General features: G+C 60.6%; 51 protein-coding genes, 5 tRNA genes and 2 pseudogenes (1 of these 58 cut by a window edge). 20 read left to right on the top strand and 38 right to left on the bottom strand.

Annotated features, from left to right (window positions below):
• Positions 1-736: the 3' portion of a type III PLP-dependent enzyme gene (locus GJU48_RS03895; RefSeq protein ID WP_083360185.1), read on the top strand. 428 nt of this gene lie to the left of the window's left edge; the window shows 736 of its 1164 coding nt (coding positions 429-1164); the start codon falls outside the window, past its left edge; its stop codon occupies positions 734-736.
• 42 nt (positions 737-778) lie between these two features.
• On the opposite strand, the gene GJU48_RS03890 is transcribed toward GJU48_RS03895, so the two are convergent.
• Together GJU48_RS03890 and GJU48_RS03885 are read right to left on the bottom strand one after the other, a co-directional pair.
• Positions 779-1519 carry a tetratricopeptide repeat protein gene (locus GJU48_RS03890; RefSeq protein ID WP_155295925.1) on the bottom strand — a complete coding sequence of 247 codons (741 nt, stop codon included), beginning with the start codon at positions 1517-1519 and terminating at the stop codon, positions 779-781.
• Position 1520: 1 nt separating this feature from the next.
• On the bottom strand, positions 1521-2201 hold the full coding sequence (locus GJU48_RS03885) for a Fe2+-dependent dioxygenase (RefSeq protein ID WP_094948970.1): 681 nt from the start codon (positions 2199-2201) through the stop codon (positions 1521-1523).
• Between the two features lie 207 nt (positions 2202-2408).
• Here GJU48_RS03885 and GJU48_RS03880 point away from each other — a divergent pair, with 207 nt between their 5' ends.
• Both GJU48_RS03880 and GJU48_RS03875 read left to right on the top strand, forming a co-directional pair.
• Positions 2409-4691 carry a TonB-dependent receptor gene (locus GJU48_RS03880; RefSeq protein ID WP_094948969.1) on the top strand — a complete coding sequence of 761 codons (2283 nt, stop codon included), beginning with the start codon at positions 2409-2411 and terminating at the stop codon, positions 4689-4691.
• 136 nt (positions 4692-4827) lie between these two features.
• On the top strand, positions 4828-7353 hold the full coding sequence (locus GJU48_RS03875) for a PepSY domain-containing protein (protein WP_094948968.1): 2526 nt from the start codon (positions 4828-4830) through the stop codon (positions 7351-7353).
• A 117-nt stretch (positions 7354-7470) separates the two neighbouring features.
• Here the strand turns inward: GJU48_RS03875 and GJU48_RS03870 are convergent, their stop codons facing one another.
• The 4 genes from GJU48_RS03870 to ptsP all read right to left on the bottom strand — a co-directional run bounded on the left by GJU48_RS03870 (position 7471) and on the right by ptsP (position 14723).
• Positions 7471-9012 (bottom strand): alkaline phosphatase D family protein, encoded by a 1542-nt coding sequence (locus GJU48_RS03870; protein ID WP_094948967.1) that lies wholly within the window; start codon positions 9010-9012, stop codon positions 7471-7473.
• Between the two features lie 189 nt (positions 9013-9201).
• Positions 9202-10911: a PTS fructose-like transporter subunit IIB gene (locus GJU48_RS03865; RefSeq protein WP_094948959.1), complete on the bottom strand. Its 1710-nt coding sequence runs from the start codon at positions 10909-10911 to the stop codon at positions 9202-9204.
• A gap of 11 nt (positions 10912-10922) precedes the next feature.
• Positions 10923-11864: a 1-phosphofructokinase gene (pfkB, locus tag GJU48_RS03860; RefSeq protein ID WP_094948958.1), complete on the bottom strand. Its 942-nt coding sequence runs from the start codon at positions 11862-11864 to the stop codon at positions 10923-10925.
• A complete protein-coding gene (gene ptsP, locus GJU48_RS03855; RefSeq protein ID WP_094948957.1) occupies positions 11865-14723 on the bottom strand; it encodes a phosphoenolpyruvate--protein phosphotransferase in 2859 nt (952 codons plus the stop codon).
• A gap of 294 nt (positions 14724-15017) precedes the next feature.
• On the opposite strand from ptsP, the gene cra reads away from it, so the two are divergent.
• Positions 15018-16013 (top strand): catabolite repressor/activator, encoded by a 996-nt coding sequence (gene cra, locus GJU48_RS03850; protein WP_094948956.1) that lies wholly within the window; start codon positions 15018-15020, stop codon positions 16011-16013.
• Between the two features lie 2 nt (positions 16014-16015).
• On the top strand, positions 16016-16792 hold the full coding sequence (locus GJU48_RS03845; protein WP_094948955.1) for a TatD family hydrolase: 777 nt from the start codon (positions 16016-16018) through the stop codon (positions 16790-16792).
• Here the strand turns inward: GJU48_RS03845 and GJU48_RS03840 are convergent.
• From GJU48_RS03840 to GJU48_RS03820, 5 genes and pseudogenes are all read right to left on the bottom strand, one after another.
• Positions 16739-17167 carry a hypothetical protein gene (locus tag GJU48_RS03840; protein ID WP_094948954.1) on the bottom strand — a complete coding sequence of 143 codons (429 nt, stop codon included), beginning with the start codon at positions 17165-17167 and terminating at the stop codon, positions 16739-16741. The genes GJU48_RS03845 and GJU48_RS03840 overlap by 54 nt on opposite strands.
• A gap of 127 nt (positions 17168-17294) precedes the next feature.
• Positions 17295-17510, bottom strand: a pseudogene (locus GJU48_RS03835) (methyl-accepting chemotaxis protein); the annotation flags it as partial.
• A 144-nt stretch (positions 17511-17654) separates the two neighbouring features.
• On the bottom strand, positions 17655-18491 hold the full coding sequence (gene ampE / locus GJU48_RS03830; protein ID WP_094948952.1) for a regulatory signaling modulator protein AmpE: 837 nt from the start codon (positions 18489-18491) through the stop codon (positions 17655-17657).
• On the bottom strand, positions 18488-19051 hold the full coding sequence (gene ampD / locus GJU48_RS03825) for a 1,6-anhydro-N-acetylmuramyl-L-alanine amidase AmpD (protein ID WP_094948951.1): 564 nt from the start codon (positions 19049-19051) through the stop codon (positions 18488-18490). The genes ampE and ampD overlap by 4 nt, the downstream gene beginning before the upstream one ends.
• A 61-nt stretch (positions 19052-19112) precedes the next feature.
• Complete coding sequence (locus GJU48_RS03820) at positions 19113-21269, bottom strand: DUF1631 domain-containing protein (RefSeq protein ID WP_094948950.1); 2157 nt, start codon at positions 21267-21269, stop codon at positions 19113-19115.
• Positions 21270-21512: 243 nt separating this feature from the next.
• On the opposite strand from GJU48_RS03820, the gene nadC reads away from it, so the two are divergent.
• Positions 21513-22361, top strand: a complete 849-nt coding sequence (gene nadC, locus GJU48_RS03815) for a carboxylating nicotinate-nucleotide diphosphorylase (RefSeq protein WP_094948949.1) — start codon at positions 21513-21515, stop codon at positions 22359-22361.
• Between the two features lie 54 nt (positions 22362-22415).
• Here nadC and GJU48_RS03810 read toward each other — a convergent pair whose 3' ends face one another.
• The 3 genes from GJU48_RS03810 to GJU48_RS03800 all read right to left on the bottom strand — a co-directional run bounded on the left by GJU48_RS03810 (position 22416) and on the right by GJU48_RS03800 (position 23422).
• Complete coding sequence (locus GJU48_RS03810) at positions 22416-22721, bottom strand: DUF6388 family protein (RefSeq protein ID WP_094948948.1); 306 nt, start codon at positions 22719-22721, stop codon at positions 22416-22418.
• A gap of 150 nt (positions 22722-22871) precedes the next feature.
• Positions 22872-22944: transfer RNA gene (locus GJU48_RS03805), tRNA-Thr, on the bottom strand.
• Between the two features lie 64 nt (positions 22945-23008).
• Positions 23009-23422 (bottom strand): pilin, encoded by a 414-nt coding sequence (locus GJU48_RS03800; protein ID WP_094948947.1) that lies wholly within the window; start codon positions 23420-23422, stop codon positions 23009-23011.
• 203 nt (positions 23423-23625) lie between these two features.
• On the opposite strand from GJU48_RS03800, the gene GJU48_RS03795 reads away from it, so the two are divergent.
• The 4 genes from GJU48_RS03795 to yacG are packed head-to-tail and all read left to right on the top strand — an operon-like array spanning position 23626 to position 26514.
• The gene (locus GJU48_RS03795; RefSeq protein ID WP_094948946.1) at positions 23626-24834 is read left to right on the top strand and encodes a type II secretion system F family protein; all 1209 of its coding nucleotides are present in this window, start codon (positions 23626-23628) and stop codon (positions 24832-24834) included.
• On the top strand, positions 24831-25697 hold the full coding sequence (locus tag GJU48_RS03790; RefSeq protein ID WP_094948945.1) for a prepilin peptidase: 867 nt from the start codon (positions 24831-24833) through the stop codon (positions 25695-25697). Before GJU48_RS03795 ends, GJU48_RS03790 begins: the two co-directional genes overlap by 4 nt.
• The gene (gene coaE / locus GJU48_RS03785; RefSeq protein ID WP_094948944.1) at positions 25694-26317 is read left to right on the top strand and encodes a dephospho-CoA kinase; all 624 of its coding nucleotides are present in this window, start codon (positions 25694-25696) and stop codon (positions 26315-26317) included. The genes GJU48_RS03790 and coaE overlap by 4 nt, the downstream gene beginning before the upstream one ends.
• Complete coding sequence (gene yacG / locus GJU48_RS03780; protein WP_094948943.1) at positions 26314-26514, top strand: DNA gyrase inhibitor YacG; 201 nt, start codon at positions 26314-26316, stop codon at positions 26512-26514. The genes coaE and yacG overlap by 4 nt, the downstream gene beginning before the upstream one ends.
• Here the strand turns inward: yacG and GJU48_RS03775 are convergent.
• Together GJU48_RS03775 and GJU48_RS03770 are read right to left on the bottom strand one after the other, a co-directional pair.
• Positions 26511-26726, bottom strand: a complete 216-nt coding sequence (locus GJU48_RS03775) for a hypothetical protein (protein WP_003171680.1) — start codon at positions 26724-26726, stop codon at positions 26511-26513. The two genes, yacG and GJU48_RS03775, sit on opposite strands and share 4 nt — an antisense overlap.
• 66 nt (positions 26727-26792) lie before the next feature.
• Positions 26793-27482 (bottom strand): annotated as a pseudogene (locus GJU48_RS03770) (energy-coupling factor ABC transporter permease).
• Between the two features lie 178 nt (positions 27483-27660).
• On the opposite strand from GJU48_RS03770, the gene GJU48_RS03765 reads away from it, so the two are divergent.
• The 3 genes from GJU48_RS03765 to GJU48_RS03755 all read left to right on the top strand — a co-directional run bounded on the left by GJU48_RS03765 (position 27661) and on the right by GJU48_RS03755 (position 29912).
• Entirely contained in the window at positions 27661-28290 is a 630-nt protein-coding gene (locus GJU48_RS03765) for a DUF1780 domain-containing protein (RefSeq protein WP_083360208.1), read from the top strand.
• An 89-nt stretch (positions 28291-28379) separates the two neighbouring features.
• The gene (locus GJU48_RS03760) at positions 28380-28553 is read left to right on the top strand and encodes a DUF3094 family protein (RefSeq protein ID WP_048724181.1); all 174 of its coding nucleotides are present in this window, start codon (positions 28380-28382) and stop codon (positions 28551-28553) included.
• Positions 28554-28613: 60 nt separating this feature from the next.
• The gene (locus GJU48_RS03755) at positions 28614-29912 is read left to right on the top strand and encodes an NAD(P)/FAD-dependent oxidoreductase (RefSeq protein ID WP_065900570.1); all 1299 of its coding nucleotides are present in this window, start codon (positions 28614-28616) and stop codon (positions 29910-29912) included.
• Positions 29913-30077: 165 nt separating this feature from the next.
• On the opposite strand, the gene GJU48_RS03750 is transcribed toward GJU48_RS03755, so the two are convergent.
• The 7 genes from GJU48_RS03750 to rluD all read right to left on the bottom strand — a co-directional run bounded on the left by GJU48_RS03750 (position 30078) and on the right by rluD (position 35192).
• Positions 30078-30154, bottom strand: a tRNA-Pro gene (locus GJU48_RS03750).
• Between the two features lie 94 nt (positions 30155-30248).
• Positions 30249-30324, bottom strand: a tRNA-Lys gene (locus GJU48_RS03745).
• Positions 30325-30329: 5 nt separating this feature from the next.
• Positions 30330-30406, bottom strand: a tRNA-Pro gene (locus GJU48_RS03740).
• A gap of 10 nt (positions 30407-30416) precedes the next feature.
• Positions 30417-30492, bottom strand: a tRNA-Asn gene (locus tag GJU48_RS03735).
• A 303-nt stretch (positions 30493-30795) separates the two neighbouring features.
• Positions 30796-33360: an ATP-dependent chaperone ClpB gene (gene clpB, locus GJU48_RS03730; protein WP_083360211.1), complete on the bottom strand. Its 2565-nt coding sequence runs from the start codon at positions 33358-33360 to the stop codon at positions 30796-30798.
• 147 nt (positions 33361-33507) lie between these two features.
• Positions 33508-34233 carry a peptidoglycan editing factor PgeF gene (gene pgeF, locus GJU48_RS03725; protein ID WP_094948939.1) on the bottom strand — a complete coding sequence of 242 codons (726 nt, stop codon included), beginning with the start codon at positions 34231-34233 and terminating at the stop codon, positions 33508-33510.
• On the bottom strand, positions 34230-35192 hold the full coding sequence (gene rluD / locus GJU48_RS03720) for a 23S rRNA pseudouridine(1911/1915/1917) synthase RluD (protein ID WP_005784662.1): 963 nt from the start codon (positions 35190-35192) through the stop codon (positions 34230-34232). Before rluD ends, pgeF begins: the two co-directional genes overlap by 4 nt.
• Positions 35193-35341: 149 nt before the next feature.
• On the opposite strand from rluD, the gene GJU48_RS03715 reads away from it, so the two are divergent.
• Complete coding sequence (locus GJU48_RS03715; RefSeq protein WP_094948938.1) at positions 35342-36367, top strand: outer membrane protein assembly factor BamD; 1026 nt, start codon at positions 35342-35344, stop codon at positions 36365-36367.
• A gap of 125 nt (positions 36368-36492) precedes the next feature.
• Positions 36493-36726, top strand: a complete 234-nt coding sequence (locus GJU48_RS03710; RefSeq protein WP_094948937.1) for a PP0621 family protein — start codon at positions 36493-36495, stop codon at positions 36724-36726.
• Here the strand turns inward: GJU48_RS03710 and thiO are convergent.
• The 5 genes from thiO to pilV form a co-directional block, all read right to left on the bottom strand.
• Entirely contained in the window at positions 36713-37822 is a 1110-nt protein-coding gene (thiO, locus tag GJU48_RS03705) for a glycine oxidase ThiO (RefSeq protein WP_094948936.1), read from the bottom strand. The genes GJU48_RS03710 and thiO overlap by 14 nt on opposite strands.
• Before the next feature lie 62 nt (positions 37823-37884).
• Positions 37885-38286, bottom strand: coding sequence for a type IV pilin protein (locus GJU48_RS03700; protein WP_094948935.1), 402 nt, complete (start codon positions 38284-38286; stop codon positions 37885-37887).
• An 11-nt stretch (positions 38287-38297) separates the two neighbouring features.
• Complete coding sequence (locus GJU48_RS03695; RefSeq protein ID WP_094948934.1) at positions 38298-38789, bottom strand: pilus assembly PilX family protein; 492 nt, start codon at positions 38787-38789, stop codon at positions 38298-38300.
• 46 nt (positions 38790-38835) lie between these two features.
• Positions 38836-39543, bottom strand: coding sequence for a prepilin-type N-terminal cleavage/methylation domain-containing protein (locus tag GJU48_RS03690; RefSeq protein ID WP_094948933.1), 708 nt, complete (start codon positions 39541-39543; stop codon positions 38836-38838).
• A complete protein-coding gene (gene pilV, locus GJU48_RS03685; protein WP_094948932.1) occupies positions 39540-40025 on the bottom strand; it encodes a type IV pilus modification protein PilV in 486 nt (161 codons plus the stop codon). Before pilV ends, GJU48_RS03690 begins: the two co-directional genes overlap by 4 nt.
• 205 nt (positions 40026-40230) lie before the next feature.
• Between pilV and GJU48_RS03680 the strand changes: the two genes are divergently transcribed.
• Positions 40231-40812, top strand: a complete 582-nt coding sequence (locus GJU48_RS03680; protein ID WP_094948931.1) for a GspH/FimT family pseudopilin — start codon at positions 40231-40233, stop codon at positions 40810-40812.
• Here the strand turns inward: GJU48_RS03680 and ispH are convergent.
• The 6 genes from ispH to murJ form a co-directional block, all read right to left on the bottom strand.
• Complete coding sequence (gene ispH, locus GJU48_RS03675; RefSeq protein ID WP_083360219.1) at positions 40766-41713, bottom strand: 4-hydroxy-3-methylbut-2-enyl diphosphate reductase; 948 nt, start codon at positions 41711-41713, stop codon at positions 40766-40768. The genes GJU48_RS03680 and ispH overlap by 47 nt on opposite strands.
• Before the next feature lie 155 nt (positions 41714-41868).
• Complete coding sequence (fkpB, locus tag GJU48_RS03670; RefSeq protein WP_176462883.1) at positions 41869-42306, bottom strand: FKBP-type peptidyl-prolyl cis-trans isomerase; 438 nt, start codon at positions 42304-42306, stop codon at positions 41869-41871.
• 7 nt (positions 42307-42313) lie between these two features.
• On the bottom strand, positions 42314-42823 hold the full coding sequence (lspA, locus tag GJU48_RS03665; RefSeq protein ID WP_094948929.1) for a signal peptidase II: 510 nt from the start codon (positions 42821-42823) through the stop codon (positions 42314-42316).
• Positions 42816-45647 carry an isoleucine--tRNA ligase gene (ileS, locus tag GJU48_RS03660; RefSeq protein WP_094948928.1) on the bottom strand — a complete coding sequence of 944 codons (2832 nt, stop codon included), beginning with the start codon at positions 45645-45647 and terminating at the stop codon, positions 42816-42818. The genes lspA and ileS overlap by 8 nt, the downstream gene beginning before the upstream one ends.
• Positions 45648-45661: 14 nt before the next feature.
• The gene (gene ribF / locus GJU48_RS03655; RefSeq protein WP_094948927.1) at positions 45662-46600 is read right to left on the bottom strand and encodes a bifunctional riboflavin kinase/FAD synthetase; all 939 of its coding nucleotides are present in this window, start codon (positions 46598-46600) and stop codon (positions 45662-45664) included.
• A gap of 119 nt (positions 46601-46719) precedes the next feature.
• Positions 46720-48258: a murein biosynthesis integral membrane protein MurJ gene (gene murJ, locus GJU48_RS03650; protein WP_094948926.1), complete on the bottom strand. Its 1539-nt coding sequence runs from the start codon at positions 48256-48258 to the stop codon at positions 46720-46722.
• A 253-nt stretch (positions 48259-48511) separates the two neighbouring features.
• Here murJ and rpsT point away from each other — a divergent pair, with 253 nt between their 5' ends.
• Complete coding sequence (rpsT, locus tag GJU48_RS03645) at positions 48512-48790, top strand: 30S ribosomal protein S20 (protein WP_003171647.1); 279 nt, start codon at positions 48512-48514, stop codon at positions 48788-48790.
• A gap of 297 nt (positions 48791-49087) precedes the next feature.
• On the opposite strand, the gene GJU48_RS03640 is transcribed toward rpsT, so the two are convergent.
• Positions 49088-49573, bottom strand: a complete 486-nt coding sequence (locus GJU48_RS03640; protein ID WP_094948925.1) for an FKBP-type peptidyl-prolyl cis-trans isomerase — start codon at positions 49571-49573, stop codon at positions 49088-49090.
• Here GJU48_RS03640 and GJU48_RS03635 point away from each other — a divergent pair.
• The 3 genes from GJU48_RS03635 (at position 49572) to GJU48_RS03625 (ending at position 52941) form a co-directional block, all read left to right on the top strand.
• The gene (locus GJU48_RS03635) at positions 49572-49862 is read left to right on the top strand and encodes a DUF3565 domain-containing protein (protein WP_141240506.1); all 291 of its coding nucleotides are present in this window, start codon (positions 49572-49574) and stop codon (positions 49860-49862) included. The genes GJU48_RS03640 and GJU48_RS03635 overlap by 2 nt on opposite strands.
• Before the next feature lie 79 nt (positions 49863-49941).
• Positions 49942-52041 carry a phosphate acetyltransferase gene (gene pta / locus GJU48_RS03630; RefSeq protein ID WP_094948924.1) on the top strand — a complete coding sequence of 700 codons (2100 nt, stop codon included), beginning with the start codon at positions 49942-49944 and terminating at the stop codon, positions 52039-52041.
• Positions 52042-52941, top strand: a complete 900-nt coding sequence (locus tag GJU48_RS03625) for an acyltransferase (RefSeq protein ID WP_094948923.1) — start codon at positions 52042-52044, stop codon at positions 52939-52941.
• A gap of 183 nt (positions 52942-53124) precedes the next feature.
• On the opposite strand, the gene cysN is transcribed toward GJU48_RS03625, so the two are convergent.
• The 3 genes from cysN to GJU48_RS03610 all read right to left on the bottom strand — a co-directional run bounded on the left by cysN (position 53125) and on the right by GJU48_RS03610 (position 56903).
• On the bottom strand, positions 53125-55023 hold the full coding sequence (gene cysN / locus GJU48_RS03620) for a sulfate adenylyltransferase subunit CysN (protein ID WP_094948922.1): 1899 nt from the start codon (positions 55021-55023) through the stop codon (positions 53125-53127).
• Complete coding sequence (gene cysD / locus GJU48_RS03615; protein WP_155295924.1) at positions 55020-55946, bottom strand: sulfate adenylyltransferase subunit CysD; 927 nt, start codon at positions 55944-55946, stop codon at positions 55020-55022. The genes cysN and cysD overlap by 4 nt, the downstream gene beginning before the upstream one ends.
• Before the next feature lie 198 nt (positions 55947-56144).
• Positions 56145-56903 carry a Nif3-like dinuclear metal center hexameric protein gene (locus GJU48_RS03610; RefSeq protein ID WP_094948919.1) on the bottom strand — a complete coding sequence of 253 codons (759 nt, stop codon included), beginning with the start codon at positions 56901-56903 and terminating at the stop codon, positions 56145-56147.
• Position 56904 lies beyond the last annotated feature (1 nt).

The raw sequence follows: 56904 nt of genomic DNA, 5'->3' as shown, positions 1-56904 counted from the left end.
CCTCACCGAAGGCTCGACCACGGCTGACTGGCCTCTGTCGCGCAAATTCGGCTGCCAGACCGATATGGCCATGGACCTGCTGATCCTGGCCCGCGACCTGGGCCTGGTGCCTTACGGCATTTCGTTCCACGTCGGCTCGCAACAGCGCGACATCAGCGTGTGGGACGCAGCCATCGCCAAGGTCAAAGTGATCTTCGAACGCCTGAAAGAAGAAGACGGCATTCATCTGAAGCTGATCAACATGGGCGGCGGCTTCCCGGCCAACTACATCACCCGTACCAACAGCCTGGAAACCTACGCCGAAGAAATCATCCGCTTCCTCAAGGAAGATTTCGGCGACGACCTGCCGGAAATCATCCTGGAACCAGGCCGTTCGTTGATCGCCAACGCCGGTATCCTGGTCAGTGAAGTGGTATTGGTGGCGCGTAAATCGCGCACTGCCGTCGAGCGTTGGGTGTACACCGATGTGGGCAAATTCTCCGGCCTGATCGAAACCATGGACGAGGCCATCAAGTTCCCGATCTGGACCGAGAAGAAAGGCGAGATGGAAGAAGTGGTCATCGCCGGCCCGACCTGCGACAGCGCCGATATCATGTACGAAAACTACAAGTACGGCCTGCCGCTGAACCTGGCAATTGGTGACCGGATGTACTGGTTGTCGACCGGTGCGTACACCACCAGCTACAGCGCGGTTGAGTTCAACGGGTTCCCGCCGTTGAAGTCTTACTACGTGTAAGCACTTCGCACACAAAAAACCCATGACATGTCATGGGTTTTTTTATGGATGCCTACTATTAACGGTCTTAGCGGACCCCATGATTTCAGGCTGCACTGCATTCAATAGCGCGATATGCGCCTTCCGCAAAAACTTCAAATTGCCGCCCACCAACGCCTTGCGCAACCATGCCAACGCCTCTTCGACCTGGCCTCTATCGGCCAACACTGCCGCATAACTGAACTGCCCGCGAAAATCCCCGCCTTCGGCTGAGCGGCGATACCACTCGACAGCCGCCTCCAGATCCCTTGGGCAATACTCGCCATCTTCCAGATAACGCCCCAGCAGGTTCATCGACTTGGCGTGGCCCTGCTCTGCGGCCAGCCGATAAAACCCCAGCGCTTGCGGTGGGTCTTGCGCGACACCACGACCGGTGGCCAGCAGGTTGGCGTAGTTGTACTGGCCCCAATCTAACCCGGCCTCTGCCGCCAGGCGGTACTCCCGCGCCGCCGCTGCTTCATCGACGGCGCAACCCCAACCATGCTCCAGGCAACGCCCGGCCATGTTGCGTGCCATCAAGTGCCCGCCATTGGCCGCGATCTGGAACCAGCGCAGCGCCAGCGCTTCATCGCGTGCGATGCCGCGCCCTTCCAGCAGGATTTGCCCCAGCAATGCCTGAGCGTCGACCACGCCCTCTCTCGCCGCCATCAGAATCGCCTGGGCCGCACGCACCGGGGAGTCGTCGAGCATGCTTTGCAGTTGCTCAACATTGAGCACTTCTTCACGGCGCACTAAAAAGCCCATCTCAGACCTCGACCCAGCGGCGCAACAAGTTGTGGTAGGTGCCGGTGAGCTGGATCAGCGCCGGGTGGTCAGGGACATCGCGGGTCAGTTGCTGAATCGCGCCGTCCATCTCGAACAGCAAAGTGCGCTGGCTGTCTTCACGTACCAGGCTTTGGGTCCAGAAGAACGAGGCGTAACGCGCGCCACGGGTCACGGCGTTGACTCTGTGCAGGCTGGAGCCGGGGTACAGCACCATGTCGCCGGCCGGCAGTTTGACCCGCTGCAGGCCGAAGGTGTCCTGGATCTCGAGTTCGCCACCGTCGTATTCATCCGGGTCGCTGAAGAACAGCGTCGACGACAGGTCTGTTCGCACGCGCTCGTGACTGCCCCGCTCCTGGCGTACAGCGTTGTCGATATGGAAATCGAAACTGCCGCCCGCTGTGTAGCAATTGAGCAAAGGTGGGAAGACCTTGTGCGGTAACGCCGCTGACATAAACAGCGGGGTTTTCCACAAGCGCTCCAGCATCGCCGCGCCGATTTCCTTGGCCAACGGGTGCCCTTCAGGCAATTGCAGATTGTGTTTGGCTTTGGCGGATTGGTGCCCGGCGGTGATTTTACCGTCGGCCCACTCGGTGTTTTCCAGGGCTTGGCGAATGCGCAGCACCTCCTCGCGAGAGAACAGGTCGGGAATGTGCAGCAGCATGGGGCAGTACCTGAATGCAGAGAGGCGCCAATGGTATTGATTCTTATCCGGCCTGTAAAACGCGCGAGACGAACGAGTTGGTAAAAACCGTAAGCAAAAAGTGTAAAGAATGTAAATTCAGTGCGAATAGTAATGTATCGCAATTGATAGAAACTCTTATTGATCCTATATTCCGCGGCCTCACAACCTTGGGGAAGGGACACGTCGATGTCGCGCACAATGCTAAAAACACCTGCCAGTTCACCACGTATGTTGGCTTCGGCCATCGGCGTCGCGCTCAGCGCCAGCTCTGCCGCCCACTTGGCGCAAGCAGCGCAAAACACTGAACAAAAAGGCGAGCGCAACAGCATCTCCCTCGGTGCCACCAGCATTACCGGCCAGGAACAGGACAACACCTCCTACCAGGTGGAAAAAGCCTCATCGCAGAAGTACACCGCGCCACTGGTGGACACCCCGCGCTCGGTAACCGTGGTGCCGCAACAAGTGCTCAAGGACACCGCCGCCACCTCGTTGCAGGATGCCTTGCGCACCGTACCGGGGATTACTTTCGGCGCCGGTGAAGGCGGTAACCCACAGGGCGACCGTCCATTTATCCGTGGCTTTGACGCGCAGGGCGACACCTACCTGGACGGCGTACGCGACACCGGCGGCCAAAGCCGCGAGATCTTCGACATCGAATCGATTGAAGTCAGCAAAGGCCCGAACTCCTCGTTCGGCGGCCGCGGTTCGGCCGGCGGCAGCCTCAACCTGGTGAGCAAAACCCCACAAGCGCGCGACTTCACCAACGGCGGCTTCACCTACGGCTCCGACCAGACCCGTCGCTACGTGCTCGACGTGAACCGCCAGTTCCTCGACAACGCCGCGTTCCGTCTGAACCTGATGAGCCACGAGCAGAATGTGGCGGGGCGCGACACGATCAACTATGACCGCTGGGGCGTGGCGCCCTCGCTGACCTTCGGCCTGGGCACACCGACCCGCGTCAACCTCAGCTACTACCACATGGAAAGCGACGACCTGCCAGATTCGGGGATCCCCTACGGCTACGGCTCGCCGACCGCCACCGCCCACGTGCATGACAAACCCAATGACGGCGGCGACAGCAACAACTTCTACGGGCTCAAGAGCCGCGACTTCCGCAAGACCCGCGCCGATATCAGCACCGTCTCCATCGAGCACGACCTGAACGACAACATGACGCTGAAAAACACCCTGCGCCATGGCAGCACCGGCCAGGACTATGTCCTCACCCAACCGGACGACAGCAAGCTCAACGTCAACAAGTTCGGCACTGTATGGCGCCGCGCCAACAGCCGCGTGTCCACCACCACGACCACCACCAACCAGACCGACCTGTTCGGCAGTTTCCAGGCGCTGGGCTTCAAGAACACCTACTCCACCGGCCTGGAATTCACCGGCGAAGAAACCCGCGTGAGCAGCTACACCGTGAGCCCGAACGCCAACCCGACCTGCACGGTGGCCAAAGGGAGCCTGGGCGGCCAGTGCACATCGTTGAGCAACCCGACACCAGACGACGCCTGGACCGGCAGTGTGGCGCGCAACTACATGGGCACCAACACCAAAGCCGTCAGCCGCGCCGCCTATGTATTCGACACCATTGAGCTCGACCCGAAATGGCTGCTCAACGTCGGCCTGCGCTACGACACCTTCGACACCGAAGCCAACACCAATGCCGCCGCCGGGCGCAGCAAAATCAAGGAAGACAGCCAGTTCTTCAATTGGCAGGCCGGCCTGGTCTGGAAGCCGATGGAAAACGGCAGCATCTACGCCTCGTACGCCACCTCGGCTACACCGCCCGGCGGCCTAGTGGGCGAAGGCTCCGACGGCAACCCACTGACTGCTGGTGCCGCCAGCAGCGATTTGCAGCCGGAAGAAACCGTCAACTATGAACTGGGCACCAAGTGGGACCTGCTCCACGATCGCCTGTCGCTGACCGCCGCTGTGTTTCGCACCGAGAAGAAAAACACGCGCATCCTGGTCGACGCCTTCACCTACCAGAACGCCGGTGAGTCGCAGGTCGATGGCCTGGAATTGTCCGCCAGCGGCAAAATCACCGATCAATGGCAAGTGTTCGCCGGCTACAGCTACCTCGACAGCGAACTGGTCAGCGCCGGTCTCAATGGGCGTAACGGCGTAGTCAGCAAAGGTTCGAACAAAGGTAACCAGATGCCGAATACGCCGAAGAATACCTTCAGCCTGTGGACCACTTACGACATCACGTCGAAGCTGACCATCGGTGGCGGTGCGTTCTATGTCGACAACGTGTATGGCGATGTAGGCAACACCGTGTACGTGCCGTCCTACACCCGCTACGACGCCATGGCCAGCTACAAACTGACCAAGAACGTCGACCTGCAATTGAACGTGCAGAACCTCACCGACAAGACCTATTACGACAAGGCCTTCTCGACACACTTCGCCAACCAGGCCGCCGGTCGTACGGCGCTGTTGACCACCAGTTTCCACTTCTAAACGGGGCACTCCTTCAGCCCAAAGCCCCACGCATCGGATGCGCGGGGCTTTTGCGTGTAAAACAGAATTTTTCTCGTTAACCCACGGCATAATGCGCGCCGTGACCTAACTATCCAGCTCAGCGAGGCCGTCAGACGTGTTGAAGAAAACCCTGTTCCAGTTGCACTGGTTCTTCGGCATTACCGCCGGGCTGGTGTTGGCGTTGATGGGGATCACCGGGGCTGCGGTCTCGTTTCAGGATGAGATTCTGCGCGCGCTCAACCCCACGGTATTGAGCGTGCAAAAACGCGAAGCCGGTGTGCTGCCGCCCGCCGAACTGGTGCGCAAGCTCGAAGCCACCGAAGGTAAAACCGTATCGATGCTGTGGGTGGAAAACGAAAGCGGCAACGCCGCGCGCGTGTTCTTCACCCCGCCGCCGGGCGAGCGCCGTGGTCAGATGCGCTACTTCGACCCGTACACCGGCGACTACATGGGCGACGCCGTCGGCCAAGATGTGTTCGATTTCATCTTGCAGCTGCACCGCTTCCTGGCCGCTGGCGACACCGGCCGGCAAATCACCGGCGCCTGCACGCTGATCCTGGTGTTCTTCTGCCTCTCGGGCCTGTACCTGCGCTGGCCGCGCCAAGTGGCCAACTGGCGTGCCTGGCTGACGCTGGACTGGCGCAAAAAGGGCCGCAGTTTCAACTGGGACCTGCACTCGGTGTTCGGCACCTGGTGCCTGCTGTTTTATCTGTTTGCCGCACTGACCGGCTTGTATTGGTCCTATGACTGGTACAATCAGGGCGTGACCAAACTGCTCTCCGACGCCCCGCATAATGAGCGCATGCGCAAACGCGGCCCGCCGCCCGCAGGCCCGGCGCCGGTGGCCGACTACGCTGCGATCTGGAGCAGCATCTACGCTAACGCCGGCCCTGGTTTGAGCGCTTACAACATCCGTATGCCGGCCGTCGCCGGGCCGCCGGCCATCGTCTATTACCTGCTCAAAACATCGCCCCATGACCGCGCGCAGAACCAGATCAACCTCGACCCGGCCACCGGCGAGGTCAAGTCTCACGACCGCTACGCCAGCAAAAGCTTCAAGTCGCAATTGCTCACCAGCGTTTACGCGCTGCACACCGGCAGCTACTTCGGCTTGCTAGGCCGCATCATCCTCACCGTCAGTGCGCTGTGCATGCCGCTGTTCTTTATTACCGGCTGGCTGCTGTACCTCGACCGGCGCCGCAAAAAACGCCATGTGCGCGATGCGCGCAAAGGCCTCGGCGCCAACCACAGCGATGCCCCGGCGTGGCTGATCGGCTTTGCCAGCCAGAGCGGCTTCGCCGAACAGCTGGCGTGGCAGACGGCTGGGCAATTGCAGGCCGCCGGCCTGCCGGTGAAGGTGCAGCCCTTGAGCAACGTCAGCCAGGACGACCTGCGCCAGTCAGAAAATGCACTGTTCGTGGTCAGCACCTTTGGCGACGGCGAAGCCCCCGACAGCGCCCGTGGTTTTGAGCGCAGCGTGCTCGGCCAGGAGCTGTCGCTCAAAGGCCTGAACTATTCGGTACTGGCCCTGGGTGATCGCCAGTACCAACACTTCTGCGGTTTTGCCCGGCGCCTGCACTTCTGGCTGACCAACCAGGGCGGCAACCCGCTGTTCGCCCCAGTGGAAGTCGACAGCGGTGACACCGAGGCCTTGCAGACCTGGCAACAGCAACTCGGCCAGATCACCGGTCACGCGCCGGCAGCAGCCTGGCAGCCCGCCCAGTACGAAAACTGGACCCTGAGCCAGCGCACCCTGCTCAACCGCGACAGCGTCGGCTCGGCCATCTACCTGCTGGGCCTCACACCGCCCTCGCCACACAGCTGGTTGGCCGGTGACTTGGTGGAAATCCTGCCACGCAATTGCACATGGGCCATCGAGCACTTTCTCGCAGGCCTGGGCCTGGCCGGCAGCGACGGCGTGCTGATCGATGGCCTGGCGCAAACCCTCAACCAGGCACTGGCCACCCGCCAACTGCCGGACAACCGCGCGCACTTGGTCGGCCTGCATGCCCAGGCACTGGTGAACGCATTGGTGCCGCTGGGCATGCGCGAATACTCCATCGCCTCGATTGCCGCTGACGGTGTGCTGGAGCTGATCGTACGCCAGGAACGTCACCCCGACGGCAGCCTAGGCCTGTGTTCCGGCTGGCTGACCGAACACGCCGCCCTCGGTTCCAGCATCAGCCTGCGCCTGCGTCGCAACAGTGGCTTCCACCTGCCGGACGCGCCGGTACCGCTGATCTTGCTGGGCAACGGCACCGGCCTAGCCGGCCTGCGCAGCTTGCTCAAGGCGCGCATTGCCGATGGCCAGCAGCGCAACTGGTTGCTGTTCGGCGAACGCAATATCGCCCACGACTACCTGTGCCAGGACGAGCTGCAAGGCTGGCTGGCCAGCGGTGATCTGGCGCTGCTGGACCTGGCGTTTTCCCGCGACCAGGAAGAGAAGATCTACGTACAGGATCGCCTGCGCGAGTCGGCGGATGTGCTACGTCGATGGCTGGCGGATGGCGCCGCCATTTATGTCTGCGGCAGTTTGCAGGGCATGGCGACAGGCGTGGATCAGGTGCTGCACGAGGTGCTCGGCAGCGAGGCGGTGGAGCGCTTGATTGAGCAAGGGCGCTATCGTCGGGATGTGTATTGACTGATCGTTCCCACGCTCTGCGTGGGAACGCATCCTGTGACGCTCCGCGTCACGACCTTAAGAGCGGACGCAGAGCGTCCAAGCCGGCATTCCCACGCAGAGCGTGGGAATGATCGTCTATACGGGCTGCAGTTTTTGCTCGAACACGGAGACTCCATCCAGGTCGCGCAAAATCACCGTCAACTCAGCCGTCTGCCCATCAATCTGCACCTCACCAAAAAACTGAAACCCGGCAAACGGCGAGGTGTTTTGCGCAGGCGGCGCCTTCTCGAACACCACCTCGGGGCCAAAAGTTTTATCCAATGGGTTAGGCCCAAAACTCCCCGCATTTAACGGCCCCGCGACAAACTCCCAGAACGGCTCGAAATCCTGAAACGCCGCCCGGTCCGGGTGATAGTGATGCGCCGCACAGTAGTGCACATCCGCCGTCAGCCACACGTGGTTACGCACCTGTTGCGCGCGCAAAAAACCCAACAATTCGGCAATCTCCAGTTCACGGCCTTGGGCCGGGCCAGGGTCGCCGTTGGCAATCGCTTCCCAACGCGGTACGCCGGGGCTGACCTCGCCGTCGGGCACGCCTAGGCCGATAGGCATGTCAGCGGCGATGACTTTCCATTGCGCCTGGGAGGCCTTGAGTTCGCGCTTGAGCCAGTCCAGTTGCTCACGGCCAAGGAAGGGTTTTTCAGCGCCCAGGTTGTCATCGTTGGGGCCGCGATAACTGCGCATGTCCAGCACGAACACATCCAGCAACGGGCCGTAGCTGAGCTTGCGATAAATCCGCCCGCCGCCGTCGGCGCTTTGCCGGCGCATCGGTGAATATTCCAGCCAGGCCTGGCGTGCACGGCCAACAAGGGTGTTGATATCCCGGGTTTGATAACGCTCATCGAGCTGCTTGCTCGGCGACCAGTTATTGACCACCTCGTGATCGTCCCACTGCCAGATCTGCGGCACCTCGGCGTTGAAGCGACGCACGTTTTCGTCGAGCAGGTTGTAGCGGTAGTTGCCGCGATATTCATCCAGGGTTTCGGCCACTTTGCTCTTGGCTTCGGTGGTGATGTTGCGCCAGATGCGCCCACCTTCGGTGGTCAGCTGCGCCGGCACTGGGCCGTCGGCGTAGATGGTGTCGCCGCTGTGGATAAAGAAGTCCGGCAGGCGCAGGCGCATGGCTTCGTAGATGCGCATGCCGCCGATGTCGGGGTTGATGCCGAAGCCTTGGCCGACGGTGTCGCCACTCCACACAAAACGGATGTCGCGACGTTGCTGCGGCACACTGCGCAAGTGGCCGAACCACGGCTCGCTGGCGACGCCGGTCTGGGCGTCTTCAAAATGCACGCGGTAAAAGATCGCCTGGTCGACCGGTAACCCAGTGAGCTCGACGCGCGCGGTGAAGTCGGTGCGGCTGTCGGCCAGCGGCGAAATGAATTTGCGCGGGTTACTGAACACGCTGCGGGTGTCCCACTCCACCACCATTTTTGCCGGGCGGTCGCTGCGGCTCCAGATCATCGCGCGGTCGCCCAGCAGGTCGCCGGACTGCACCCCATCGGTGAGTTGCGGCCGGTCCTTGACCGACGCGATCACAGCCGGAGCGAGGCCCGGCAGCAACAGGCCAGCGCCGACGGCTTGCATCACGCGGCGACGGCCGAGGTCGAAGTGGCTCATGCAGGTGCCCTCTGAATATTCAAAAGGGCAACTTAACCATGCCCGGATGAAGCGGTTATGACAGCCCCAGTGTGGGATGCAGCCGTCAACGCATTACTCGGCGACGAAGACTGCCGATCCTCACCGATGGGCAACTGCGATCACCCAGGCTCAGCTACCACGCCGTAATCCCATTGCCGGTTCGCGCCGTCAGGTCGGTACGGCCGCCAGCTCGACGGCTTCCGGGCGCTTGATCAGCGCGTACACCAACCCCGTCAACAGGCTGCCGGCAACGATTGCCAGCAAGTACAGCAACGCATGGTTCATGGCATTCGGGATCACCAACACAAACAAACCGCCGTGGGGCGCTGCCAGCTTGCAGCCAAAGTACATCGACAGCGCGCCGGTCAAGGCGCCACCGGCGATGCTGGCCGGGATCACGCGCAGCGGGTCTTTGGCCGCAAACGGAATCGCGCCTTCGGAGATAAAGCACAGGCCCAGAATCATCGCGGCCTTGCCGGCTTCGCGCTCGGTCTGGGCGAACTTGCGCCGTGCCAGGAACGTGGCGATGCCCATGCCAATCGGCGGCACCATGCCAGCGGCCATGGTCGCGGCCATCGGCGCACCGCTGGAAGCCGCCAGCAAGCCGACGGAAAACGCATACGCCGCCTTGTTGATCGGCCCGCCCAAATCGACGCACATCATGCCGCCCAACAGGATGCCCAGTAGCACCGCATTGGTGGTGCCCATGGTGCTGAGAAAGTCCGTCAGGCTAGTGAGCAGCCGCGCGACCGGCGGCCCAACCAGATAGATCATCGCAAGACCGGTGAACAAACTCGCCAGTAACGGAATGATCAGAATCGGCTTGAGCGCCTCCAGGCTCTGCGGCAACTTCACCGCACGGGTGATCAGCTTCACGCAATAACCGGCGAGGAAACCGGCGAGGATGCCGCCGATAAAACCCGCGCCCAGAGTACCCGCCAACAACCCGCCAATCATGCCTGGCGCCAGGCCAGGACGGTCGGCAATCGAGTAGGCGATGTAGCCCGCCAGCAGCGGCACCATCAGCATGAAGGCCTGGTCGCCGACGGTCTTAAGGGCGGCGGCCAAGGTGCCTTTTTCTTCAAAGGCATGAATACCGAACACAAACGACAAGGCGATCAACAAACCGCCCGCCACCACCATCGGCAACATGAACGACACGCCGGTGAGCAGGTGTTTGTACACACCGTTTTTTTCTGACTTCTTGGCGACCGCGCCGCTGGCGGCACTTTCCACCGTACCTTCGGCCAAGGCCTTGTTGAGCGTGACCTCGGATTGCTTGAGGGCAATGCCGGTGCCGCAGCGATAAATCTTCTTGCCGGCGAAGCGCTCGGTGGCGACTTCGATGTCGGCGGCCAGCAACACCACGTCGGCATTGGCGATGGCCTCCGGGCTTAAAGGCGTGCGCGCGCCCACCGAGCCTTGTGTCTCGACCTGTAAGTCGTAGCCCAGGCGCTTGGCGGTTTGCTGCAAGGCTTCGGCAGCCATAAAGGTGTGGGCCACGCCCGTCGGGCAGGCAGTGATTGCAACGATACGCGGCGCGTTTTTAGCGGTTTGCGCAGTCGCCACATAGACCGCGGCCTCTTCGGCGCCGCGACGCAATACCGCGTCCACATCCGCCAGCGCCTGGGCCGGCGTGCTCTGGAACACGCGCTTGCCGACAAACCGCTGCATATCCACCGGCGTGCTGCTGACCAGCAACACCCACTCGGCCTCATCGATCGTGGCCTGGGACAACTGGCGTTCCGGGCGCTGCACGTCCACCACTTCGACGCTGGTGCGCAAGCCTTGGCGCTGCGCGGCAGCGTCCAACAAGCGGGCGCACAGCACACTGGTGACCATGCCGTTCGGGCAGGCGGTAACAATGGCTAACTTCATCACAAACCCTCTTATTGTTCTGTCAGCGCGCGCACGTGGACGCCGCTTTCGAGACGCGCCAACTGCGCGTGATCGCTGATGCCAAACCCGATCTGCGTGACCGCCATCGCCGCAATCGCCGTGGCGCGCCGCAGGGTGGTTTCCGGCAGATCAACACTGAGCAAACCGTGCAGCATCCCGGCCAGCAGCGAGTCGCCCGCGCCCACCGTGCTGGCGACGCTGACCTTAGGCGGTGTGGCGTGCAGCGCAGTGCCCGGGCTGAACCAGTTCACACCGTCGGCGCCGTGGGAGATCACCACATGCTCCACGCCTTGGGCGTGCAGGCGTTCGGCGGCCAGGGCCTGTTGCGCGAGGGAATCGATGGAGCAGTCGAGCGCTTCAGCTAATTCTTCAGTATTGGGTTTGATCAACCACGGGCCAGCCTTGAGGCCTGCACGCAAGGCTTCGCCGCTGGTGTCGAGGGCGACTTTCAAACCGAGGCTTTTCAGGTGCTCCAGCAAGCCTTGAAACCACTGCGCGCTGATGCCACGCGGCAAGCTACCGGCGACCACCACCGCATCGTGACCCGGCGCGATCAGCGTCAGTTGATTGAGCAACGCCTGCTGGGCCTGCTCAGTGACCTGCGGCCCTGGCGCATTGATGTCGGTGACCCGACCGTCCTGCTCGGCGATCTTGATATTGCTGCGGGTTTCACCCGGCACGCGGATGAACGCATCGGCAAAACCACGCCGGGCGATCAGCGCCTCAAAGGCTTGTGGATTGTCTTCGCCGAGAAAGCCGCCGACGGTGACTTGATGGCCGAGGTCCGCCAGCACTTGGGCGACATTCACACCCTTGCCAGCGGCATGGGTCAGCAGGGTTTCGCTGCGGTTGACTTCACCCGGTGCCAGGTGCGCCAGGCGCACCGTGAGGTCCAACGCCGGGTTCAGCGTCAGGGTCAGAATCTTCGCCATTTACACGGCCTCCACTAGGGCTCGCACTTGCGCAGGCGAACCTACCGCAAGGGCTTTTTGCGCCAGGCCCTGGGCCTCGCTCAGACTGAATTCACGTACCCGCGCTTTCACCTCGGGAATGCTACGGGCAGACACACTCAACTCATCCACACCCAGGCCGATCAGCACCGGCACCGCCAGTGGGTCCGCCGCCAGTTCGCCACACACGCCGACCCATTTGCCATGGGCATGGGCGGCGCGCACGGTGATGTCGATCAGTTGCAGCACCGCCGGGTGCAGGCCGTCGGCTTGGGCCGACAAGGTCGGGTGGCCACGGTCGATGGCCAGAGTGTACTGGGTCAGGTCGTTGGTGCCGACGCTGAAAAAGTCGACTTCCTTGGCGAGTACCGGCGCCAGCAACGCGGCGGACGGCACTTCGATCATGATGCCCAGCTGCAAGTCGGCCACCGGGATTTCCAGGCGCAGGCGCTCGGTCATGTCACGGGCGGCGCGCCATTCATCCACGCTGCCGACCATGGGGAACATGATGCGCAACGGCCGGTTATCCGCCGAGCGCAGCAGTGCACGCAATTGCGCTTCCATGATCTGCGGGCGTTGCAACGTCAGACGAATACCGCGCACGCCGAGGAAAGGATTCTCTTCCCTGGCAATCGGCCAATACGGCAAGGGTTTGTCGCCGCCCACATCAAGGGTACGCACCACCAACGGGCGACCGCCGAGGCCGTCGAGTACGCGACGGTATTCGGCTTCCTGGGTGGCCTCATCCGGCGCTTGCGGGTGGGCCATGAAAATCAGCTCGGTACGCAGCAGGCCAATGCCTTCGGCGCCCTGCTCCACCGCAGCGGCGACGCCGGCGCTTTCGCCGATATTGGCGAACACTTCCACGGCGTGGCCGTCGCGGGTCAGGGCCGGCTCATGGCGCTGGGCCGAGGCGGCTTGCAGGCGTTGTTCGCGGGTGTCGCGTTCGACCGTGGCGCGTTGCAAGGTGGCGGCGTCGGGGGCGACGTGCAGGCGACCGCGTTGGCCATCAAGCAACAACGGCGTGCCGGACGCCAGCAGCAACACCGCCGCGCCCGCGCCAACCAAGGCGGGAATGCCCAAGGCGCGCGCGACGATGGCGCTGTGCGCCGTGGCGCCGCCACGGGCGGTGAGAATGCCGGCAACGCGGGCCGGGTCCAAACGGGCGACGTCGGAGGGGCCGACTTCGTCCATCACCAGGATGTAGGGTTCATTCGGCTCCTGGGCGGTGTCGAGGCCACACAGTTGCGACAGCACCCGGCGGCCAATGTCACGCAAATCGGCAGCGCGCTCGGCGAGCAAGGCATCCTGCAACGACTCCTGCTGCTTGGCGGCGGCTTCGATCACGCTCATCCACGCGGCTTCAGCGCTTTCGCCTTGCTTGAGCCGGGTGTCGACTTCGTCGGTCAGTTCCGGGTCGTCGAGCATTTCCTGGTGGGTGATGAAAATTTCGCGAATGGCTTTAGATTGACTGCGCTCGATCAAGCCTTGGATATCAGCGCGCACATCGCTGAGCGCGGCGTGCAAGCGCTGGCGTTCAACCGCTGAGGATTCGCCGCGCAGTGGGTAGTCGAAGACTTGCTGAACCTGGATATGCGCAGGGCCAATGGCGATGCCCGGTGCGGCGGCGATGGCCTGGACCTGGCTGCCGGCCTGCGGCGCGCTGATCACCGGTTCAATATCGAATGTTGCCGGTTGGGCACTGAAGGTCGGCAGCGCTTCGACCTCTTCACCAAGGCCTTCTTCGACCGCCGCCAGCAACGCCGGCAGTGCATCGCCGGCAATCGTCGGCTCAGCGACAAACTCCAGCACCTGGCCGCGACGCGCGCCAAGGCTCAGCAGCTTGCTCAGGCTTTTCACCGACACGGCGCCCACCGGGCCATCTATGACGCGCACGCGGATATCGCCGTCAAAATTTTTCGCCAATTGCGCAAGGATCTTCGCCGGCCGGGCATGCAGGCCGTGGGCGTTGGCCAGGGTGATGCGCGCACTCGGCCAGTCCGGCGGCAGTTCGCCGCCGAGCACTTCGAGCACCGCACGGCTGCTGGTGGCGCGGCCGAGTTCCTGACCGCGCCCTTCAATCAGCAACGCGCATAGGCGTTCCAGCAAGGTCTGGTGCGCTTCGCCGAGGCTGGCCAGGCAGAACAAGCCATTGAGTGGCTGGCCGAGGTAGCGCATCGGTTTGTCCGGCGTCACGAACGCAAGGCCCGGGCGCTTCACGGTCTGCTCGCTGTGCAACCACCACAGGCCATCGCCCAGCGGCAGCGCGTCAACTTGTTGCAACACGGCGGCAAAGCCGTTGCTCACACAGTCAGCCTGGCGCAGCAGGCGTGCACCTCGCCAGACCAGCTCTTCAAAATCATCGGCGGACACGCCGAGGCTGATCATCTGTGCATCCAGCGCCAGTTCCTGCGGCGCACCTTGCAGCAGTTTCAGCAAGGCTTCGGCGGAACTGGCACGTCGCAGCGCCTGGCCCAGGTCGGTCTCGCCGAGGGCGCGGGTCAGCAATTGCAGCAGGCGCAGGTGTTCATCGGATTTGGCCGCGATGCCAATGGCCAGGTAGACGATCTGGCCGTCGCCCCAGTCCACCCCTTCGGGGAACTGCAGCAGGCGCACGCCGGTAGAAAACACTTGGTCGCGGGTTTGCGGGGTGCCATGGGGGATGGCAATACCTTGGCCGAGAAAGGTCGAGCCTTGGGCTTCACGGGCTTGCAAGCCACTGAGGTAACCCTCGGCGACCAGGCCATCGGCCACCAATTTGTCAGCAAGCAGGTGCAAGGCAGCAGATTTATCCACAGCCACCTGGCCCATGGATATCTGCTCTACAGTGAGCTCAAGCATGCCGTTCTCCTAGTTAGTGCGGTGTGCGCACTAGGTATTGTTTTGAATAAATCAGCGTACGGGCGTTCATAAATAACTGACTAAGTGGTCAATTGGCAGTAGCCACTCAGCGGCGAACATCGTAAAAATACGCCTGCTGAAACGTTTAATCTAGAATTTATGGCAGATTACGCGTTAATTGCGCAAGCTTGAAGGACCACTCGGCACTTGAGCTCAGACAATAGTCGTGTGCAGTAATCGGTTACGATCGGACAAAATGTCGGGGCAGGCTCTAAAAAACAAGGAAATCCCGGTTTGAAACTCAGTGATATCGCACGTCTGGCCGGTGTGTCCGTTACCACCGCAAGCTACGTCATCAATTGCAAGGCCGCACAGCAACGCATCAGCCCCACAACCGTGGAGCGGGTGCGGGCGGTGGTCGACGCTCATGGTTTTACTCCAAACCCCCAGGCGGCCGGGCTGCGCAGCCGGCATACACGCACCTTGGGCTTTATCCTGCCCGACCTGGAAAACCCCAGTTACGCACGGATCGCCAAGCTGTTGGAACAAGGCGCGCGAGCACGCGGCTATCAATTGCTGATTGCCAGCTCCGATGATGAAGCCGACAGCGAGCGTCAGTTGCTGCAACTGTTCCGCGCGCGGCGCTGCGATGCGTTGTTCGTCGCCAGCTGCCTGCCGGCCAGCGATGACAGCTACCGCGAGCTGCAAGCCAAAGGCCTGCCGGTGATTGCCATCGACCGGGTGATGGAGCCGGGGCAATTCTGCTCGGTGGTCAGCGACGACCGCCAGGCCTGCCAGCAATTGACCAGCAGCCTGCTGCAACCGGTGCCCAAGGAGATCGCATTAATAGGTGCACGGCCCGAGCTAAGCATCAGCCAGGAGCGTGCCGCCGGTTTCCGCGAAGCCCTGCAGGGGTTCACCGGTGACGTCATCATCGAAGAGGGTGAAGCCTTCAGCCGTGATTGCGGCCGACAGCTGATGGAGCAACTTCTCCAGCAACTGGGGCATTTGCCTGACGCACTGGTGACCACCTCCTACGTGCTGCTGCAAGGCGTGTTTGACGCGTTGCACGACTTCCCGCTCAAATCCCGACCGCTGCGCCTGGGCACCTTTGGTGACACCCAATTGCTGGACTTTCTGCCGTTGCCGGTCAACGCCATGGCCCAGCAACATCAGCTGATTGCCGACACCGCGCTGCGTCTGGCCCTGGCCGCCATCGAAGAAGAACAGTACCAACCGGGCGTGCACGCCATCGGCCGGACCTTCAAGCAGCGTATTCACGAGGCTTGAGCGTGGAACTGATCGACACCCACACCCACCTGGACTTCCCGGACTTCGACATTGATCGCCGGGAAGTGCTGGCGCACAGCCGCCAACTCGGCGTGCAGCGCATGGTGGTGTTGGGGGTGTATCAGCAAAATTGGCAACGGCTGTGGGACCTGGTGCAAGCAGATGAAGGCTTGTTCGCCGCCTTCGGCCTGCATCCGGTGTACCTCGATGAGCATCGCCCCGCCGACCTGACCGCGCTGGGCGAATGGCTTACCCGCCTGCACGGCCACCGCCAACTGTGCGCCGTCGGCGAGATCGGCCTGGATTACTTTCTCGAACAGCTGGACCGCGAGCGCCAGCAAAGCCTGTTTGAAGCCCAGTTGAAACTGGCGGTGGACTTCCAGCTTCCGGCCTTGCTGCACGTACGCCGCAGCCACGCAGCAGTGATCGCGACCCTCAAGCGCATCCGCCTGCCACGCGGCGGCATCATTCATGCGTTCGCCGGCAGTGTTGAGGAGGCTCGCGAGTACATCAAGCTCGGCTTCAAGCTGGGCCTGGGCGGCGCGGCCACCTGGCCCCAGGCGCTGCGCATGCACAAAGTACTGGCCCAACTGCCCCTGGAAGCCGTGGTGCTGGAAACCGATTCGCCGGACATGGCGCCCGCCATGTACCCGGGCCAGCGCAATAGCCCGCAACACTTGCCGGACATCTGCACCGCCCTGGCTGAACACATGGGCATCAGCCCTTTATTGTTGGCCGAGTCGAGTACGCGCAACGCGTGCGAGCTGTTCAATTGGTAGCGTGTTGACCGCCTGCAAGTCCAACGTCAGCCGTTGCCGGTGACGGGCATAACGCAGCACCAGAAAGTGCACCAGCACCACTACCAATGAAATATTCAGCTGCCCGATCACACTGATCAGCCCTACCCACTCGGCCACCAGCGCCACGACCATCACCACGCAAGTCAGCACGATCATGCTCGGGCGCACCATCGCCCAGTGGTCCAACGACTTGAACTGGCGCTGTTGTTTGGGGCAGTTCAACTGCAAGATGCGCTGACAGTACGGGCATCCAAAGGGCTCATGGATAGCAATGGCGTTCAGTTGCCAAGGCTTGAGTGAAAACGTGATGTCGCAATGGGCGCAGTGCCCTTTGACGCCGATAACAGCGGTCATCGCCGTGCCTCCCTTGGTCTGTGACTGGTTGAAACAAACTCTCACCCCTTCACGCACTCAGAAAAGATCCACAGGCAAATCAGGACGGGCACCACACCACACAAGGATAAATTCCTACGCCCCGGACCTACACGCGAAACGCCCCAATCAGTTGCTTCAACTCGATGACCTGTATTGATAGCAGTCGGCTGGCGGCCTCGGTCTGATGCGCACCTTCGGCCGCATGCTCGCCGGCACGATTGATTTCGACGATGTTCTGATCGATATCGTGGGCGACGGCGGTTTGCTGCTCCACGGCCGCGGCAATCTGCTGGTTCTGATCGACGATCATGCCGACGGCACCGGGCTTTTGGCGCTGTGTCTGTATAGCTCAATTTGAAAGGGAGTTTTGTAACGTAAGGTTAACGACTTTAAACAACGGTGGGAGCGACGGTGCGAGTCGAATCCTCGCACCGCCGCTCCCACATTTTTGACCGCGTTCGCTTAATTACGGCAACACAGTCCAGATAGCAAACCCGGCATACCACAGCACCGCCGCACGCAGCAGCAACTCCCACAGCCGATCCAGGCTATTGATACCGTCAGCCCCCACCACTGGCGCCGGAATTTCAGCGGCCACCAGGCCAACCTTCTCCACCAGTTGTGCGGCGCTGATGTCCCAGCTCAGCAGCTCATGCAGCATCACCCGACCGACCGCAACAAAATTACCCACCAGCGCAAAACTTGCCGCCAGCAGGCGCACCGGCAGCCAGTCAAACGCGTGGCGCAACTGCCCGGCACGTTCGGCGACCAAGGGGTTCTGACTATGCTCGCTGGCCAACGCCAGCAGTCGATAGGCCAGTGCGGCGATCGGGCCCAACAGGAAATACCAAAAAATCACCGCGAAAAAGCTTTGATAGGCCTGCCACAGCAGATGGCCCTGCACCCGCTCCAGCAGCTGCTCGCCACTGTCGGCCGCCACCTTCAGGTCGCGCTCGGCCACGTGTTCGGCGGCCTGCAGATCGCCGCGCCGCCAGGCATCGCGAAACGGTCCAAGCCCGGCCAATAGATCGCCACGCCCCAGGCTATAAATCACCACCAGCAAGTGCACCGGCAGCGCCAACAGGCCATAAGCCACCGGCTCCAGCACCATCAGCAACAGGGCTAGCAAGGCCACCGGCAACAACACCAGCAGTACTAAAATCAACCAGGGCCGCTTGCCCATGCGCGCGCTAGATTCCAGCTTGGCCAGCTCACGCAGCCATCCACCGTCACGCTGCAACCGCCGACGCAGGGCCGAAAACTTCTCGATCCAGACCGCCAGCACTAACACCAGGAAACTCATCGTGCGTGTCCTCCATCCTGCAGGGCGCTGCGAAAGCGCGTCCAATCAAAAGCCTGGCCCGGGTCAGTCTTGCGTCCCGGGGCGATATCACTGTGGCCACAAATACGCTGCTGGGTAATGTCCGGATACGCCACCAGCAGCTGGCGGGCCAGGTCGATCAGGGATGCATATTGGGCCTCGGTAAACGGTAGCTCATCGGTCCCTTCCAGCTCGATGCCTAAAGAGAAGTCGTTGCAGACTTCACGCCCCCCAAAGCTGGATATCCCGGCATGCCAGGCGCGGTCCAGGCACGATACAAATTGCGTCACGGTACCGTCGCGTTCAATCAGAAAATGCGCAGATACCCGTAGGTCGGCAATGCCTTCAAAGTAGGGATGTTCCGTGACATCCAGGCGATTCTGGAAAAACTCATGCACCTTGCCGGTGGCAAACTGCGCCGGTGGCAAACTGATGTTATGCACCACCAACAGTGAGATTTCGCCTGCGGGGCGCTCGTTGTGGTTGGGCGAAGGGCAATGACGAATGCCCTGGCACCAACCGCTGGTGGGGTCCAACTGCATACAGGTTCCTTGAATGAGACGAGGTATCACCAGTATGCCGCGTTCAGCCCTGCGGTTGCGATCACTTGCCGCGATTGAGTTGACGCAGGTTACCCACTACGCACGCCAACGCGCGGTCGAACAGCAACCCATCGTCCAAGGTGCGCAGCGCGCCGCGCTTGAACGCCATGGCCAATTGGCCGGCGGTTTTGTCCAGGACTTTGAGCCCGGTACGGCTGACAAAAATATAGCGGTTGGCCGGTGCCATGATCGCCGTCAGCTTGCATCGCAGGGTGGCGACTGCCTCTTGCTGGAACTCAACCCAGCCGCCAATGCGCAGTTGATGAGCCTTGAGCAGGTCCGGGTCATCGCTGGGCAGGCCTTCCATGGCGTCAGGCAACACGGCACCGAATGAAAACGGCTCACGCACCTTGATCAGCACATCAAGGGGCTCGCCTTCGCACGATTGAACATGCATGGCCTGCAAGCGCACAAAAAACTCACGGGTGCTGAAGGAATCGAACGCCGCGCGGGTCAAGCCGTTGCGCAACGCCGTGAGCAACCCAGGCAGTTGCTCCAGCAGGTGCCGCCCGGCCTCGGTGTCTTTCTGCAGGCCCACACTCCAGATCAGCTCGTCCATGGTCCGTACTGCCGACTGCCACTGCACCGACTGTTCGCCTTGCTTGAGGCTGGCCAACAACAGCACCTGGCTCCAGGCCTGCTGCAGAAACTCCACCACGGATTGCGGCAACACCTTGCCGAGCAAGCGCCGGTTAAGCAGGTCAGCCACACGCTCACGGGCGGCTTGCGTGCGCACACGCCCTTCTTCGGCTTCGCGGGTGTGCTGTTCAAGCAGCTCGCTACGGCGGCGTTCATCCAAGGTAAACGCACTGAACTGCGCCAGCAGTTGGGAAAAAATCGCCAGGTCTTCGACGAAGTCATTCAGCAAGCACTGCACCACTTGCTCGATCTGCAGGTACAGGCCGTCACGCTGATAGTCCGCGTGCGGGCTCCAACCCATGGCGGCAGCCGCGATCTCGTTGAGCAACCGCCGCGCTGGGTGATTGCTACGGCTGAGGAAACTTTTGTCCAGCACCGCGACTTTCAGCATCGGGATCTGCAAGCGGGCAATCAAGCCCTTGAAGGCATCCGGCACGGTACGGTCGTTAAGGATGAAATCGAACAGCAGCGCGATCAGGTTGATCACATCCTCATCGGCGTCTTCCACAACACGGGATTTGCCACTCTTGACGCTGACCCGGGTCAACAACTGCCCAAGCTGGTTGCGCAGGTCAAAGTCGTCTTCGGCCTCGGGTTCCGGCACGTATTGTTGCAAATGGGAGAGCAGGCGCAGCAGGTCGCGGGTGGCAATGGGTTGCGGCTCGGCGCAGGCCTCAAGGGTGGGCGCTACACTGCCACGTACCGCCGCCAGCAACTTTTGCAACGCGGCGAAGGCTTCCTGGCCGTTTTCATCCAGCGGCGGGTCGATGCTGGGCAGGCTGCCTTCTTGCTGTTGTTCGCGCGCCGCACGCCCGCCGGGCCGACGTGACGGCACCGCCTTGAGTTCAGGCAGCACCCCGGTGGCAACCAGCAACTGGTTGGCTTCGCCGAACAGTTGATCGGCGTCGCTGAGCACGTACTTTTCAAACAGCTTGAGCATGATCAGCTTGACGCGGATCTCCACCCCCAAGCTGCGCCCCGCGCGCAAAAAGAACTCACAAAGCAGCGCCGGGCCCAATGGGTTATCTCGCTCGTCCAGGGGCTTGCCGAGCACCGTGCCCAAGCGTGCAGTCAGTTGCCCCAGCGCCAGGCCATCGCGGTGCCGCACCCGGCCCAGCATGGCCTCCAGTGCAACGGCTTTTTCCAGGGCATCGCTGGACGTGCCGGGCGCCGCCTCGTAGGACACTACCGGCACCAGGTGCGGCTCGCCCGGCCCGCTGGGGCCCAGATTGGCGAAGGCGGCGAACAGTTGCTCCATGAATACGCGTTCGAAGTTCTTACGCTTGAGGCGCAAGTCGCGCATGGCTTCAAAGAAAATGTGATGGTCAACATTACTGCGGGCCTTGTCGGCCATTTCGAACAGGGTGTCGTCGGCGTTATCGAACAGCTCCTGCAAGCCTTGCTGCAACTGTTGGGCAGCCTTGTCGCGAACCTGCATCAACACCACCGGCAGGCGCGCGAGCGGGGATGGCGTGGCCTGTGCCTTGTTGATAGGCACCACCTTTCCGTCAATGTGCATCCTGGCCTCCTGAAACGGCGATGTTGGGGTGGGGAAAAATCGGCGACAGGTCCAATTGGGCTGCAAAAGCCGGTTACCACCAAGACGTCAAAGCTATGACGCCAATTGCAAGGCGCGAGATTATCTTGCAAACGAGGGTAGTTGCGCCAGCAAACTCTGCCATTGCGGTGTAAATGAGTGGGGAGCCTGGGTTCAAAGGCGCACAGCCCCTATAATCGAGGCACCTTGTTTGTGGAGCCTGTTATGCCGAATCTCCGTCTTGCCGACCTTACCGCCGAAATCGAAGCCAACGTGCGCCGTGCACTGCTGGAAGACATCGGCAGCGGCGATATCACTGCGCAATTGATCCCCGCCGAACGACTGGCCAAGGCCACGATCATTACTCGTGATGCCGCCGTTATCGCCGGTACTGCCTGGGTGGACGCCGTCTTCCGCCAGCTCGACCCTCGGGTCGCGGTGCATTGGCAGGTGGCCGACGGTGAGCGCGTCAGCCCCAACCAGGCGCTGTTCCATCTGGAAGGCCCGGCCCGTTCGCTGCTGAGTGGCGAACGCTGCGCACTGAATTTTCTGCAGATGCTGTCAGGCGTCGCCACCCGCGCCCACTACTTGGCGGATTTTGTCGCCACGACCCAGGTCAAGTTGCTGGACACCCGCAAAACCCTGCCAGGCCTGCGCCTAGCGCAGAAGTACGCAGTCACCTGCGGCGGCTGCCACAACCATCGCATCGGTTTGTATGACGCGTTCCTGATCAAGGAAAACCATATCGCCGCCTGTGGCGGTATTGCCCAGGCGATTTCGGCCGCCCACAAAATCGCCCCGGGCAAGCCGGTGGAAATCGAAGTGGAAAGCCTGGATGAACTGCGCGAAGCACTGGCGGCGGGTGCCGATATCATCATGCTCGACGAGTTGAGCCTGGATGACATGCGTGAGGCCGTGCGCCTGAACGCCGGCAAGGCCAAGCTGGAAGCAAGCGGCGGGATCAATGAAACCACCCTGCTGCCCATCGCTGAAACCGGGGTGGATTACATCTCCATCGGTGCGATGACCAAGGATGTGAAGGCGGTGGATTTGTCGATGCGCCTCAGTATCTGAGGCGCATGACCGAAATTTGCGGCCTCCACAACAAGCTCGTTGCAGGCTTAGTGCTTAGATCGCGAGATTATTCATCCCGCAATACTCGTTCCAGTCGACACCCAGCACCTCGGCAGCCTCCTTGTGCAAGGCCAGTCGCGCCGCCTCGAACTCTTCAGGGGTGGAGGTGTACTTGAGGCTCAGCTCCCATGGCTGCAGGCCCTGGGCCTCAGCCTCATCCTCAAATGCCCATTTGATCTGGTCCTTTTGATCATCGGCGCTCAGGTCCTTGATCTCATGCAGCAGTTCCGGCGACTCCGCGACGTACTTTTTGAGGGCTGCTTCGTGCCGCGCTTCCTGGGTCATCTCTGATGTGGTCATGTTGTTCTCTTAGATCGAGGAATGGGGATGCATCTGGGTCATCAAGGTTGCGCAGATACGAAAGAGCGGGCACGAATGCCGGCTCGTCTGGCCTTCAGAACCATTCTGGGATCATCTGAAAACGTTGCCTTTGAAACAGTGTTGCCTTTGTGCCCGAGACAGGAATCGAACCTGCGACCTTCGCGTTACGAGTGCGCTGCTCTACCGGCTGAGCTACACGGGCAGTGGGCTAAAGCTAGCACCGCATTGGGCGGGCAGCAACTAACTCGCATGCCGCCCAGCAGCCGCTAGGCCCCGTCGGCGCCGCAGCCCTTGGCGATGTATTGCGCATCAGCCGTAGTGGCACACTTCCAGCCCGTGGTGGCGCTGCGCGTCAAGGTGATGGTCTTGCCTTGCACGGGCGCCGGTGCATCGAGGATTTCACAGCTGATGGAACCGACGCCAGTCGCCACATCGCCTGCCACGTCAATCTTGCAATTGGCGGTGGGGCTGGTGCCACCGATCAAGGCCAGGGTCGGCACAGTGCCTTGGTTGAAGGTATCTTCGAAACCGGCCTTCAACGCGGAGATTTCAGCCAACCCCGCCGTGAACTTGGCCTTGGCCTGGTTATTGGTGTACATGGGCAAACCGATGGTTGCCAAAATGCCGATGATTGCCACGACGATCAACAACTCGATCAAGGTAAAGCCTTTCTGACGCATCACATTCACTCTCCAGATATAGAACCCATACCAAGGCGCGTCCTGCGCCTCGCGTTGTGCAACGGCGCCAGTGTACTCATCCGTGGGCAACCAATCGCGTGCAAGACGCACAATCTGACATTTTATCCTTCGCCACCGGCCTGTCCGAATCCATGACCTGACTAAGCTATAAATCTTCAACCACCCGCGTGCGGAAACGTGACATGAATGACGCTGCAACGATCTACGCCTGGGAAGGCATCAACCGCAAAGGGCGCAGGGTGTCCGGGCAAACCGTCGGCCATGACCTGGCGCTGATCAAGGCGCAGTTGCGCCAACAAGGAATCTTCCCCGGCCGCGTGCGCAAGAAAACCACGCGCCTGCCGAGCTTCGCCCCGCCGATAAAACCCGCCGATATTGCGCTGTTCACTCGCCAACTGGCGACTTTGCTGAAGGCTGGCATACCGCTGCTGCAAGCCTTCGACATTATCCGCGAAGGCTTCGACAACCGCCTGATGCGCGAACTGGTAAAGGGTTTGAAACAGGAAATCGCTGCCGGCAACAACCTGGCGGCGGCACTGCGCAAGCAACCGCGTTACTTCGATGACCTGTATTGCAACCTGGTGGCTGCCGGGGAACAAGCCGGCGCCCTGGAAACCCTGCTGGAGCGGGTGGCGGTGCACCTGGAAAAAAGCCAACAGCTCAAGGCGCGAATCAAAAAGGCCATGACCTACCCCATCGCGGTGATCGTGGTCGCGTGCGTGGTCAGCAGCATCCTGCTGATTCATGTAGTGCCGCAGTTCCAGATCCTGTTTGCCGGGGTCGACGGCAAACTCCCCGGGTTTACCTTGGCCGTCATCGTCCTGTCCGAATTCCTGCAGCAGGCCTGGTGGATGCTCGTGCTGGGCCTGGGCGCTACATTTGCAAGCTTGCGCCAGGCCTACCGAGCCTCTCCTGGTTTTCGCCACTGGTTGGACGCAGGTTTGTTGAACACGCCCCTGGCAGGCACACTGCTGAAAAAAACCGCCGTCGCCCGTTATGCCCGCACACTCTCGACCACCTTCGCAGCAGGTGTGCCTTTGGTGCAGGCGCTGGACTCGGTAGCAGGCGCGGTGGGCAATGGGTTGTTCAAACAGGCGATCGAGCATATGCGTCACGATGTATCCACAGGCATGCAGTTGCATCAATCCATGGCCGGCAGCGGGCTGTTTCCCAGTATGGCGATCCAGATGACCGCGATCGGTGAAGAGTCGGGCACGCTGGACCGCATGCTGGAAAAAGTCGCCAATCACTTTGAGTCCGACGTGGAAAATCTGGTCGACAACCTCACCAGCCTGATGGAGCCACTGATCATGGTGGTACTGGGCGGCATTGTCGGCGCGTTAGTCATCGCCATGTACCTGCCGGTGTTCCAATTGGGGTCGGCATTTTGAGCCTGCTGCTGAGCGAGCAACCTTGGGTCTTCGTTGGGATGGCGCTGGTACTGGGCTTGATCGTCGGCAGTTTCCTCAACGTGCTGGTGTGGCGCCTGCCGAAGATGCTCGAGCGCGAATGGCGCGCCCAGGCCCAAGAGGTGCTCGGCTTACCTGCCGACCCGGCGGGCCCGACTTACAACTTGATGCACCCCAATTCCTGCTGCCCGCAATGCAAACAGCCGATTCGCCCGTGGGAAAATATCCCGCTGCTCAGCTATCTGCTGCTCAGAGGGCGCTGCGCCCAGTGTCGTGAGCCGATCGGTGCGCGCTACCCCTTCACGGAGCTTGCCTGCGCGCTGATCTCGGCGACGGTCGCCTGGCATTTCGGCTTCGGCTGGCAAGCAGGTGCGGTGATGTTGCTGAGCTGGGGGTTGCTGGCGATGAGCCTGATCGATGTGGATCATCAACTGCTGCCCGACGTTCTGGTGCTGCCGCTGTTATGGCTGGGGTTGATCCTCAACAGTGCCGACATGCTGGCGACGCTGCCCGATGCGCTATGGGGCGCGGTGATCGGCTATATGAGCCTGTGGACGGTGTTCTGGCTGTTCAAGATGATCACCGGCAAGGACGGCATGGGCTATGGCGACTTCAAGTTATTGGCCCTGCTCGGCGCCTGGGGTGGTTGGCAGATCCTGCCGATGACGCTGCTGATGTCATCGCTGCTCGGGGTGCTCGCCGGGTTGACCCTGATGCGCTTGCGCAAGCCCCAGGCGTCGTTACCGATGCCGTTTGGTCCGTGCCTGGCGATTGCCGGCTGGATTGCATTGCTCTGGGGTGGTCAAATAACCGACTTCTATTTGCAGTCTGTCGGTTTCAGATGACCACTTCTGTTGCAACACCTTGGATTCTTGGCCTCACCGGCGGCATCGGCAGCGGTAAAAGCGCGGCCGCCCAGCACTTTGTCGACCTGGGCATTGACCTGGTCGACGCCGACCATGCCGCCCGCTGGGTGGTCGAACCCGGCCGGCCGGCCCTGGCGCGCATCGCTGAGCACTTCGGTGCAGGCGTGCTGCTGCCCGACGGCCAATTGGACCGCGCGGCGTTGCGCAACCTGATCTTTGAGGTGCCCGAAGAGCGCCGCTGGCTGGAAGCCCTGCTGCACCCGCTGATCGGTGAGGAAATTCGCAGCCACCTGGCCCGCGCTCGGTCGCCTTACGCGATCCTGGTATCACCGCTGCTGATCGAATCCGGCCAGAACAGCATGACCCAGCGCATCCTGGTGATCGACGTGCCGCAATCACTGCAGATTCAGCGTACCCTGCAGCGCGACGGCATCAGCGAACAGCAGGTGCAGGCGATTCTGAAGGCTCAGTCCAGCCGTGAAGACCGCCTGAACCATGCCGATGACGTGCTGGTCAATGACCAGGACCTTGCCTGGCTGCACAGCGAGGTCGAGCGACTGCACCACTTTTACCTTACTTTGCGTGGAGGCCGATCATGAGCCAACCTAAGACCGTCGACTGCCCAACCTGCGGTGCACCCGTGGAATGGAAAACAGACAACGCCAACCGGCCGTTCTGCTCGGACCGTTGCAAACTTATCGACCTGGGCGCCTGGGCGTCGGAAGAGCACAAGATTCCGGTCAGCCCGGATGCCGAGGACGACCTGTTCTCCGAAGACCTGCCGCCGCGCCACTAAGGCCGCATAAAGGCGTATTCCTGCTGGTCGTCGAGGTTCTCTGCAAGGTATTGCAGCTCGTCGGCCAAGTCTTCAAAACTGCGTACGCCCTTGCTCTGCTGCACCACCGCACTGAGCATGGCGCGCAGGGTCAAGCCTGGGTCAAAACCGATTTCCTGTGCAGCGTCCTGACTTCTGCGCAACTCCTGCCGTGCCCATTCGTACACACTCATGCCTAAAGCCCCTTCAAGATTTTCGCAAAGCATGGGCCTGCGCAGGTGCCCGGGATTTGATCTGGATCAACGCCGCGAATCGTCATCCTTCCACGGCGCCGACAAGTAGCGCGTGCGGTTAAAGGTCTCCAACCATTCAGGGCAGAACACCACCAGGGCGCTGACGACCATGCCGTTGATAAAGGCTTCGGGGAAGATGATCAGCCACAGGTAACCGACAAAATCCTCCAGCCATTCCGGCATTGCGAAACGGCCGTCGAACCACAGCAGGCCCAATGCGGCCAACAGGCAGAGCAGCGCCGACAGCGCGGCGGCAAAAAAACCCGAGCAGAAGATATACACAAAGGGATTGCGTGGTTGCGCCCGCTCAACCAGCACTGCGCAGGCCTCCGTGACCAGCACCGGCAACACAATCAGCAGCAGGCCATTGACGCCAACGGCGGCCAAGTCCTAGCGCCCCAGCAGCACCAGACCGAACTGCGCAGCCAACCCGCCGACGATTGCCAGAGGCCAATCGAGCAGCAGGGTCACAGCGGTCATGCCAATAAAATGGTAAGAAACGCCCGTATCAAAATCCCGCCGCACCAGCCACAACATGAACAGCGCAAACACCGTACCGAACAGCAGATGCTGGCGCCGTCGGTCGGCAAACAGCTCAACCCAGGGTGAGCGCAGGATTGCCCACATCACCACCGGCGCATACAACAGCCAGCCGACGCTGAGGGTTTCCGGCGCCAGCACGGCGGCGCTGATCACGGCTTCACCTGCTCCAGGGCCTGGCGCAGTTCAGCGGCTGCAGTAAAGGCTTAGAAACAGCACTGCGAAAAACTTCACTGCTTACTCCTTGGTTTGGATGATGGTCGAGTAGCCAGTCTACACCGGCCTTTTAAAGCAAGACTTCCTGCGGTCATCATTTGAACGCTAAGCTGCAAATATGGATGACTCAGATTATTTGCGCCTGCTCACCGTAGCGGCCGAACAAGCCAATGCGTTCCTGTCCAATGCCCGCAAATGGGAGCGTGAGCGTTGGGTCTGCCAGCGCCTGCTGCAAGGCTTGAATGTGCCCTACCGCGCCGAAGAGTTTCATGCCGCCGGTCAAGAGCCGCCGGATGTGCTGTTTCGCGACGCCAGTTTTGAGGTGTTTTTCGTGCTGGATGAAGGCCGACGCCTGAACGACGAATGGCGCGATGAACTGCTGCGCCGACGCAGTGCGTTTTCCCTGAGCCAACTGGTACGCCGCGAGGCCAAGCCGCGGCGCATTCCGGCCCATGAGTTCCTACTGCGCCTGGCACCGACGCTGCGCAAAAAAGCGCATAACTACAAAGAGCGCGGTATGGACCTGGGCGAGTTGGACCTCATCGCCTTCACCAGCCTCAAACGCGAAGTGCTGGACCTCAACAGCCACTTCCCGCCCCCCACCGAATACCTGCGCCAGGGCTGGCGCTCGTTGTCCCTGGTAGGGCCGACCTTTGCCCGGGTACTGTTCGCCCACCCCGACGCACCGGATTTCTTGCGCAACAACCTGGGGCGCAGCATAGTATTCGACGTGGGCATCAGCTTGTGACTCGGGTACAGGCTACGCTTGTGGCAATACCGCCAACCCCCTGACTGTAACGTGGCGCCCTTTTGCAACGTCTATCTGACGAGGCCTTTATGACCAGCCGCCTGAACCCCGATGACCAACAGCATGTCGAAGAGTACCTGCAACTCTCCCAGAACCAAGTCGAGCGCAAGCCTTTCCGGCCGTGGCTGCTCCTTGGTGTGGTGCTGGTAGTGGTGATCGGGCTCGGTCTGCTGAGCCGCCTTTTGAGTTACCTGACGCTATGAGCTGCCTGGCGCTCGCGGGGGTAACTGCTCCGATTTCTTTTAGCCTTGCGAGATATCCCCATGACCCATCGTATTATTATCGTCGGCGGCGGCGCCGGCGGCCTGGAGTTGGCTACCCGCCTGGGTAAGACTCTGGGCAAGCGCGGCACCGCCAGCATCACGCTGGTGGACGCCAACCTGACCCATATCTGGAAGCCGCTGCTGCATGAAGTGGCGGCCGGTTCGCTGAATTCTTCGGAAGACGAACTCAATTATGTCGCCCAAGCCAAATGGAACCACTTCGAGTTCCAGCTGGGGCGCATGAGCGGGCTTGACCGTGAACAGAAGAAAATCCAGCTGGCCGCCACCCTTGATGAAGAAGGCCGCGAACTGGTGCCTGCGCGCGTGCTGGGCTACGACAGCCTGGTGATCGCGGTCGGTAGCACCACCAATGACTTCGGCACCGAAGGCGCGGCGCAACACTGCCTGTTCCTCGACACGCGCAAACAAGCCGAGCGCTTTCACCAGCAGTTGCTCAACCACTATCTGCGCGCCCATGCCGGGCAGACCGATACCATTGAGCAGATCAGCGTCGCCATCGTCGGTGCCGGTGCCACCGGTGTTGAACTTGCCGCCGAGCTGCATAACGCCGCCCATGAGCTGGCGGCGTATGGCCTGGACCGGATCAAACCGGAAAACATGCACATCACCCTGATCGAGGCTGGCCCACGGGTATTGCCTGCGCTGCCGGAGCGAATTGGCGGGCCGGTGCATAAAACCCTGGAGAAACTCGGCGTCACCGTGCTGACCAACTCAGCGGTCAGCGAAGTGACCGCCGACGCGCTGATCACCAGCAGCGGCCAGGTCATCCCTGCCAGCCTGAAGGTGTGGGCCGCAGGGATTCGCGCGCCAGGTTTCCTCAAGGATATCGATGGCCTGGAAACCAACCGCATCAACCAGCTTCAAGTGCTCCCAACGCTGCAGACCACTCGCGACGAGAACATCTTCGCCTTTGGCGACTGCGCCGCCTGCCCGCAACCGGGCACCGACCGCAATGTGCCACCACGCGCCCAGGCCGCTCACCAGCAGGCTTCGTTGCTGGCCAAGTCGCTGAAGCTGCGCATTGAAGGCAAGGACCTGCCGTCCTACAAGTACACCGACTACGGTTCGCTGATCTCGCTGTCGCGGTTCTCCGCGGTGGGTAACTTGATGGGCAATTTGACTGGCAGCGTGATGCTCGAAGGCTGGCTGGCGCGGATGTTCTATGTGTCGCTGTACCGCATGCACCAGATGGCGCTGTACGGTTTTTTCCGCACGGCGATGCTGATGCTGGGCAGCAAGATTGGGCGCGGGACTGAGCCTCGGCTCAAGCTGCACTGATCGACTGAATGGCCACAAAAAAATCCCCCTATCGAGCGATAGGGGGATTTTTTTGACTTTGCACCAACGCACTAATCAGCACAATATTTGTTTGGAATTCGCACAAGCAGGCCAACCAACGGGCAAAAAAAATCCCCGTATCTTTCGATACGAGGATTTTTAATATGGTCGGGGTAAGGGGATTCGAACTCCTGACATCCTGCTCCCAAAGCAGGCGCGCTACCGGACTGCGCTATACCCCGGTAAAAAAAAGGCGACCTTTCAGTCGCCTTCTTCGATCAGTGCTTTTGGCCTCTGATCTTAAGATTCGATTCCAGCGTTAACTGGTCTCAAAAATGGTGGGTCGTGTGGGATTCGAACCTACGACCAATTGGTTAAAAGCCAACTGCTCTACCAACTGAGCTAACGACCCAAAAATGGTCGGGGTAAGGGGATTCGAACTCCTGACATCCTGCTCCCAAAGCAGGCGCGCTACCGGACTGCGCTATACCCCGGTTTTGAAATTGGCTCCGTGACCAGGACTCGAACCTGGGACCCAATGATTAACAGTCATTTGCTCTACCGACTGAGCTATCACGGAACTACATATTTCAAATGTACAACTTTTACCGCTTTGTAACCTTCTCTTCGACCCGTCCGTATCGCTACGTTCATGTCTCTGAGGCGCGCTATTCTACAATCTTAAAAACCCCTGTCAACCCTTTAAATTGCTTTTAAGACAATGATTTGCGCTTCTTTCTGATTTCTTCTTGGGGAGAAGAAACCCGTGGGCTGACGTTGCTGCGGGGCGCACTTTACAAGCCTTTGCCTTACAGTTCAACGCCCTATCGAAAAAAAAGGCCCCGCAATGCGGGGCCTCCTCTTATCGCCATACAGGCTGGGCTCAGTGGAAGACGATTTCGTCGTTTTCCACCGTGGCCGCGACGCTGGTCCCCGGCATGAAGCTGCCCGACAAGATCAACTGCGCCAGCGGGTTCTCTATCCAGCGCTGAATCGCACGTTTGAGAGGCCGTGCGCCATACACCGGGTCGTAACCCACCGCGATCAGCTTGTCCAACGCCTCGCTGCTCAGCTCCAGGTCGAGTTCGCGCTCGGCCAGGCGGCTGCGCAGGCGGCCCAACTGGATCTCGGTGATGCCCGCGATCTGATCCCGCGCCAAAGGCTCGAAGATCACCACTTCATCGACCCGGTTGATAAATTCCGGGCGGAAGTGCGAGGTCAGCGCATCCATGACCGCAGCACGCTGCGCCTCACGATCGCCGACCAGTTCCTGGATTTGCGAGGAGCCCAGGTTGGAGGTCATCACGATCACCGTGTTGCGAAAATCCACGGTACGCCCGTGGCTGTCCGTCAAGCGGCCATCTTCCAGCACCTGCAGCAAGATGTTGAACACATCCGGGTGGGCCTTCTCGACCTCGTCCAGCAAGATCACCGAGTAAGGCTTGCGCCGCACGGCTTCGGTCAGGTAACCGCCCTCCTCGTAGCCCACATAGCCTGGTGGGGCACCAATCAAGCGCGCCACCGAGTGTTTCTCCATGAATTCGGACATATCGATCCGCACCATGGCCTCTTCGGTATCAAAGAGGAACTCGGCCAAGGCCTTGCACAGCTCGGTCTTACCCACGCCGGTCGGGCCGAGGAACATGAACGAGCCGCTCGGACGGTTCGGGTCGGACAAGCCGGCCCGGGAACGGCGTACCGCGTTGGACACCGCCACCACCGCCTCTTCCTGGCCAATAACGCGCTGGTGCAACAGGCTTTCCATTTTCAGCAGTTTGTCGCGCTCACCTTCGAGCATTTTCGACACGGGGATGCCGGTCCACTTCGAGACGACTTCGGCGATTTCTTCCTCCGTCACCTTGCTGCGCAGCAACTGGTTCTCGCTTTTACCGTGCTGATCGACCATTTGCAGGCTGCGCTCCAGGTCCGGGATAACCCCGTACTGCAACTCAGCCATGCGGTTCAGGTCGCCTTTACGGCGTGCCGCTTCCAGTTCCTGACGGGACTGCTCGATTTTTTGCTGGATCTGCGCAGAACCCTGCACTTCGGCTTTTTCCGAGGTCCAGATCTCCTCGAGGTCTGAATACTCACGCTCCAAGCGCAGGATTTCTTCCTGGAGTTTTTCCAGGCGTTTCTTCGCCGCCTCGTCCTCTTCCTTCTTCAGTGCCTGGGATTCGACTTTCAGTTGAATCAGGCGCCGATCCAGGCGGTCGAGCACTTCCGGCTTGGAGTCGATCTCCATGCGAATGCGGCTGGCCGCTTCGTCGATCAGGTCAATGGCCTTGTCCGGCAACTGACGGTCAGTGATATAGCGATGGCTCAATTTGGCCGCCGCAATGATCGCGCCGTCAGTGATCGCCACCTTATGGTGGACCTCATAGCGTTCTTTCAGGCCACGCAGGATCGCGATGGTGTCTTCTTCACTCGGTTCTTCCACCAGTACTTTCTGGAAACGACGCTCAAGGGCTGCGTCCTTTTCAATGTACTGGCGGTATTCGTTGAGCGTGGTCGCACCAACGCAATGCAACTCACCCCGAGCCAGGGCTGGCTTGAGCATGTTGCCCGCGTCCATCGAGCCTTCGCCCTTACCGGCGCCGACCATGGTGTGCAGTTCGTCGATAAACAGAATGATCTGCCCGTCCTGCTTCGACAGCTCATTGAGCAGGGATTTCAGGCGCTCTTCGAACTCGCCACGGAACTTGGCACCGGCGATCAGCGAGCCCATGTCCAAAGACAGCAGGCGCTTGCCTTTAAGGCCGTCCGGCACTTCACCATTAATGATGCGTTGGGCCAAGCCTTCGGCAATCGCGGTTTTACCCACGCCAGGTTCACCGATCAGCACCGGGTTGTTCTTGGTGCGGCGTTGCAGCACTTGGATAGTGCGACGAATTTCGTCGTCACGGCCAATCACCGGGTCAAGCTTGCCTTCTTCGGCGCGCTTGGTCAGGTCGACGGTGTATTTATCCAGGGCCTGGCGCGACTCCTCATGGTTGGGGTCATTCACCGCTTCGCCGCCACGCAGGTTGTTGATGGCGTTTTCCAAGGCTTTCTTACTCACGCCCTGGCCCAGCAACAATTTGCCAAGCTTGCTGTTGTCGTCCATCGCGGCGAGCAGCACCAGTTCGCTGGAGATGAACTGGTCACCTTTCTGCTGGGCCAGACGATCCGCCTGGTTAAGCAGGCGCGCCAAGTCCTGCGACATGTTCACGTCGCCGGTAGGGTTTTGGATTTTCGGCAGTTGGTCGAGCTCTTTGCTCAACTCCTTGCGCAGGCTGTTGACGTCAAAGCCCACCTGCATCAGCAAGGGCTTGATAGAACCACCTTGCTGCTCCAGAAGCGCCTGCATCAAGTGCGCAGGCTCGATGGCCGGGTGGTCAAGGCCCACCGCCAAGGATTGAGAGTCAGATAAAGCCAACTGCAATTTGCTGGTTAAACGATCAATACGCATTAGTCACCTTCCTTTTGAGCAGGCCGGAGCTATAAACACATCCTGAATGAAGAAACCTGCCAGATACCCCTATAGATGGGGTGGATTCTGGAAGATTCAAGCGATCAATGGTCGATATGGACCAGGGTTGACCCAGATCAAGAGAGTCTAGCGGTCAAGCCAGATTAGGGAGGCAAACCGACCGGTGCGAGGGCTGCGGCGGTAAGAAAAGAAGCGCGGATCGGTCACGGTGCAGAAACCGCCACCATATATAGCGGTGATACCGCGCGCGGCCAGGCGCAGGCGTGCCAACTGGTAGATGTCGGCCAAGTACTTACCGGGGTTGTGGCTTGGAACGAAGGCTTCGGCGGTAATCGGCAGTTGCTCCATGAAGGCTTCACGCACTTCCGGGCCAACTTCAAAGGCTTGCGGCCCGATTGCCGGGCCCAGCCAGACCAACACTTCGCCGGGTTCGGTGTTCAAGCTTTCAAAGGCTGCTTCCAATACGCCTGCTGCCAGCCCGCGCCAACCGGCATGGGCGGCCGCCACGCGAGTGCCGGCACGGTTGCAGAACAACGCGGGCAGGCAATCGGCGGTCATTGCTGTGCAGGCAATCCCAGGCGTGCTGGTCCAGCTGCCATCGGCTTCGGCGATGCGCGACGGGTCAGCCTCGACCACGGTTGTCCCGTGGACTTGGCGCAGCCACGCAGGCTGAATATCAAAGGCATCGGTCAGACGACGGCGATTCTCAAGGACGGCCTCAAGGCTGTCTTCGACATGATCGCCCAGGTTAAGGCTGTCGAACGGCGCCAGACTGACGCCGCCCGCTCGGGTGGTAACGCAGGCTTTCACCCCGGCCGGCGCGGGCCAGTCAGGAATCAGCCAGTCACTCATCCGATAAACGCCTCACGATCCTGCTTGAGCAGCGACAACAACCAGACCAGATCGTCCGGAAGAGGCGATTCCCAGCTCATCCGCTTACCGCTCGTCGGATGGTCCAGTTCCAAGAACCGGGCATGCAGTGCCTGGCGCGGGAAGGACTTCAGCGATTCAACCATGGTCTGACTCGCCGCCGGCGGAATACGGAAGCGACCGCCGTAGGCCGGATCTCCGACCAACGGGAAGTTAATGTGCGCCATGTGCACGCGAATCTGGTGCGTACGACCGGTTTCCAGCTTGACCCGCACGTGAGTGTGGGACCGGAAACGCTCGAGTACACGGTAGTGGCTGACGGCCTGCTTGCCGCCCTCCATGACCGCCATACGCTGGCGCTGCTGGCCGTGTCGGCCGATAGGGGCGTTGATCTTGCCACCCGCTACCACCACGCCGATCACGATGCATTCGTAGATGCGGCTGACGCTACGGCTCTGCAATTGTGTGACCAACTGCGTCTGGGCCTGGATAGTCTTGGCCACCACCATCAAGCCGGTGGTGTCCTTGTCCAGGCGGTGCACGATGCCGCAGCGCGGGACATTGATGATGTCCGGCACGTGGTGCAACAGGGCATTGAGCAAGGTGCCATCAGCGTGCCCGGCCGCCGGGTGAACCACCAGGCCTGCGGGTTTATTGATGACCAGGATGTCGTCGTCTTCATAGACGATATCCAGCTCGATGTCCTGGGCGACCCATTCTCCCTGGGCTTCCTGCTCGGCAGTCAGCTCAAGAATCGCACCACCATGAACTATGTCTCGCGGGCGGATAACCGCTCCATCCACAGTCAGGCGGCCGTCTTTGATCCAGGCGGAAAGGCGCGAGCGCGAGTGCTCAGCGAATAATTGTGCGGCGACTTGATCGAGGCGTTGGCCGCCCAATTCGGACGGCACCTCTGCGCGAAGTTCAATTTTATCGGACATGCTCAGACTAGGCGTGGCACAGCCTTTGGTTTCGGCTGCGCGCTTGTGGTTAAATACGGCGTCTTTTGCCCCGAGGCTTTCAACGGGGCGCTCATCATAACAGGACGGCCCCGCCCAAGACAGCGGCCGTCATAGGGACGCAAGCCGCCATGCAAGTGAAACACCTGCTGCTGATCGCCATCCTCGCCATGACTGCTGCTTGCTCGTCAACAAAGGAAGTCGTCGACGAAAACCTGAGCGAAGTCGAGCTGTACCAACAAGCTCAAAAAGACTTGGACAATAATAGCTACACCAGCGCCACAGCGAAGCTGAAGGCCCTGGAGTCGCGCTATCCGTTCGGGCGCTACGCCGACCAGGCACAGCTCGAGCTGATCTACGCCAACTACAAGAACGCCGAGCCTGAGGCTGCCAAGTCTGCCGCCGAGCGTTTTATCCGGTTGCACCCGCAGCACCCGAACGTGGACTACGCCTACTACTTGAAGGGCCTGACCTCGTTCGACCAGGACGTTGGCTTGCTGGCGCGCTTCCTGCCGCTGGACATGACCAAGCGTGACCCGGGCGCTGCCCGCGACTCCTACAACGAGTTCGCCCAGCTGACCAGCCGCTACCCTAACAGCCGCTACGCGCCGGACGCCAAGCAGCGCATGATCTACCTGCGCAACCTGCTGGCGTCCTACGAGATTCACGTGGCCCACTACTACCTGACCCGTCAGGCGTACGTCGCTGCCGCCAACCGTGGCCGCTATGTAGTGGAAAACTTCCAGGAAACCCCATCCGTGGGTGACGGCCTGGCAGTGATGACCGAGGCTTACCAGCGCCTGCACCTGGACGCCCTGGCGACCACCAGCCTGGAAACCCTGAAACTCAACTACCCGGATCACCCAAGCCTGAAGGACGGCCAGTTCGTGCCTCAGGTTGCTGAAGCGGACAACCGTTCGTGGCTGAGCAAGTACACCTTGGGCCTGATCGAATCCCGTCCACCGCTGCCGCCGGGCGAAACCCGCGCCAACCAGGACGTGATGAAGCAGTTCCAGGATGCCAAGGAATCGATTCCTTCGGAGCTCAAGCCGCATGACGAAAACGGTGACGTGATCGAAGAGCAAGAGCCACAGGCCCTTGGCAACAACGAAGATCGCTCGTGGTTCAGCTACATGACGTTCGGCGTGTTTGACTGATTGCACCCGGCGTCATCAAGAAGGAGCCTTTCGAGGCTCCTTTTTTATTGCCGAGCATTATTGCGCTGTGCGCCTGCCACCACCTTGGCTAAACTGGCACATTCCCTGTCGAGAAACTGCCCATCATGCTCCGTCTACTGTTCTGGATTGCCGTCATTGCTGCCGCAGTATGGTTCTGGCGCAAATTCAAAAGCCCAGCCGCCAAACAGCAACGCGCCAGCGAGCCCGACGCCGCCTTGATGGTGCGCTGCGCCCACTGCGGCGTACACCTGCCGCAGAATCGCGCACTGAGCTCACGCCAAGAGTGGTATTGCACCCAGGCGCACCTGGAGCAAGGGCCGAAGTCTATCCAGCGTTGATCCGACCGGCGGGCGCATAGGGCGCCGGGTCGATGATCGGTGTACGCCCCAGCAACAAGTCGACAAACAACTGGCAGGATGCCGGGGCGAGCACCAGACCATTGCGGTAATGCCCGCAATTGAGCCACAGCCCTTTCACGCCAGGGACCTCGCCGATATAAGGAATACCTTCCGGCGAACCGGGCCGCAAACCGGCCCAGTGGCCCACAACCTCGGCGTCCGCCAACGCGGGAATCAACTCCACAGCTGACGCTTTGAGGCTTTCCAGCGCCGATTCGGTCGGGGTCTTGTCGAACCCTTCATGCTCCAGCGTGCTGCCGATCAGAATGTGCCCATCCCGCCGCGGGATCGCATAGCGACCTTTGGCCAACACCATGCTCGATAAGAAATCCGACGCGCATTTGTACAAAATCATTTGGCCTTTGACCGGTTCTACGGGCAGTGACAAACCCAACGTGCCCAGCAACTCCCCGCTCCAGGCACCGGCAGCCAGTACGACCTGATCGCCAAGAACCTGCCCCGCAGCCGTGTTCACACCCACTACGTCTTCACCCTCAAGAACAAACCCAGCCACTTCGCACTGCTCATGGATGGTCACGCCGGGCAGCGCCAACAACGCCGACTTGAGGGATTTAACCAGGCGCGGGTTGCGCACATTGGCCACCTCCGCCATGTAGATCGCCTGGGAATACCCCCCGCCCAGCACCGGCACCGCATCATGGGCGGCCGACACATCAACTTTGCTCAGTGGTCGGCCTTCGCGTGCAGCCCAAGCCAGTGCCTCGGCCTCATCATCCAGGTCCAGCCAGTACAAGCCTGTGGTATGAACCTCTGGATCAATACCGGTGGCGGCGAACAATCGCTGCGCCAGTTGCGGGTAAAAATCCTGCGACCAGTGGGCCAGAGCAGTGACCGCCGGGCTGTAGCGCCACGGATACAGTGGCGAAACAATTCCGCCACCCGCCCAAGAAGACTCCTGACCGAGGCCCGAACGCTCCAGCAGCACGACGGCCTGCCCTTGGGTGGCCAGGTTGTATGCCGTCAACAACCCGATTACTCCACCACCGACAATCACCACTTGCTGTTGCTTAGCCATCATTTGATCCAGCCGATAAAAAGGGAAAAGCGCACACGGCGCCCAATCATCCAGCACTCTCATCATTGCCCCCAGCACGCCTTGCGCGACATTTCAGGTGCCGCGCCCGGGTTGCTGCGCACACCCGAGCTGGTCAGGCTAAAGGCACCGCAAGGGTCGCCCACCATGACCGAGTCGACAACAGGCGTTGCCACCAGGCGAAATTCCTGGGGGTTTAATGCAGCGCTGATTCTATAGCGATCATTGCCCGCACTGACGCCGCGTGCATCAATAAAAGTGCCGTTGCGCGTGTAAAAACGCTCCAGGTAGTGCACTTGCTCGGACAACAACGCGACGATTTCTGCGCGATAGGCTTTTTTTACATGGCCGGTGTACACGGGGTAAGCAATCCCGGCCAAAACCGCGATGATCGCTACAGCGATCAGTAACTCGATCAGGGTAAAACCTTGGCAATCCTTGCCCATTGATACGTACCTCATTGAAGTTGTCGCCATAAAACCCGACGAAATCGCGGGCCTGCCTCTTCGTTCACCTGGGCATACACCGTTTCCAAGACCGTGCGCGATTGGCCACTGAGCCCAACCGCCGTCACGCGGTACAACGCTGCAGCCGTTTGCGGCGGTAAACCCGCCAGCCCTATGCTCTGCCCCAGCGATTGAATGCCATACAAGCCGCCAGTCAAGGCAAACCAGCTGACCGCTGAAACAGGATTCGCCCCAACGCCCATTACCGAAAACGACTCCCCCGGCGGTGCGCAGGTACTGATCGACTTGCACAACGGCAGCACCACCCCTACGCGCCGGACAATCGACTCCCCAAGCCGCAAGCCGCTTTCGGCACTTTGAAATGATTGGTTGCGATGCCAGACGCCGCTGGCGATCTTTTGCTGGGACACGGCCCCTTGCATCGAGGCCAGGCCGATCAGTGACAACACCAACAAAAACACCAGACTAATTAGCAGGACCATGCCCGTCTGTCGCCGATAGAAGCAGTGATAACTGTGCATGGTCGCCCTACCCCAACCGATTACGCAGCGCCGCCACGACGCTGTAAGCCTGATCCTGAGCACGCCCGGTCGGGTCTTGCAGCGTCATCTGTATGCGTACGCTACGTATCAGCGACTCGTCAGCCGGGCTAGGGTCATAGCGCACGACCTGAGTCGAACCGGGTTTGGCCGCCACACCAAAACTGATGTCGAGCGCCTGTACGTTATCGACCAGCACCGTCCTGGCGGGCGTTGCGGGCGTGCTGATCTTCAATTGCCCTGCTTCAAAGGTGTAGGTGAGCTGGCGTATCGCAAACCGAATTTGGCCGGGTGCTGGCGGCGGCGAGCTGCCCGCATAGGCTTGGGCGGCGCTGGTGCAGTCGGAGAGTACCGTCCAGTCAGGCTTGCCACCCTCACTTGCTGCATCGGCGGTGACCACCGTCAATGACTTGGAGCTGCCTGTGGCACTCCACCCAACCGGTCGATCAAAGACCGCTGGCGCGTTATCGATGTAGGCCGTCGCCAAGCAGCCAAACATGCCCGCCTGGCGAATATCCTGAATCATCTTGCCTAGCACAAAGCGCGCATCATCCTGCAGCAGCATGGCGGCCTGCTGACTGGCGTGGGTAATCCGGGCACTGATGGCTACTTGGCTGAAACCGAGTATCAGCACCAACCCGACTGCCAGCGCCAGCAACAGCTCCACCAGGCTGAAGCCCCGCGAAAGGCGACTCATTGCGTCACCCCCAACTCGCCGGCAATGCGACTGGTGAGGGTGAAGGTTTCTCGCGCTCCACCGGTGTTCGCGCTTCTGGCGTCATCCCAGGTAATGCTGACGGTTACCTCGCTGCCGCTGACCACCACGGAACCTTTGGCGCTGGCCCCAGCGAACCCGACGATATTGGCTTCGAAATCATGCAGGTCCACGTCACGCACGCTGGCGCTGGAGGTAATGGGCGGTGCACCTTCAGTTCGGCCCCATGAGTAATTGACACCCGAGTTGGCGCGAACCCGGTCCAGCATGTCGTAGGCAATGAAACTGGCCTGGCTGATCATCCTTGCACCGTCGGTGTACTTGAGCGCATTGAGCTGAATCACCGCCGCACCCAGCAGGCCAACCGCGAGAATCAGTACCGCCACCAGCACCTCGATCAACGTCATGCCGGATTGGAGCCTGGGTAAAACACAGGCAGCGTGTGTGTTCGGGTAAGCAAGCATTACCGTCGTCATCCCTGTCGAAGGCCGAAAAAAGCAGGAAAACCCTGCTGTGCGACCCAAGACTAGCGCCGGTTTTTGACTCGTGCTGCTTCCGGAATAAAGGGAAATACTTTGGACATAAAGGCCATCATCCACCACCAGGACCGAGAGGCTATACCTATGCCTGTCACCGGCAACACTGACCACGTCCACGGAGGGACGGCACATGAGACAACACGGATTCACCCTGATCGAACTGCTGCTCAGCCTGGTTCTGAGTGGCATCCTGGCGAACCTGGCAATACCCGGTTTTAAAGGTTTACTTGAATCGCAGCAGCGACAAACTGCTGCGCAGGCCTTGGCCGGCGGGCTGCGCTACGCACGCACCGAGGCCATTGCACGCAATCGTGCGGTGGTCATTTATGCGCGGGATGAGGACTGGAGCCAGGGATGGCGGGTGATACTGGACGAAAGCGGGCGCGGCAACCTGGACGACGACAACCCAGTACTGCTGGAGCGACAGGACAGCGGGCGAATACCGATCGTGGGCAATGGGCCGGTGAAAAGCCAAGTGCGCTTCAGCGGGTTGGGCGAGCCGATATTTTCAGCAGGAGGTTTCCGCGCGGGCACCGTGCATGTGTGCGACGCGGACAAGGCGCAAAGCCTGTTTCAGGTGGTGCTCGCGCCCAGTGGACGCATCAGCCTGCGCAGTGAGGCCACCGAGCAGGCGTTGTGCCGGAATGATTCCGGCACCTTTGCACTCACAGCAGCGAGCGAACCCGCAGTTCCTTGGGCATGGAGAACGTGATGTTCTCTTCACGACCGGCCAATTCATCGGCACCGGTGGCGCCCCAAGCCTGCAGTTGCTGGATCACACCACGCACCAAGACTTCCGGAGCCGAAGCGCCGGCCGTAATGCCGATACGCTCAACACCGTCGAACCAACTGCGCTGCATGTCTTCGGCGCCGTCGATCAGGTACGCCGGTGTGGCCATGCGCTCAGCCAACTCGCGCAAACGATTGGAGTTGGAGCTGTTAGGGCTGCCGACCACCAGCACTACATCGCATTCATCGGCCAGTTGCTTGACCGCGTCTTGACGGTTTTGCGTGGCGTAGCAGATGTCATCTTTGCGCGGGCCGCCGATGGCTGGGAAGCGCGTGCGCAGGGCATCGATCACACGGCTGGTGTCGTCCATCGACAACGTGGTCTGCGTGACAAAGGCCAACCGCTCGGGGTTTTGCACCTGCAAGTTGGCGACGTCTTTTTCGTCTTCCACCAGGTAGATGGCGCCGCCATTGCTGGCGTCGTATTGGCCCATGGTGCCTTCGACTTCCGGGTGGCCGGCGTGGCCGATCAGGATGCATTCACGGCCGTCGCGACTGTAACGTGCGACTTCGATGTGCACCTTGGTCACCAGTGGGCAGGTGGCGTCGAATACTTTCAGGCCACGGCCGGCAGCTTCGGTACGCACGGCCTGGGAAACGCCGTGGGCGCTGAAGATGACGATAACGTCGTCCGGCACCTGGTCGAGTTCTTCGACAAAAATGGCACCGCGTGCGCGCAGGTCTTCAACCACGAATTTGTTGTGGACAACTTCATGGCGCACGTAAATCGGCGGCCCGAAGACTTCCAAGGCGCGATTGACGATTTCGATCGCCCGGTCCACACCGGCGCAAAAGCCACGGGGGTTGGCGAGTTTGATTTGCATGCTGTGCCTCGTGTCTTGCAGGGCAAGAAATTGGATCATTGCAACCGCAGGCGCGGCTGGTCTCTATTTAACAACACGAATCAAATGTGGGAGCGGGTGCCGTGTCCTCAGCATTCGCGAGCAAGCCCGCTCCCACACTTGCTATGTTTCGTCAGTTAGAGCGCTTTAACGTCGAAGATTTCAACGTCAAACGTCAAGGTTTTACCGGCCAGCGGGTGATTGAAGTCGATGGTCACTTGCGCGTCATCAAAGGTTTTCACCACACCGGGCAGCTCGGTATTCGCCGCATCGTTGAAGATCACCAGCAAGCCTTCCGACAGGTCCATGTCTTGGAACTGCGAACGCGGGATGATCTGCACGTTTTGCGGGTTGGGCTGGCCAAAGGCGTTTTCCGGCTGGATCTGCAGGGTACGCTTGTCGCCGGCCTTGAAACCGAACAGGGCCGCTTCAAAACCCGGCAGCAGGTTGCCATCGCCGACCTTGAAGGTCGCCGGTGCTTTGTCGAACGTACTGTCGACCGTGTCGCCATTCTCCAGGCGCAGTGCAAAATGCAAAGTGACTTCCGTGTTCTGGCCGATGCGTTGCTCAGCCAATACCTGATCAGTCATTGACGGTCTCTCCGGTTTTCTTACTTTTGAACATGTCCAACGCCAGCATAATTGCACCGACGGTGATGGCGCTGTCGGCAAAGTTGAACGCCGGGAAATACCAGCGGTTCTGCCAATGCACCAGGATAAAGTCGATCACATGGCCCAAGGCAATGCGGTCGTACAGGTTGCCCAGCGCGCCGCCCAGCACCAGGGCCAAGGCGATAGCCAGCCAGGTGTCATCGCGGCCCAAGCGTTTGAGCCAGACTACCAACACCGCACTGACCACCACGGCGATCACGGCGAACAGCCATCGCTGCCAGCCACCGCCATCAGCGAGGAAGCTGAAGGCGGCGCCGGTGTTGTAGGCCAGGGTCCAGCTGAAGTAGTCAGGAATGACCACGATCTGCTGGTACATCTGTAAGGCGCCTTCGAAATGAGCCTTGCTGAGCTGGTCGATAACCAGCACCAGCACGCTCAGTACGAGCCAGCCCAGACGTCCGAAACGGCTGGCTTTAGGCATAATGGCGAACCTCGCCGGCACCGCTGATGTTGTCGACGCAACGACCGCAGATTTCCGGATGCTCAGGGTTCATGCCAACGTCTTCACGGCAGTGCCAGCAACGCGCGCACTTAGGGAAGGCCGACTTGACCACTTGAAGCTTGAGACCAGGCACTTCGGTAGCCACGGCGTCCGCTGGCGCCTGGGCAAACGGTGCAAGGCTGGCGGTCGAGGTGATCAACACGAAGCGCAGTTCGTTGCTCAGTTTGGCCAGGTCGGCGGTCAGGCCTTCCTCGGCAAACAGGGTGACTTCGGCCTGCAAGTTGCCGCCAACGGCCTTGGCCGCGCGCTGCACTTCCAGCTCCTTGTTCACCGCAACCTTGACGGCCATCACGCCTTCCCAGTACTCGCGGCCCAGTTCGAAGTCTGCCGGCAGTTCGGTCAAGCCTTCGTACCAGGTGTTGAGCATCACCGATTCGTTACGCTCGCCCGGCAGGTATTCCCACAGCTCATCGGCGGTGAAGGCCAGGATCGGCGCGATCCAACGCACCAGCGCTTCAGAGATGTGATACAGCGCGGTCTGCGCCGAACGGCGCGCCTTGCTGTTGGCGCCGGTGGTGTACTGGCGATCCTTGATGATGTCGAGGTAGAAACCACCCAGCTCCTGCACGCAGAAGTTGTGGATCTTGGAATACACGTTCCAGAAGCGGTATTCGCCGTAGTGCTCCTGCAACTCACGCTGCAGCAACAGGGTACGATCCACGGCCCAACGGTCCAAGGCGAGCATTTCCTCGGCTGGCAGGATGTCGGTGGCCGGATTGAAACCGGTCAGGTTCGACAGCATGAAGCGTGCGGTATTGCGGATACGGCGGTAGGCATCGGCGCTACGGGCCAGGATCTGGTCCGACACGGCGATTTCGCCCGAGTAATCGGTCGAGGCCACCCACAGACGCATAATGTCGGCGCCCAAGGTGTCGTTGATCTTTTTCGGCTCGATCACGTTCTTCAGCGACTTGGACATCTTGCGGCCCGTCTCGTCGACGGTGAAGCCGTGGGTCAGCAGTTCGCGGTACGGCGCGTGGTTGTCGATGGCGCAACCGGTCAGCAACGACGAGTGGAACCAGCCACGGTGTTGGTCCGAGCCTTCCAGGTACAGGTCGGCACGCGGGCCGGTCTCGTGGCCCATCGGGTGCGAACCGCGCAGCACGTGCCAGTGAGTGGTGCCGGAGTCGAACCACACATCGAGGGTGTCGCTGATCTTGTCGTACAGCGGCGCTTCGTCGCCCAGCAGTTCGGCGGCGTCCAGTTTGAACCAGGCTTCGATGCCTTCCTGTTCAACGCGCAGGGCCACTGCTTCCATCAGTTCGACGGTGCGTGGGTGCAGTTCGCCGCTTTCCTTATTCAGGAAGAACGGGATCGGCACGCCCCAGTTACGCTGACGGGAGATACACCAGTCCGGACGGTTGGCGATCATCGAGTGCAGGCGCGCCTGGCCCCAGGCCGGTACGAATTGGGTGTCTTCGATGGCTTTCAGCGAGCGCACACGCAGGGTGTCACCGCTGACCGGCTCTTTGTCCATGCCGATGAACCACTGCGCGGTGGCGCGGTAGATCAGCGGGCTCTTGTGACGCCAGCAGTGCATGTAGCTGTGCTTGATGGTTTCGGTTTGCATCAGCGCACCGACTTCACGCAGCTTGTCGATGATCGGCTGGTCGGCCTTGAAAATGAACTGGCCGCCGAAGAACTCCAGCGAAGGCGCATAAACGCCGTTGCTTTGCACCGGGTTGATGATGTCATCGTTGACCATGCCGTACTTCTTGCAGATCACAAAGTCGTCCACGCCATAGGCGGGCGAGCAGTGAACCACACCAGTACCCGAACCCAGCTCAACGTAGTCAGCCAGGTACACCGGCGACAGACGGTCATAGAACGGGTGACGGAAGTTGATCAGTTCCAGCGCGGTGCCGGTAGTGGTGGCGATCACCGAACCTTGCAGCTCGTAGCGAGCCAGGCAGGCCTCCACCATTTCCTCGGCCAGCACTAGCAGGCGATCACCGACGTCCACCAGGGCGTAGGTGAATTCCGGGTGCACGTTAAGCGCTTGGTTGGCCGGGATGGTCCACGGGGTGGTGGTCCAGATCACGATGGCAGCCGGCTTGCTCAGGCTCGCCAGGCCAAAAGCCCCGGCCAGCTTGGCGTCGTCGGCGATCGGGAAGGCCACGTCGATAGTCGAGGACTTCTTCTCTTCGTACTCGACTTCCGCTTCGGCCAGGGCCGAACCGCAGTCAAAGCACCAGTTCACGGGCTTGAGGCCCTTGAACACGAAACCGCCCTTGACGATTTCGGCCAAGGCGCGGATTTCCCCGGCCTCGTTCTTGAAGTTCATGGTCTTGTACGGGTTGTCCCACTCGCCCAATACGCCCAGGCGGATGAATTCGGACTTCTGCCCTTCGATTTGCTCGGTGGCGTAGGCACGGCACAATTCGCGGGTTTTATCCGCGCCCAGGTTCTTGCCGTAGGTCACTTCGACTTTGTGTTCGATCGGCAGGCCGTGGCAGTCCCAGCCCGGGACATAAGGTGCGTCAAAACCCGAAAGGGTTTTGGAGCGCAAGATCATGTCCTTGAGAATTTTGTTCAGCGCATGACCGATGTGAATCGTGCCGTTGGCATAAGGAGGGCCGTCGTGCAGGACGAATTTCGGACGATCCTTGCCAATTTCGCGCAACTTTCCGTACAGGCCAATACTGTCCCAGCGCTGCAGGATCTGCGGTTCGCGCTGTGGCAGGCCGGCCTTCATTGGGAAGGCGGTGTCCGGAAGGTTTAGCGTGGCTTTATAGTCGGTCATTTAAGGCTCTTCGGTTAGCGATGGGCGCTAGGTGCGGCTAGTGCACGGGCGGCGGCGACATCCGCATTGATCGCCGTTTTCAACGCCTCAAGTGAGGCGAAACGCTGCTCTTCACGCAGCTTCTGGTGGAAAACCACCGTCAAACGCCGGTCATACAAATCACCGGCAAAATCCAAAAGGTGAACTTCCAGGTGGGCCTTGCCATCACCTGCAACCGTGGGCCTGACGCCTATGTTGGCGACTCCCGGCCACGATTGGCCGTCGATGTCGACACTCACCAGATAAACCCCGGTGAGCGGTACACGACGGCGCTTGAGTTGCACGTTGGCGGTTGGCGTGCCCAGTTGGCGCGCCAGCTTCTGGCCGTGCAGTACCCGCCCGGCAATGCGGAACGGGCGACCGAGCAAACGCTCAGCCAAGGCGAAGTCGGCAGCGGCCAGGGCGTTACGCACCTGGGTACTGCTCACGCGCAGGCCGTCCAGTTCGACGGTTTGCGCGGCTTCGACGGTAAAACCTTGAATCACACCAGCGTGCTGCAGGAAATCGAAATCGCCGACGCGGTCGCAACCGAAGCGGAAGTCGTCGCCGACTTCCAGGTGCTGCACGCCCAGGCCGTCCACCAGGATACGGTCGACGAACTCGGCGGCGCTGAGGCTTTGCAAGCGCTGGTTGAAAGCCAGGCAAAGCACACGGTCCACGCCCTCTTCGGCCAGCAACTGCAACTTGTCGCGCAAGCGGGCCAGACGTGCCGGCGCCGTTTCCGGGGTGAAGAATTCCCGTGGCTGTGGCTCAAAAATCACCACGCAGCTGGGCACGCCCAACTCGACCGCACGTTCACGCAGCCGGCCCAGGATAGCCTGGTGGCCACGGTGAACACCGTCAAAGTTGCCAATAGTGGCGACGCAGCCCCGATGCTCGGGGCGCAGGTTGTGGAGACCTCGAACCAGCTGCATAACGCGCTTCTTGCTCATAAAGTGGTCGATTATAACCACACCCAGCCCCGGACGACAGGCAACAGCGCAGGCCAAATGGATCGAATCGATAAAACAACCGTTTTATCGCCGGAAAGTCTCTAGCTCAGCGACTTGCGATTGAAATCCCGCAGGCGAAAACCCTGCAGCAGCAACATCCCGAAGTACACCACCACACCGGCGACCACCAATACACCCAGGCGCAGGAAGCGCTCCAGCATATGGCCTTGGTCCCAGGCCGGCATAAAGTGCATCAGGCCAAGCAATACTGCCGACATGACTGCCACCGCCACCACCAGCTTGAGCGCAAACATGCCCCAGCCTGGCTGCGGTTGGAACATCTGCTGCTTGCGCAGTTGATAAAACAGCAGGCCGGCATTGATGCAGGCACCGACGCTGATGGCCAGGGCCAAGCCGGCATGGGCCAGCGGGCCGATAAACACCAGGTTGAGCAGTTGCGTGACGATCAGGGTGAAAATCGCGATTTTGACCGGCGTGCGGATGTTTTGCTGGGCGTAGAAGCCCGGAGCCAGCACCTTGATCACAATAATGCCGAGCAGGCCGACGGAATAAGCCACCAGCGCGTGCTGGGTCATCAATGCATCATGTGCGTCGAATTGGCCGTATTGGAACAACGCGACGGTCAGCGGCTCGGCCAGGATCCCCAGCGCCAGGGAGCACGGCAGCACCAGCATAAAGCACAGGCGCAAGCCCCAATCGAGGATGCGCGAGTACTCCTGGCGGTCCTTGCTGGCATAGGTGCGCGCCAGGGTCGGCAGCAAAATCGTGCCCAAGGCCACGCCGAGCACACCGGACGGTAACTCCATCAGGCGATCGGCGTAATACATCCACGACACGGAGCCTGAGACCAACAACGAGGCGAACGCGGTGTTGATGATCAGGGAGATCTGACTGACGGAAACCCCGAGGATCGCCGGCAGCATGTTGCGCATCACGCGCCATACGCCGGTGTCTTTGAGGTTCAGGCGCGGCAGCACGAGCATGCCGATCCTTTTAAGGTGCGGCAGCTGGTAGAGCAACTGCGCCAGGCCGCCGGCCAGCACGGCCCAGCCCAGGGCCATCACCGGCGGGTCGAAGTACGGCGTGAGGAACAGCGCAAAAATAATCATGCTGACGTTCAGCAAGGTCGGCACGAAGGCCGGCACCGAAAAGCGGTTCCAGGTGTTGAGGATCGCCCCGGCCAGGGACGACAGGGAAATCAGCAATATATAAGGAAAGGTCACCCGCAACAGATCAGTGGTCAGCGCGAATTTTTCCGGGGTGTTGGCAAAACCTGGCGCCGTGGCCCAGATCACCCAGGGCGCGGCGAGCATGCCGGCGATGGTCACCAGCATCAGCACCAGGGTCAGCAGGCCCGAAACGTACGCAATAAAAGTGCGGGTCGCCTCTTCGCCCTGCTGGGTCTTGTATTCGGCCAGGATCGGCACGAAAGCTTGGGAAAAAGCCCCCTCGGCGAAGATCCGCCGCAGCAGGTTGGGCAGTTTAAAGGCAATAAAGAACGCATCCGTGGCCATGCTGGCGCCAAAAATACGCGCCAGCAGGGTGTCACGCACGAACCCTAATACCCGGGAAATCATCGTGATAGAGCTGACGGCAGCCAACGACTTGAGCAGATTCATTGAAAGAGTTTGCGCCTATAGATAAAGAGCAGGCGAACTAAGCGCCCACTTATGCGATACTGCGCGCCTGCAACAGCACAGAGCCAAAGCTCGCGAGTTTACAGGTCAAGCGCCGGAAATAAATCACCCGCCTCTTCAGATCGACCACTCAGCAGTTCGCATCAGCCGCCCTTGACAACCCATCAAGTCATCGGCATGATTCGCGGCCTATTTTGTTTGCTATTTCCTAAAAAGTCTTTCGAGGAGCTCGACGGTGGCCAACACACCTTCCGCCAAAAAACGTGCAAAACAGGCTGAGAAGCGTCGCAGCCACAACGCCAGCCTGCGATCCATGGTTCGTACCTACATCAAGAATGTAGTTAAAGCCATCGACACCAAAGACGCTGAAAAAGCCCAAGCTGCTTACGTTCTGGCCGTGCCAGTTATCGACCGTATGGCCGATAAAGGCATCATCCACAAGAACAAGGCCGCTCGTCATAAGAGCCGCCTGAATGGCCACATCAAGGCTCTGAACGTCGCTGCAGCAGCCTAAGTGGTAATAACTGCCGCGTAGCCTAGGTTACGTAACAGTTAAGAAATGCCCCGTACCGAAAGGTCCGGGGCATTTTTGTTTGTGCCTTATATAGACGGCGCGCGCAGTTCAAAATGTGGGAGCGGGCTTGCCCGCGATAGCGGTGGGTCAGTGACATATAAGGTGGCTGACACGCCTCCATCGCGGGCAAGCCCGCTCCCACATGTGGGCCGCGGGGTGTGAGATAGATATTTTCAAACAAAAAAAACGCCCCGAACCAGTCGGGGCGTTTTTGCTAGCAACTGATTAAACCATCAATCAGTGCTGGTGACCGCCTTCACCGTGAACGTGGCCGTGAGCAACTTCTTCTTGGGAGGCGTCGCGGATCGCAACGATCTTCACTTGGAAGTTCAGACGCTGGCCAGCCAGTGGGTGGTTACCGTCGACAGTCACGTCGTCGCCGTCCAGGTCGCGGATGGTGACGATCTGCATTTGGCCGTCCGGCGCGGAAGCGTGGAACTGCATGCCCACTTCCAGTTCGTCAACGCCTTCGAACATGCTGCGGCTCAAGGTGCTAACCAGTTCGGCGGAATATTCGCCGTAAGCCTCTTCAGGTTCTACGGCGACGGTCAGTTCGTCACCGACGTTCTTGCCTTCCAGAGCCTTTTCCAGGCCCGGGATGATGTTACCTGCGCCTTGCAGGTAGACCAGCGGCGCGCCGCCGGCGGAGCTGTCGATGACCTCACCAGCGTCGTTGGTCAGGGTATAGTCGATGGAGACAGCCTTGTTAGCGGCGATCGTCATGGGGCGAGACCTTTTGCATAAGAATGAAGAACGGACAAGTCTAAACAAGGATTTGCCCGAAAGCGAACACAACCCGGACAGACGGGGTCGATCAACGGCATCCTTCATCATCGGCTTTCGCCAGGATGACGACCAGCACTGGGTTGCCGAGCTGTCCTGCGGCCACACCCAACACCTGCGCCATCTGCCGCCCTGGCAGTCCCGCGCCTGGGTACTCGACCCCGCGCAACGCGTTAAAAAAATAGGCCAACCCTTTGCGTGCGGCTGGTGTGCGCAAGAGCACGAATAACGATAACCTTGGTGCCTGATTCCCGGTAGGCGCTCAACCATAGAGCGCCACCGAAGCCATGCACCTCCAGAGAATTCGCATGCAGACTTTTTTTATCGCGCCCACCGATTTTGGTGTGGGTCTGACCTCCATCAGCCTTGGGCTGGTGCGCACCCTTGAACGGGCCGGGCTGAAAGTCGGCTTTTTCAAACCGATTGCCCAGCCACACCCTGGCGACACCGGCCCCGAGCGCTCCACTGAGCTGGTGGCCCGCACCCACGGTCTGAAACCGCCGCAACCGCTGGGCCTGGCCCACGTGGAGCGCATGCTCGGCGACGGCCAGCTCGACGAGCTGCTCGAAGAAATCATCACCCTGTATCAGCAAGCCGCTGTGGGCAAGGACGTGCTGATTGTCGAAGGCATGGTACCGACCCGCAGCGCCAGCTATGCGGCACGGGTCAACCTGCACTTGGCCAAGAGCCTCGACGCGGAAGTGATCCTGGTGTCGGCGCCGGAAAACGAAGTGCTCACCGAGCTCTCCGGCCGCGTGGAATTGCAGGCCCAGCTGTTCGGCGGCCCGAAAGACCCGAAAGTGCTGGGCGTGATCCTCAACAAAGTGCGCACCGACGAAAGCATGGAAGCGTTCTCGGCGCGCCTCAAAGAGCATTCGCCGCTGTTGCGCAGCGGTGAATTCCGCCTGCTCGGCTGCATCCCCTACCAGCCCGAACTCAACGCACCGCGCACCCGCGACGTGGCCGACCTGATGGGCGCGCAGATCCTCAACGCCGGCGACTATGAAAGCCGGCGCATGACCAAGATCATCATCTGCGCGCGCACCATGCGTAACACCGTGGAATTGCTCAAGCCCGGCGTGCTGGTGGTAACCCCGGGCGACCGCGATGACATCATCCTCGCCGTCAGCCTGGCCGCGATCAACGGCGTGCCGCTGGCTGGGCTGCTGCTGACCAGCGACACACTGCCCGACCCGCGTATTATGGATTTGTGCCGTGGTGCGTTCCAGGCCGGGCTGCCGGTGCTGTCGGTGAGCACGGGCTCCTACGATACGGCGAACCAACTCAACAGCCTCAACAAAGAAATCCCGATTGATGACCGCGAGCGCGCAGAAATCATCACCGATTTCGTCGCCAGCCACCTCGATGCGCGCTGGCTGCACCAACGCTGCGGCACGCCACGGGAGATGCGCCTCTCGCCGGCCGTGTTCCGCTACCAGTTAATCCAGCGCGCCCAAGCCGCCAACAAGCGCATCGTGTTGCCCGAAGGCAGCGAGCCACTGACCGTGCAAGCCGCCGCCATCTGTCAGGCGCGCGGCATTGCGCGTTGCGTGCTGCTGGCTAAACCTGCGGATGTGGAAGCGGTCGCCCGCGCCCACGGCATTGAGTTGCCTGAAGGCCTGGAGATTCTCGACCCTGACCTGATTCGCCAGCGTTATGTAGAACCGATGGTCGCGCTGCGCAAGAGCAAGAGCCTCAACGCGCCGATGGCCGAGCAGCAACTGGAAGACACAGTGGTGATCGCCACCATGATGCTCGCGCTGGATGAAGTGGACGGCCTGGTTTCCGGGGTTATCCACTCCACCGCCAACACCATCCGCCCTGCCCTGCAGCTGATTAAAACCGCGCCCGGCTGCACGTTGGTCTCATCGGTGTTCTTCATGCTGTTCCCGGAGCAGGTGCTGGTCTACGGCGACTGCGTGATGAACCCGCACCCAAGCGCCGCAGAACTGGCGGAAATCGCCCTGCAAAGTGCCGACTCGGCGGCCGCGTTCGGCATCACCCCGCGCGTGGCGATGATCAGCTACTCCAGCGGCGATTCGGCCAGCGGTGAGGAGGTCGAAAAAGTCCGTGAAGCCACCCTGCTCGCCCACGAACAACAAAGCTCGCTGCTGATCGACGGGCCATTGCAGTACGACGCCGCCGCCAACGAAACCGTGGCCCGGCAGTTGGCGCCCAACAGCCTGGTCGCCGGCAAAGCCACGGTGTTTGTGTTCCCGGACCTGAACACCGGCAACACCACGCACAAGGCGGTGCAACGCAGCGCCGATTGCGTGAGCCTGGGGCCAATGCTGCAAGGCCTGCGCAAACCGGTAAACGATCTGCCGCGCGGTGCCCAAGTGGATGACATCGTGTACACCATCGCACTCACTGCGATTCAAGCCGCCAACCGACCTATGGATATCTAAATGCTGGATTTTCTACCTGCCGCCGTGCGCGGGGTGATCGCGTCCTTATTGTTGGCGCTGAACACGATCCTGCTGTGCTCGTTTCTGTTTATCGTCGCGCTGTTCAAAGCGCTGCCGTTTGCCAAGCGCTTCAGCGAATGGCTGATGAACCACACCCACGAAGCTTGGGTGACCAACAATAAGGGCTGGATGAACCTGGTACGGCGCACGCGCTGGCACCTGACCGGCCTTGAAGGGCTGGACTATGAGCACTCCTACCTGGTGACCAGCAACCACCAGAGCTGGGTCGACATCATGGTGTTGCAATACGTGCTCAATCGCCGGATTCGCCCGCTGAAGTTCTTCCTCAAGCAGGAACTGATCTGGGTGCCGGTGATAGGCCTGGCGTGGTGGGCGTTGGGCTTTCCGTTCATGAAGCGCTACACCAAGGCCTACCTGGAGAAGCACCCGGAGAAGAAAGGCAAAGACCTGGAAACCACCCGCAAGACCTGTGCGAAGTTTCGTGACAACCCGGTGGGCATTTTCAACTTTGCCGAAGGCACACGCTTTACGCCAGGCAAGCATGCCCAGCAGAAGTCGCCGTTTCGCTATTTGCTCAAGCCTAAGGCGGGCGGGATTGCGTTTGTGCTGGATGCCATGGGTGAGCAGCTGAAGTCATTGGTCAACGTGACCATTCACTACCCTGGCGGGCGCCCAGGGTATTGGGATTTGCTGTGTGGGAATGTGAAGGATGTGGTGGTGCACTTTGAAGAGGTGCAGATTCCAGCCGGGTTTATCGGCAAGAATTATGAGCAGGATGGCGAGTATCGGTTGGCGTTTCAGGGGTGGATTAACCAGCTGTGGGAAGACAAAGACCAACTGCTCGCCAAACTGCACACAGATTTCCCAGACCGCCACTGATCAACATGTGGATGCAATTTAATGTGGGCACTGGCTTGCCTGCGATAGCGGTGGGTCAGCCAAGTAAAACTAAACTGACCGTCCGCCATCGCAGGCAGCCAGCGATGCATTCCCACGCAGAGCGTTGGAACGATCAGCCCGCCACCGAGTGCTCGGTGGCGGGCTTTTTTGTGGCGGCGAGGTTTAGATCGCGCCGCGCTGACGCAACAGTTCCAGCACTTGCTTGACGCTGTCTTCCAGCGACAGGGCCTGGGTGTCGATCACCAGATCGGCATTCAACGGCACGTCGTACGGGAAGGATTCGCCCGGGATGTTATCCCCACCAGCGGCGTACAGGCCTTGCGGATCACGCTCGGCGCACACCAGTGGCGAGGCCTGGACGTAAACCGTCAGCAGGCGATCGGCGCCAATCAGCGCCTTGGCCTGTTCGCGGCCTTCGGCATCCGGGGCAACGAAGGCGGCCAGGGTCAGCAGGCCTGCTTCGTTGAACTGGCGCGCGACGTGAGCGGCACGACGCCAGTTTTCAGTACGCCCGGCACGGTCCTGCGGCAAGCCTTTGTTCAGGTCATGACGCAGGTTCTGGCCGTCCAGTACGAACACCGCACGGCCCATGTCGAACAGCTTGCGCTCAACCGCGTAGGCCAAGGTACTTTTGCCCGCGCCCGACAGGCCGCTAAACAACACGGTGGCCGGCTGCTGGCCGAAGCGCAGGGCGCGTTCTTCGGTGGCGACATGAGCGAGACTGCCGTGTTGCGCAGAACCGCCATGATTGACCGGCGGCGCGATGATCATGCCTGCGGCCACAGTGCCATTGGTCAAACGGTCGATGACGATAAACGCACCGGTGGTGCGGTTGCTGTCGTAACCGTCCAGCGCGATGGCGGCGTCGAGGCTGACCTTGACCCGGCCGATCTCGTTCAACTGCAGCGAACTCGCCGGGCCTTCGGCCAGGGTGTTCACGTCCACGCGGTGCACGATGCTGGTGATGGAACCCGGCACGTAGCTGGTCGCGCGCTTGATGTCGTATTTCTTGCCCGGCAGCATCGGCTCTTCGGCCATCCACACCAACATGGCGTCGAAGGCGTCAGTCACTTGCGGCACGTTGTCGGCATGCACCAGCAGGTCGCCACGGGAGATGTCGATCTCGTCTTCCATGGTCAGGGTCACGGCCTGGCCTGGGCCGGCGTGCTCCAGCTCACCTTCGAAGGTGACGATGGATTTGACGCGGCTGCTCTTGCCCGACGGCAGCACTACAACCTCGTCGCCCTTGTGCACGATGCCGCTGGCTAACGTGCCGGCGAAACCACGGAAGTTCAGGTTCGGACGGTTGACGTACTGCACCGGGAAACGCAGGTCGGTGTAGTTGCGGTCGTTGGCGATCTCGACAGTTTCGAGAATCTCCATCAGCGACTGGCCGGTGTACCAAGGCGAATGCTCGCTCTTGTTCACCACGTTGTCGCCCTTGAGCGCCGACATCGGCACGAAGGCCATGGTGCTTGGCTTGAAAGCAATACCGTCGGCGAACTTCAGGTAATCGGCCTTGATCGACTCGAAGATGCTTTGGTCAAAGCCATTGATGTCCATCTTGTTGACGGCGATCACGATGTGCTTGATGCCCAGCAACGAGGCGATATAGCTGTGGCGACGGGTCTGGGTCTGCACGCCGTAGCGGGCGTCGATCAGGATAATCGCCAGGTCACAGGTGGATGCACCGGTGGCCATGTTGCGCGTGTACTGCTCATGGCCGGGGGTGTCGGCGATGATGAATTTGCGTTTGGCGGTGGAGAAGTAGCGGTAGGCGACATCGATGGTGATGCCCTGCTCACGCTCGGCCTGAAGGCCGTCGACCAGCAAGGCCAGGTCGATATCGTCGCCAGTGGTGCCGGATTTCTTCGAATCGCGGGTGATGGCTTCCAAGTGATCTTCGTAGATCATCTTGGAGTCGTGCAGCAGGCGCCCGATCAGGGTGCTCTTGCCGTCGTCGACGTTGCCGCAGGTCAGGAAGCGCAACATTTCCTTGCGCTCGTGCTGGCCCAGGTAGGCGAGGATGTCCTCGCTGATCAAATCAGATTGATGGCTCATTGCATAAGCTCAGTACCCTGACGTTTTTTATCTTCCATCGAGCCTGCGCCATCGTGATCGATGACCCGGCCCTGGCGCTCGGAAGTTCGCGTCAGGAGCATTTCCTGAATGATGTCCGTCAGCGTTTCGGCTTCGGACTCCACCGCGCCCGTCAACGGGTAGCAGCCAAGGGTACGGAAACGTACTTTCTTTTTGACGATTCGGGCTTTGTCTTCGTCGGACAAGTGCTCGAGGATGCGGTCGTCGTCGATCATGATCAATGTGCCGTTCTTCTCGATCACGTCGCGCTCGGCGGCGAAGTACAGCGGCACAATCGGGATGCCTTCCAGGTAGATGTACTGCCAGATGTCCAGCTCGGTCCAGTTGGACAGCGGGAACACGCGGATCGACTCACCCTTGTTGACGTTGCCGTTATAAACGTTCCACAGCTCCGGGCGCTGGTTCTTCGGGTCCCAGCGGTGTTTGCTGTCGCGGAATGAGTACACGCGCTCTTTGGCGCGGGATTTCTCTTCATCACGACGGGCACCGCCGAACGCTGCGTCGAAACCATGCTTGTCCAAGGCCTGCTTGAGGCCTTCGGTTTTCATGATGTCGGTGTGCTTGGCGCTGCCGTGGGTGAACGGGTTGATGCCCTGCGCCACACCATCGGGGTTGACGTGGGTGATCAGGTCCAGGCCAAGCTCTTCGACCATTTTGTCGCGAAACTTGTACATCTCCTGGAATTTCCAGCGGGTGTCGACGTGCATCACCGGGAACGGCAGCTTGCCCGGGAAGAAAGCCTTGCGCGCCAGGTGCAGCATCACGGCGGAGTCTTTACCGATCGAGTAGAGCATCACCGGGTTGTCGAACTCGGCGGCGACCTCGCGGATGATGTGGATGCTTTCCGCCTCCAGCTGTTTCAGATGCGTCAGTTTGTCGACCATGGCTACTCACGGAAAAACGATCTTATGGACGGCCAGCGGGCCGTGTTCGAGCGGGGCATGCTAGCACAGCGCCTACTTCTATTCAGGGCGCCAGCTAGATCGAAACGGTATATGAATATGCCGCGAGGTTTGGCCCAACTCGGTCGAATGTGGGAGCGGGTTTGTGTGGGAGCGGCTCCCTGTTGTCCCTCGCCGAGGTTAGATCGGGTTCGGGCAATCGATGAACAAATGCTCCAGGGCAAACCGCCGAGCCAGGTAATCGCCCAGCGCTTGGACGCCGTAGCGCTCAGTGGCGTGATGCCCGGCAGCAATAAAGCTGATGTCGTTTTCCCGCGCACAGTGGAAGGTTTGCTCGGAGGCTTCACCGCTCAGGTACAGGTCGACACCGGCGGCAATCGCCTGGTCGATATAGCCCTGGCCACCACCGGTGCACCAGCCGACGCGGCGGATCATCTCGCTGCCTTCGATCAACAGCGGCTCACGGCCCATCACATCCTGCACACGACGCGCGAAGTCGCGGGGCGACAATGGCTCGGCGAGAGAACCGACCAGCCCGACGATTTTCGGATTGCTCGGGTCCAGCGGGCCCTCGACAGTGATGTCCAGCTGACGGGCAAGTTGCACGTTGTTGCCCACGTCCGGATGCAGATCCAGCGGCAGGTGGTAGGCCAATAAACTGATGTCATGCTTGAGCAGGGTTTTCAGGCGGCGCTGCTTCATGCCGGTGATGCACGGGTTTTCGCCCTTCCAGAAATAACCGTGGTGCACCAGCACCAAATCAGCTTGGGCTTCGACGGCGGCATCCAGCAGGGCTTGGCTTGCGGTCACGCCGCTGACGATGCGCATCACCTGCGGGCGGCCCTCGACCTGCAGGCCATTGGGGCAATAATCGGCAATTTTTGCACTGCCAAGGTAGCGGTCCGCTTCCTCGACGAGGGTGGTAAGGGGGACGGCCATA

The organism is Pseudomonas sp. IB20, assembly GCF_009707325.1.
Taxonomy (GTDB): domain Bacteria; phylum Pseudomonadota; class Gammaproteobacteria; order Pseudomonadales; family Pseudomonadaceae; genus Aquipseudomonas.
This window is presented reverse-complemented; position numbering and strand designations above follow the sequence as displayed.

Coding starts and splice junctions, on each gene's coding strand:
- GJU48_RS03890 (WP_155295925.1), bottom strand. CDS start 1,519: ATGGGCTTTTTAGTGCGCCGTGAAGAAGTGCTCAATGTTGAGCAACTG.
- GJU48_RS03885 (WP_094948970.1), bottom strand. CDS start 2,201: ATGCTGCTGCACATTCCCGACCTGTTCTCTCGCGAGGAGGTGCTGCGC.
- GJU48_RS03880 (WP_094948969.1), top strand. CDS start 2,409: ATGTCGCGCACAATGCTAAAAACACCTGCCAGTTCACCACGTATGTTG.
- GJU48_RS03870 (WP_094948967.1), bottom strand. CDS start 9,012: ATGAGCCACTTCGACCTCGGCCGTCGCCGCGTGATGCAAGCCGTCGGC.
- GJU48_RS03865 (WP_094948959.1), bottom strand. CDS start 10,911: ATGAAGTTAGCCATTGTTACCGCCTGCCCGAACGGCATGGTCACCAGT.
- pfkB (WP_094948958.1), bottom strand. CDS start 11,864: ATGGCGAAGATTCTGACCCTGACGCTGAACCCGGCGTTGGACCTCACG.
- ptsP (WP_094948957.1), bottom strand. CDS start 14,723: ATGCTTGAGCTCACTGTAGAGCAGATATCCATGGGCCAGGTGGCTGTG.
- GJU48_RS03840 (WP_094948954.1), bottom strand. CDS start 17,167: ATGACCGCTGTTATCGGCGTCAAAGGGCACTGCGCCCATTGCGACATC.
- ampE (WP_094948952.1), bottom strand. CDS start 18,491: ATGAGTTTCCTGGTGTTAGTGCTGGCGGTCTGGATCGAGAAGTTTTCG.
- ampD (WP_094948951.1), bottom strand. CDS start 19,051: ATGCAGTTGGACCCCACCAGCGGTTGGTGCCAGGGCATTCGTCATTGC.
- GJU48_RS03820 (WP_094948950.1), bottom strand. CDS start 21,269: ATGCACATTGACGGAAAGGTGGTGCCTATCAACAAGGCACAGGCCACG.
- nadC (WP_094948949.1), top strand. CDS start 21,513: ATGCCGAATCTCCGTCTTGCCGACCTTACCGCCGAAATCGAAGCCAAC.
- GJU48_RS03810 (WP_094948948.1), bottom strand. CDS start 22,721: ATGACCACATCAGAGATGACCCAGGAAGCGCGGCACGAAGCAGCCCTC.
- GJU48_RS03800 (WP_094948947.1), bottom strand. CDS start 23,422: ATGCGTCAGAAAGGCTTTACCTTGATCGAGTTGTTGATCGTCGTGGCA.
- GJU48_RS03795 (WP_094948946.1), top strand. CDS start 23,626: ATGAATGACGCTGCAACGATCTACGCCTGGGAAGGCATCAACCGCAAA.
- coaE (WP_094948944.1), top strand. CDS start 25,694: ATGACCACTTCTGTTGCAACACCTTGGATTCTTGGCCTCACCGGCGGC.
- yacG (WP_094948943.1), top strand. CDS start 26,314: ATGAGCCAACCTAAGACCGTCGACTGCCCAACCTGCGGTGCACCCGTG.
- GJU48_RS03775 (WP_003171680.1), bottom strand. CDS start 26,726: ATGAGTGTGTACGAATGGGCACGGCAGGAGTTGCGCAGAAGTCAGGAC.
- GJU48_RS03765 (WP_083360208.1), top strand. CDS start 27,661: ATGGATGACTCAGATTATTTGCGCCTGCTCACCGTAGCGGCCGAACAA.
- GJU48_RS03760 (WP_048724181.1), top strand. CDS start 28,380: ATGACCAGCCGCCTGAACCCCGATGACCAACAGCATGTCGAAGAGTAC.
- GJU48_RS03755 (WP_065900570.1), top strand. CDS start 28,614: ATGACCCATCGTATTATTATCGTCGGCGGCGGCGCCGGCGGCCTGGAG.
- clpB (WP_083360211.1), bottom strand. CDS start 33,360: ATGCGTATTGATCGTTTAACCAGCAAATTGCAGTTGGCTTTATCTGAC.
- pgeF (WP_094948939.1), bottom strand. CDS start 34,233: ATGAGTGACTGGCTGATTCCTGACTGGCCCGCGCCGGCCGGGGTGAAA.
- rluD (WP_005784662.1), bottom strand. CDS start 35,192: ATGTCCGATAAAATTGAACTTCGCGCAGAGGTGCCGTCCGAATTGGGC.
- GJU48_RS03715 (WP_094948938.1), top strand. CDS start 35,342: ATGCAAGTGAAACACCTGCTGCTGATCGCCATCCTCGCCATGACTGCT.
- GJU48_RS03710 (WP_094948937.1), top strand. CDS start 36,493: ATGCTCCGTCTACTGTTCTGGATTGCCGTCATTGCTGCCGCAGTATGG.
- thiO (WP_094948936.1), bottom strand. CDS start 37,822: ATGGCTAAGCAACAGCAAGTGGTGATTGTCGGTGGTGGAGTAATCGGG.
- GJU48_RS03700 (WP_094948935.1), bottom strand. CDS start 38,286: ATGGGCAAGGATTGCCAAGGTTTTACCCTGATCGAGTTACTGATCGCT.
- GJU48_RS03695 (WP_094948934.1), bottom strand. CDS start 38,789: ATGGTCCTGCTAATTAGTCTGGTGTTTTTGTTGGTGTTGTCACTGATC.
- GJU48_RS03690 (WP_094948933.1), bottom strand. CDS start 39,543: ATGAGTCGCCTTTCGCGGGGCTTCAGCCTGGTGGAGCTGTTGCTGGCG.
- pilV (WP_094948932.1), bottom strand. CDS start 40,025: ATGCTTGCTTACCCGAACACACACGCTGCCTGTGTTTTACCCAGGCTC.
- GJU48_RS03680 (WP_094948931.1), top strand. CDS start 40,231: ATGAGACAACACGGATTCACCCTGATCGAACTGCTGCTCAGCCTGGTT.
- ispH (WP_083360219.1), bottom strand. CDS start 41,713: ATGCAAATCAAACTCGCCAACCCCCGTGGCTTTTGCGCCGGTGTGGAC.
- lspA (WP_094948929.1), bottom strand. CDS start 42,823: ATGCCTAAAGCCAGCCGTTTCGGACGTCTGGGCTGGCTCGTACTGAGC.
- ileS (WP_094948928.1), bottom strand. CDS start 45,647: ATGACCGACTATAAAGCCACGCTAAACCTTCCGGACACCGCCTTCCCA.
- ribF (WP_094948927.1), bottom strand. CDS start 46,600: ATGCAGCTGGTTCGAGGTCTCCACAACCTGCGCCCCGAGCATCGGGGC.
- murJ (WP_094948926.1), bottom strand. CDS start 48,258: ATGAATCTGCTCAAGTCGTTGGCTGCCGTCAGCTCTATCACGATGATT.
- GJU48_RS03635 (WP_141240506.1), top strand. CDS start 49,572: ATGGGGCGAGACCTTTTGCATAAGAATGAAGAACGGACAAGTCTAAAC.
- GJU48_RS03640 (WP_094948925.1), bottom strand. CDS start 49,573: ATGACGATCGCCGCTAACAAGGCTGTCTCCATCGACTATACCCTGACC.
- pta (WP_094948924.1), top strand. CDS start 49,942: ATGCAGACTTTTTTTATCGCGCCCACCGATTTTGGTGTGGGTCTGACC.
- GJU48_RS03625 (WP_094948923.1), top strand. CDS start 52,042: ATGCTGGATTTTCTACCTGCCGCCGTGCGCGGGGTGATCGCGTCCTTA.
- cysN (WP_094948922.1), bottom strand. CDS start 55,023: ATGAGCCATCAATCTGATTTGATCAGCGAGGACATCCTCGCCTACCTG.
- cysD (WP_155295924.1), bottom strand. CDS start 55,946: ATGGTCGACAAACTGACGCATCTGAAACAGCTGGAGGCGGAAAGCATC.
- GJU48_RS03610 (WP_094948919.1), bottom strand. CDS start 56,903: ATGGCCGTCCCCCTTACCACCCTCGTCGAGGAAGCGGACCGCTACCTT.